The organism is Fibrobacter sp. UWB1, from assembly GCF_002210325.1.
Lineage (GTDB): Bacteria > Fibrobacterota > Fibrobacteria > Fibrobacterales > Fibrobacteraceae > Fibrobacter.
The window spans coordinates 288357-346027 of the sequence record NZ_MWQL01000001.1; the positions used below are offsets into that span (position 1 = coordinate 288357).

General features: G+C 50.1%; 52 protein-coding genes (2 of these 52 cut by a window edge). 32 read left to right on the forward strand and 20 right to left on the reverse strand.

What is annotated here, in order from left to right:
* The 6 genes from B7988_RS01125 to B7988_RS01150 all read left to right on the forward strand — a co-directional run.
* On the forward strand, positions 1-735 hold the 3' portion of the coding sequence (locus B7988_RS01125; protein WP_088656522.1) for an FtsQ-type POTRA domain-containing protein. Its footprint begins 72 nt before the window's first position; only the last 735 of its 807 coding nucleotides appear in the window; its start codon lies off the left edge, out of view; its stop codon occupies positions 733-735.
* Entirely contained in the window at positions 728-1969 is a 1242-nt protein-coding gene (gene ftsA, locus B7988_RS01130) for a cell division protein FtsA (protein WP_088656523.1), read from the forward strand. The genes B7988_RS01125 and ftsA overlap by 8 nt, the downstream gene beginning before the upstream one ends.
* A gap of 34 nt (positions 1970-2003) precedes the next feature.
* Positions 2004-3656, forward strand: coding sequence for a cell division protein FtsZ (gene ftsZ / locus B7988_RS01135; RefSeq protein WP_088656524.1), 1653 nt, complete (start codon positions 2004-2006; stop codon positions 3654-3656).
* 563 nt (positions 3657-4219) lie between these two features.
* The gene (locus tag B7988_RS01140) at positions 4220-5728 is read left to right on the forward strand and encodes a hypothetical protein (RefSeq protein ID WP_088656584.1); all 1509 of its coding nucleotides are present in this window, start codon (positions 4220-4222) and stop codon (positions 5726-5728) included.
* A gap of 87 nt (positions 5729-5815) precedes the next feature.
* Positions 5816-7000, forward strand: coding sequence for a formate-dependent phosphoribosylglycinamide formyltransferase (gene purT, locus B7988_RS01145; protein WP_085534724.1), 1185 nt, complete (start codon positions 5816-5818; stop codon positions 6998-7000).
* Between the two features lie 71 nt (positions 7001-7071).
* Positions 7072-9369, forward strand: a complete 2298-nt coding sequence (locus tag B7988_RS01150) for a hypothetical protein (protein WP_141225516.1) — start codon at positions 7072-7074, stop codon at positions 9367-9369.
* Between the two features lie 46 nt (positions 9370-9415).
* On the opposite strand, the gene B7988_RS01155 is transcribed toward B7988_RS01150, so the two are convergent.
* Positions 9416-10144 (reverse strand): RsmE family RNA methyltransferase, encoded by a 729-nt coding sequence (locus B7988_RS01155; RefSeq protein ID WP_088656526.1) that lies wholly within the window; start codon positions 10142-10144, stop codon positions 9416-9418.
* 103 nt (positions 10145-10247) lie between these two features.
* Here B7988_RS01155 and B7988_RS01160 point away from each other — a divergent pair, with 103 nt between their 5' ends.
* Both B7988_RS01160 and B7988_RS01165 read left to right on the forward strand, forming a co-directional pair.
* A complete protein-coding gene (locus B7988_RS01160) occupies positions 10248-11048 on the forward strand; it encodes an HAD hydrolase-like protein (protein ID WP_073318275.1) in 801 nt (266 codons plus the stop codon).
* A 20-nt stretch (positions 11049-11068) separates the two neighbouring features.
* Positions 11069-12022 carry a hypothetical protein gene (locus B7988_RS01165; protein ID WP_073318272.1) on the forward strand — a complete coding sequence of 318 codons (954 nt, stop codon included), beginning with the start codon at positions 11069-11071 and terminating at the stop codon, positions 12020-12022.
* Between the two features lie 92 nt (positions 12023-12114).
* Here the strand turns inward: B7988_RS01165 and B7988_RS01170 are convergent, their stop codons facing one another.
* On the reverse strand, positions 12115-12819 hold the full coding sequence (locus B7988_RS01170; RefSeq protein WP_088656527.1) for an FISUMP domain-containing protein: 705 nt from the start codon (positions 12817-12819) through the stop codon (positions 12115-12117).
* Positions 12820-12896: 77 nt separating this feature from the next.
* Positions 12897-13703, reverse strand: a complete 807-nt coding sequence (locus tag B7988_RS01175; protein ID WP_088656528.1) for a phosphatase PAP2 family protein — start codon at positions 13701-13703, stop codon at positions 12897-12899.
* A gap of 55 nt (positions 13704-13758) precedes the next feature.
* Between B7988_RS01175 and B7988_RS01180 the strand changes: the two genes are divergently transcribed.
* The 3 genes from B7988_RS01180 to B7988_RS01185 all read left to right on the forward strand — a co-directional run bounded on the left by B7988_RS01180 (position 13759) and on the right by B7988_RS01185 (position 17820).
* Positions 13759-14706: a metalloregulator ArsR/SmtB family transcription factor gene (locus tag B7988_RS01180; RefSeq protein ID WP_249268788.1), complete on the forward strand. Its 948-nt coding sequence runs from the start codon at positions 13759-13761 to the stop codon at positions 14704-14706.
* Between the two features lie 67 nt (positions 14707-14773).
* On the forward strand, positions 14774-14896 hold the full coding sequence (locus tag B7988_RS15360; protein WP_255396653.1) for a hypothetical protein: 123 nt from the start codon (positions 14774-14776) through the stop codon (positions 14894-14896).
* Positions 14897-15045: 149 nt separating this feature from the next.
* Positions 15046-17820, forward strand: coding sequence for a hypothetical protein (locus tag B7988_RS01185; protein ID WP_249268789.1), 2775 nt, complete (start codon positions 15046-15048; stop codon positions 17818-17820).
* Between the two features lie 72 nt (positions 17821-17892).
* Here B7988_RS01185 and B7988_RS01190 read toward each other — a convergent pair whose 3' ends face one another.
* Positions 17893-18108 (reverse strand): hypothetical protein, encoded by a 216-nt coding sequence (locus tag B7988_RS01190; protein WP_073053440.1) that lies wholly within the window; start codon positions 18106-18108, stop codon positions 17893-17895.
* Between the two features lie 67 nt (positions 18109-18175).
* Here B7988_RS01190 and B7988_RS01195 point away from each other — a divergent pair, with 67 nt between their 5' ends.
* Both B7988_RS01195 and B7988_RS01200 read left to right on the forward strand, forming a co-directional pair.
* Entirely contained in the window at positions 18176-19549 is a 1374-nt protein-coding gene (locus tag B7988_RS01195) for a tetratricopeptide repeat protein (RefSeq protein WP_088656529.1), read from the forward strand.
* Between the two features lie 220 nt (positions 19550-19769).
* The gene (locus B7988_RS01200; protein ID WP_170930503.1) at positions 19770-21314 is read left to right on the forward strand and encodes a family 16 glycosylhydrolase; all 1545 of its coding nucleotides are present in this window, start codon (positions 19770-19772) and stop codon (positions 21312-21314) included.
* A gap of 68 nt (positions 21315-21382) precedes the next feature.
* Here the strand turns inward: B7988_RS01200 and B7988_RS01205 are convergent, their stop codons facing one another.
* A complete protein-coding gene (locus tag B7988_RS01205) occupies positions 21383-22576 on the reverse strand; it encodes a class I SAM-dependent rRNA methyltransferase (protein WP_088656530.1) in 1194 nt (397 codons plus the stop codon).
* A gap of 160 nt (positions 22577-22736) precedes the next feature.
* Here B7988_RS01205 and B7988_RS01210 point away from each other — a divergent pair, with 160 nt between their 5' ends.
* Entirely contained in the window at positions 22737-23111 is a 375-nt protein-coding gene (locus tag B7988_RS01210) for a VanZ family protein (protein WP_249268790.1), read from the forward strand.
* 105 nt (positions 23112-23216) lie between these two features.
* On the opposite strand, the gene murB is transcribed toward B7988_RS01210, so the two are convergent.
* Positions 23217-24155, reverse strand: a complete 939-nt coding sequence (gene murB / locus B7988_RS01215) for a UDP-N-acetylmuramate dehydrogenase (RefSeq protein ID WP_088656532.1) — start codon at positions 24153-24155, stop codon at positions 23217-23219.
* A 47-nt stretch (positions 24156-24202) separates the two neighbouring features.
* On the opposite strand from murB, the gene B7988_RS01220 reads away from it, so the two are divergent.
* From B7988_RS01220 to B7988_RS01230, 3 genes are all read left to right on the forward strand, one after another.
* Positions 24203-25324, forward strand: a complete 1122-nt coding sequence (locus B7988_RS01220) for a CHC2 zinc finger domain-containing protein (RefSeq protein ID WP_088656533.1) — start codon at positions 24203-24205, stop codon at positions 25322-25324.
* On the forward strand, positions 25324-26355 hold the full coding sequence (gene mtgA / locus B7988_RS01225) for a monofunctional biosynthetic peptidoglycan transglycosylase (RefSeq protein WP_088656534.1): 1032 nt from the start codon (positions 25324-25326) through the stop codon (positions 26353-26355). Before B7988_RS01220 ends, mtgA begins: the two co-directional genes overlap by 1 nt.
* Positions 26356-26436: 81 nt before the next feature.
* Positions 26437-27708: an argininosuccinate synthase gene (locus B7988_RS01230; RefSeq protein ID WP_088656535.1), complete on the forward strand. Its 1272-nt coding sequence runs from the start codon at positions 26437-26439 to the stop codon at positions 27706-27708.
* Between the two features lie 171 nt (positions 27709-27879).
* Here B7988_RS01230 and B7988_RS01235 read toward each other — a convergent pair whose 3' ends face one another.
* Positions 27880-28383, reverse strand: coding sequence for a hypothetical protein (locus B7988_RS01235; protein WP_073318236.1), 504 nt, complete (start codon positions 28381-28383; stop codon positions 27880-27882).
* Between the two features lie 114 nt (positions 28384-28497).
* On the opposite strand from B7988_RS01235, the gene B7988_RS01240 reads away from it, so the two are divergent.
* Positions 28498-29370: a DUF3078 domain-containing protein gene (locus B7988_RS01240; RefSeq protein WP_073318233.1), complete on the forward strand. Its 873-nt coding sequence runs from the start codon at positions 28498-28500 to the stop codon at positions 29368-29370.
* Between the two features lie 183 nt (positions 29371-29553).
* On the opposite strand, the gene rdgB is transcribed toward B7988_RS01240, so the two are convergent.
* Both rdgB and B7988_RS01250 read right to left on the reverse strand, forming a co-directional pair.
* Complete coding sequence (gene rdgB / locus B7988_RS01245) at positions 29554-30183, reverse strand: RdgB/HAM1 family non-canonical purine NTP pyrophosphatase (protein WP_088656536.1); 630 nt, start codon at positions 30181-30183, stop codon at positions 29554-29556.
* Positions 30184-30258: 75 nt separating this feature from the next.
* Positions 30259-30450, reverse strand: a complete 192-nt coding sequence (locus B7988_RS01250; RefSeq protein WP_073053469.1) for a TM2 domain-containing protein — start codon at positions 30448-30450, stop codon at positions 30259-30261.
* 84 nt (positions 30451-30534) lie between these two features.
* On the opposite strand from B7988_RS01250, the gene B7988_RS01255 reads away from it, so the two are divergent.
* Entirely contained in the window at positions 30535-31179 is a 645-nt protein-coding gene (locus tag B7988_RS01255; protein ID WP_088656537.1) for an ABC transporter permease, read from the forward strand.
* 5 nt (positions 31180-31184) lie between these two features.
* Here B7988_RS01255 and B7988_RS01260 read toward each other — a convergent pair whose 3' ends face one another.
* The gene (locus B7988_RS01260; RefSeq protein WP_088656538.1) at positions 31185-32078 is read right to left on the reverse strand and encodes a hypothetical protein; all 894 of its coding nucleotides are present in this window, start codon (positions 32076-32078) and stop codon (positions 31185-31187) included.
* A 152-nt stretch (positions 32079-32230) separates the two neighbouring features.
* Between B7988_RS01260 and B7988_RS01265 the strand changes: the two genes are divergently transcribed.
* From B7988_RS01265 to B7988_RS01280, 4 genes are all read left to right on the forward strand, one after another.
* Positions 32231-32695, forward strand: coding sequence for a hypothetical protein (locus B7988_RS01265; protein ID WP_212668285.1), 465 nt, complete (start codon positions 32231-32233; stop codon positions 32693-32695).
* Entirely contained in the window at positions 32692-33270 is a 579-nt protein-coding gene (locus tag B7988_RS01270; RefSeq protein ID WP_088656540.1) for a hypothetical protein, read from the forward strand. Before B7988_RS01265 ends, B7988_RS01270 begins: the two co-directional genes overlap by 4 nt.
* 121 nt (positions 33271-33391) lie before the next feature.
* Entirely contained in the window at positions 33392-33655 is a 264-nt protein-coding gene (locus B7988_RS01275; protein WP_088656585.1) for a type II toxin-antitoxin system RelB/DinJ family antitoxin, read from the forward strand.
* 3 nt (positions 33656-33658) lie between these two features.
* The gene (locus tag B7988_RS01280) at positions 33659-33937 is read left to right on the forward strand and encodes a type II toxin-antitoxin system YafQ family toxin (RefSeq protein ID WP_088656541.1); all 279 of its coding nucleotides are present in this window, start codon (positions 33659-33661) and stop codon (positions 33935-33937) included.
* A 113-nt stretch (positions 33938-34050) separates the two neighbouring features.
* On the opposite strand, the gene B7988_RS01285 is transcribed toward B7988_RS01280, so the two are convergent.
* The 4 genes from B7988_RS01285 to B7988_RS01300 form a co-directional block, all read right to left on the reverse strand.
* Positions 34051-35157, reverse strand: a complete 1107-nt coding sequence (locus B7988_RS01285) for a class I tRNA ligase family protein (protein ID WP_249268791.1) — start codon at positions 35155-35157, stop codon at positions 34051-34053.
* 265 nt (positions 35158-35422) lie between these two features.
* A complete protein-coding gene (locus B7988_RS01290) occupies positions 35423-36976 on the reverse strand; it encodes an FISUMP domain-containing protein (protein WP_088656542.1) in 1554 nt (517 codons plus the stop codon).
* Between the two features lie 333 nt (positions 36977-37309).
* Positions 37310-38479, reverse strand: a complete 1170-nt coding sequence (locus B7988_RS01295) for an FISUMP domain-containing protein (RefSeq protein WP_141225518.1) — start codon at positions 38477-38479, stop codon at positions 37310-37312.
* Between the two features lie 63 nt (positions 38480-38542).
* Entirely contained in the window at positions 38543-38863 is a 321-nt protein-coding gene (locus tag B7988_RS01300) for a hypothetical protein (RefSeq protein ID WP_141225519.1), read from the reverse strand.
* A gap of 482 nt (positions 38864-39345) precedes the next feature.
* Here B7988_RS01300 and B7988_RS01305 point away from each other — a divergent pair, with 482 nt between their 5' ends.
* Positions 39346-39561: a DUF3791 domain-containing protein gene (locus tag B7988_RS01305; protein WP_088656586.1), complete on the forward strand. Its 216-nt coding sequence runs from the start codon at positions 39346-39348 to the stop codon at positions 39559-39561.
* Positions 39561-40031, forward strand: a complete 471-nt coding sequence (locus B7988_RS01310) for a DUF3990 domain-containing protein (RefSeq protein ID WP_088656545.1) — start codon at positions 39561-39563, stop codon at positions 40029-40031. Before B7988_RS01305 ends, B7988_RS01310 begins: the two co-directional genes overlap by 1 nt.
* Positions 40032-40346: 315 nt before the next feature.
* Here B7988_RS01310 and B7988_RS01320 read toward each other — a convergent pair whose 3' ends face one another.
* Complete coding sequence (locus tag B7988_RS01320; RefSeq protein WP_088656547.1) at positions 40347-43094, reverse strand: valine--tRNA ligase; 2748 nt, start codon at positions 43092-43094, stop codon at positions 40347-40349.
* A 372-nt stretch (positions 43095-43466) separates the two neighbouring features.
* Between B7988_RS01320 and B7988_RS01325 the strand changes: the two genes are divergently transcribed.
* The 3 genes from B7988_RS01325 to B7988_RS01335 all read left to right on the forward strand — a co-directional run bounded on the left by B7988_RS01325 (position 43467) and on the right by B7988_RS01335 (position 47055).
* On the forward strand, positions 43467-44330 hold the full coding sequence (locus B7988_RS01325; protein ID WP_072808063.1) for a hypothetical protein: 864 nt from the start codon (positions 43467-43469) through the stop codon (positions 44328-44330).
* 4 nt (positions 44331-44334) lie between these two features.
* Complete coding sequence (locus tag B7988_RS01330; RefSeq protein WP_072808061.1) at positions 44335-45573, forward strand: SH3 domain-containing protein; 1239 nt, start codon at positions 44335-44337, stop codon at positions 45571-45573.
* A 138-nt stretch (positions 45574-45711) separates the two neighbouring features.
* Positions 45712-47055: an RNA-binding domain-containing protein gene (locus B7988_RS01335; RefSeq protein WP_088656587.1), complete on the forward strand. Its 1344-nt coding sequence runs from the start codon at positions 45712-45714 to the stop codon at positions 47053-47055.
* On the opposite strand, the gene B7988_RS01340 is transcribed toward B7988_RS01335, so the two are convergent.
* The gene (locus tag B7988_RS01340) at positions 47052-48584 is read right to left on the reverse strand and encodes a DUF4832 domain-containing protein (RefSeq protein ID WP_088656548.1); all 1533 of its coding nucleotides are present in this window, start codon (positions 48582-48584) and stop codon (positions 47052-47054) included. The genes B7988_RS01335 and B7988_RS01340 overlap by 4 nt on opposite strands.
* Before the next feature lie 76 nt (positions 48585-48660).
* Positions 48661-49860: a glycoside hydrolase family 18 protein gene (locus B7988_RS01345; RefSeq protein ID WP_088656549.1), complete on the reverse strand. Its 1200-nt coding sequence runs from the start codon at positions 49858-49860 to the stop codon at positions 48661-48663.
* Positions 49861-50001: 141 nt separating this feature from the next.
* Between B7988_RS01345 and der the strand changes: the two genes are divergently transcribed.
* The 3 genes from der to B7988_RS01360 all read left to right on the forward strand — a co-directional run bounded on the left by der (position 50002) and on the right by B7988_RS01360 (position 53153).
* Positions 50002-51444 (forward strand): ribosome biogenesis GTPase Der, encoded by a 1443-nt coding sequence (gene der, locus B7988_RS01350; RefSeq protein ID WP_088656550.1) that lies wholly within the window; start codon positions 50002-50004, stop codon positions 51442-51444.
* The gene (gene plsY / locus B7988_RS01355) at positions 51377-52012 is read left to right on the forward strand and encodes a glycerol-3-phosphate 1-O-acyltransferase PlsY (protein ID WP_170930504.1); all 636 of its coding nucleotides are present in this window, start codon (positions 51377-51379) and stop codon (positions 52010-52012) included. The genes der and plsY overlap by 68 nt, the downstream gene beginning before the upstream one ends.
* Positions 52013-52121: 109 nt before the next feature.
* A complete protein-coding gene (locus tag B7988_RS01360) occupies positions 52122-53153 on the forward strand; it encodes an NAD(P)H-dependent glycerol-3-phosphate dehydrogenase (protein ID WP_073318184.1) in 1032 nt (343 codons plus the stop codon).
* Between the two features lie 83 nt (positions 53154-53236).
* Here B7988_RS01360 and B7988_RS01365 read toward each other — a convergent pair whose 3' ends face one another.
* The 3 genes from B7988_RS01365 to B7988_RS01375 form a co-directional block, all read right to left on the reverse strand.
* The gene (locus B7988_RS01365) at positions 53237-54688 is read right to left on the reverse strand and encodes a hypothetical protein (protein WP_088656552.1); all 1452 of its coding nucleotides are present in this window, start codon (positions 54686-54688) and stop codon (positions 53237-53239) included.
* A gap of 23 nt (positions 54689-54711) precedes the next feature.
* Positions 54712-56547, reverse strand: coding sequence for a hypothetical protein (locus B7988_RS01370; RefSeq protein WP_088656553.1), 1836 nt, complete (start codon positions 56545-56547; stop codon positions 54712-54714).
* A 65-nt stretch (positions 56548-56612) separates the two neighbouring features.
* The gene (locus B7988_RS01375; RefSeq protein ID WP_073318174.1) at positions 56613-57575 is read right to left on the reverse strand and encodes a lysylphosphatidylglycerol synthase transmembrane domain-containing protein; all 963 of its coding nucleotides are present in this window, start codon (positions 57573-57575) and stop codon (positions 56613-56615) included.
* A 60-nt stretch (positions 57576-57635) separates the two neighbouring features.
* Here B7988_RS01375 and B7988_RS01380 point away from each other — a divergent pair, with 60 nt between their 5' ends.
* Positions 57636-57671, forward strand: the start of a protein-coding gene (locus B7988_RS01380) for a class I SAM-dependent methyltransferase (protein WP_073318171.1). Its footprint extends 588 nt past the window's final position; only the first 36 of its 624 coding nucleotides appear in the window; its start codon is at positions 57636-57638; its stop codon lies off the right edge, out of view.

Sequence of the window (57671 nt, forward strand, 5' to 3'; positions counted from 1 at the left end):
CATTGGTTCAAGCGCCGCGGCTGGATTTTCGCCATTATCTTGGTGGTTCTTGCAGTCCTTGCAATTCATAACCGCTTCTACTTGCAGCATTTCAATCCGCTGGAACTGCGCCACTTGCAGTATGTGGAAATCGAAGGCAACCGTATGCTTTCTTGGGAAGACGTGATGCAAGGTGCCCAGGTTGAAACGGGAATGCTCATGTCGGAACTGAATGCCGATTCTGTCGAAGCTTCGCTCATGCAGCTTCCGATGATTCTTTCGGCAAAGGTCGAAAAGAAATTCCCGTCTTCGCTCTACATCAAACTGCACGAAACTTCGCCGGTGCTTACGGTTCTTTCGGAGGGCCGCGCAACGATCTATTCCGAAAAGGGCTATCCGCTCCCGTACTCGGTGGCAACGGCAATGAGGCTCCCGGTAATGGATATGGCGGCAATGGAACACGTGAAGGCTGTAACCCAGTTCCTAGTAGAAATGCGTAAGTACGATGCAGAACTTTATAATCGCGTGTCGCAGGTGACCTGGTCTACGGAAGATGAATGCATGAAGGTCTATTTCAGGGATGTGGGCTTTACCGCGCTCTTTAGGGATCTCAAGTCGAACAAGGACCAGTTTACGCTGTACAAGTCTCTTGAAAATGGGTTTGCAAAGGATTTACTTTGCGCAGGTGAAGTCGATATGCGCTATTCGGGCTTTGCCTATGTAAGAAATTATGATAAGAGGTGCGTCAATGGATGACAATAAACAGGACAAAAGAAAAGACGAATACATCTTTGGCCTTGACATTGGTGAATCGAAGATAAACCTGTTCGTGGGTGTTTCCGAAGGTGAAAACGTTCGCGTTGTGGAATGCGGCGATTTCCCGCTCAAGAATGCCGACGAGTTCGATTCTGTAGTGGAAACATTACAACAGGCTGTCCAAGTCATTGAAAATACGACTCGCGTCGATGTGCACGATGTGTACGTGGGCATTGCCGGTAAGCATGTGCGTTCCTTGGATACCCAGGGAATCGTGACGCTCCCCATGGGCGAAGTTCGTGAAGAAGACATTGACAACGTTACGAAGCAGGCGAGTACCTTGCCCGCCTCGGCCGGTGAAATCATTCATATCTTCCCGGGCGAATACAACCTCGACGACGAACCGCATATCCGTAACCCGAAGGGCCGTTCGGGCCGTCGCTTGGGCGTCGATGTCCAAGTGGTGACCGTGAAGCAGAATGCCTTGCAGAATCTGGCCAAGTGCGTGAACCGCGCAGGCCTCAATGTGGCAGGCTTTGTGCTGGAACCCTTGGCGGCAGCAAGTGCCGTGCTTACCAATGACGAACGCGAATTGGGTGTTGCCCTCGTCGACATTGGCGCCGGTACGGCAGACATCGCCGTGTTCGTGAATGAATCCGTTCGCTTCACCTTCTCTTACGAATATGCCGGCAACTCGATTACGAGCGATATCAGCCGTTGCCTCAATGTGCCTATCGCTCTTTCGAAGGCCGAAGAAATCAAGAAAAAGTTTGGAACTTGCGTCATCAGCAACTTGATCGAAGACGATACCTTCCCGGTTCCGGCCGTGGGTAACCGTGGCGATGTCTCTTGCTCACGCAAGCTTCTTGCCGAAATTATCACGGCGCGCGTAGGCGAAATCTTCTGCAAGCTCAATGAACAGCTCAAGGTTCACCAGCTCGATTCCATTATCAATGGCGGTATCGTGCTTACGGGCGGTTGCTGCGCATTGGAAGGCATCGAAGATGTCGCATGCAAGGTGTTTGGAAAGCCGGTTCGTGTTGGCCGCCCCAAGGGCATGAGCGGTATTCAGGAAGCCTACCAGAATCCGTCTTACGCAACGGGTATTGGCCTCTTGTATTATGCGAACAAGCAGCACCGCGAAAAGAAAAATCGTGAAACGGGAACGCAGATCGCGGTTTCCATGAAGAAAGGATTCCAGCGTGTTCTCGAAATCATCAGGACTTATTTATAACAACATCAACACTCAACATCAGGGAGATAAAAACATGAGTGAAATCGATAACTTCAACTTCGAGGTAAAGTCTCGCGTAATGGGCGAGGAACCATCCTTCAACAACGCCAAGGTCAAGGTGTTCGGCGTCGGCGGAGCCGGCGGCAATACTGTGAACCGCATGAAGCGTATGAATATTGAAGGTGTGGAATACTATTCCATCAATACCGATGCAATGGCGCTTGATTTGAGCCTCGCTGACCACAAGATTCTGATTGGCGAAAAGACCACCAGAAACTTGGGTGCCGGCATGGACCCCGAAGTCGGTCGCAAGGCTGCTGAAGAAAACTTGGACGATATCAAGGAAGCCATGAAGGGCGCTGACATGGTGTTCGTGACTGCCGGTATGGGCGGTGGTACGGGTACAGGGGCTGCTCCGGTGGTGGCAAACATTGCCCGCGAACTCGGTATCCTCACGGTTGCCGTGGTGACCAAGCCGTTCCGCTTCGAAGGTAACGCTCGTTCCACTATTGCACAGGAAGGTATCAACGCCCTCCGTGCCGCTGTTGACACCATCATCGTTGTCGAAAATAAGAAACTTTTGACTCTTCTCCAGGCCTCCAACCAAAAGGCCACTATGGATGAAGCCTTCAAGATGGCTGACGAAATCCTTGGCAACGCAGTGCAGAGCATTTGTGGCATCATGTTCCGTCATGGCCTTGTGCATGTTGACTTTGCCGATATCCGTAAGGTCATGCTCAAGGGTGGCTCGGCTCTCATGGGTACCGGTTATGCTCAGGGCGAAAACCGCGGTATCATGGCTGCTGATATGGCTCTTGCCTCTCCGCTTCTCGAAGACATCAATATCGAGGGCGCTTCTGGCGTGCTCGTGAATGTTGCCCACGGCGAAAACTACTCCTTGCTTGAACATAGCGATGCTATGGATCACATTTACGAAAAGGTCGGCGAAGCAGGTAACCCGAACATCATTATCGGCGATATCACTGACCCGGCTCTCGGTGACAAGGTTTGCATTACCATTATCGCTACCGGTTGCGGTGGCACGGCCGTCAATCAGCCTAAGGTCAATACCACTTCTGCTGGTTTTGGCTTTGGCAACTTCACCGTTCCGCAGCAGACCATTCAGCAGTCTGCTCCGGTTCAGCAGGCTCCTGCCGCTCCGGCTGGCATCCAGCAGGCAACGCCGCGTCCGACCGGTTTCAACGTGTTCGATTTCCAGACCGTTAAGCCCGAATCCACGGAAATGTTTACCCGTCCGCAGTACACGCCCGCTTCTCAGCCGGCTCCTGAAGCTATGACCTCTTCCATTCCGTCTCTGACCGAAACGTCCGTGATGCGTTCTGTGAATGCTGCCATGTTCAGCTCTCCGGAATTCAACGCTGCTGCTCCGGCCGAAGAAGAAGTGGTGTCCCAGGGCTCCGAAACTTCTGAAATGTCTGCTGTTGCCGAAGAAGACCGCATGAACGGTGGTGTTCCGGCTTACGAAGCTCCGTCTTACGAAACTCAGTACGACATGCCTGCTTACGCTCGCAATGTAGCCAATGGCGCTACCGTGACTATGGAACGCCCGGCTGCAACGCGTCAGCAAGAAGTGGAACCTGAACCGGTTGCTGCAGCTCCGGCAACGATCGACTTCAGCCTGCCTGCCTACCTGCGCAACAGGAACATGAACGCAAACAACTTCTAATGAGTCTTGCTGAAAGAATCAGCAAGGTCTGTTCCGCGGCGAAAGCCCCGGTGGGTTTTGCTGAATTCCCCAAGAATTAAACACACACACAACGAGTGCGCGGGTGCGCACTCACCACAACACAAAAGGGTCACCTGGGTCTCCCTGCCTGGGTGATCCTTATTATGTCCGCTCGGCTCTATAGTATTCATGAAAATGTGATATCGCCTCGCTCTCGCCTTCACGACCAACTTACGTTTGGTCGTTCCGGCTCACGTAATCTATATATACCGCAACGCTCTATAGCATTTATGAAAATGTGATATCGCGTTGCTCCCCCCGCAAGGGGGGGCCATGTCCACATAAGCACTAAAGTGCTAAGTGGCCAAAGGTCGCCAACACGCCACGCTTACGCTGTGCCGCTTATGGCTCACGTTGTATCCGCTCGCGCCCAATCCGCTCGCGTTATGCCGGAAAACCTTAATTTGTCATGCCCGCGGAGGCGGGCTTCTCCTTTTTTACTTAAATTTCTTTCTATGAAATTGAAGTCCTTATTTTTTGGTTTATGTGCTCTTGGAACGGCTTTGGCTTTTGCAGAGTCTTCGGATTCTGCTACGTACAAGGGCTATTTCCAGATTGGTACGGATTTCAACTTCGGTTTTAACGGTGGCCCGACGGATCCGACGTTCGCGGTCGATACGGCTGAATATTACGGCAACAACTGGCGTGGACTTCGCGTACCTCTAGAAAACGCCCGCAGCTACGAAGAACATATCGATCCGTTCTTTACGCTTAGCTTTCGTGCGGGCTATGGCGATTTCCATTTCTTGATGGAAGCGCCGCTGCGCAAAGATATCGAAGCCTGGTACGATAGTAAGCTCAAAACGAATTTTACCTACAAGCCGAGCGAACTGGACATTGGCGTGCCCATTAACGCTTATGCCTTGTGGAACAACCCGGTGGGTTACGTGCAGTTGGGTCGCTTTGACCCCGATCTCAAGGTTTCCCCGAATGACCTCGCTTTGGGAGGAACCCCTTACCACGATGGTTTGCACTGGAAGTTCAAGGCCGGTATTTTCCGCTATGACTTCTTGGTAAGCTCGTTAAACGCCTGGCTCTTTGACGATGTCCCGGGTGCTGCGGACGAAACAGGTTGCGTTTACCCGAAGGGCTCCGAAGCGGCCGAACAAAAGTGCCCCGCACACGGCAAGCAGGCGAGTAACCAGCGCGACCGCATTTACGACGACAATGTGAAAAATCTCGTGTACCACCGCATCGGTGTCGAAACGTCGCACTTTTGGACTTACATTATTGAAGAAAGCATGGTGGGCGGCAAGGATTTGGAATTCCGCTCCATGAATCCGTTCATGTTCCTGCACAACAATTTTGCGGGCGGCTACACCAAGGCGGTCACGACTTTTGAACTCGGCTTCACCCCTGCCCGTTATTCCAGGTTCTATGGCCAAATCAACATGGAAGACATCAACAGCCCCGTGGGCGAAGATGACGACAAGGGCACGAACCGCAGCATGATCAGCTTCATGGCGGGCTACTACCAGGAAATTCCGACGCGCCGTTATGGCACGTTCTCTTGGCGCTTCGATGTGGTTCGCACTGACCCGTTGCATAACAACGGCCGCTTGCCTTTGCTGGAATATTCGAGCCGCCGCCTTTACCGCAGTAATTACCGCGAACAGGACGACCCCGATTACGCCGATATGTACTTTGTCGATTACCCGATTGGTTACCGCCGTGGCTCCGACGCTTTGGACATGTGGCTTGACCTCGGCTGGAAATGGGGGAGACATTCCCTCAAGATGACGCTTGCCTGGCTGCAGCAAGGCGACAAGGAACTCTACACCGACTACGATGTCGCCATTCAAGAAGAAAAGGCCCCGTCTGGCGTAAAGGAATCGCAGGCATTGGTCGATGCGCTTTATTCCATGCAGTATAACAGCTGGTTCGGCTTCTACCTTGGCGGTGGATTCCGCAAGTACGACAACTTGGCTCACGACAAGCACGAAGACGGCAAGGATGGCTGGATCCGTTCCGGCATCAAGATGACCTTTAATCCGGTCGATACGAAGTTCTGATTGAAAACAATCCCTTTTTCCCTGTTAACTTCCTACTTCCAACTGTCTACTATATCTATATTTTCCTTGTAAACCAAGGAGTTTAATATGGCAGAAATCGGTACACCTCTAAGTTCTAGTGCCACCAAGGTGCTGTTTTGCGGAGCTGGCGAACTCGGCAAGGAAGTTATCATCGAGATGATGCGTCTCGGCGTCGAAGTGATTGCCGTGGACCGTTATGCCAATGCTCCCGGCATGCAGGTAGCTCACCGCAGCCACGTGATTAACATGCTTGACGGTGCCGAACTTCGCCGTGTGATTGAACTGGAAAAGCCGGACTACATTGTTCCCGAAGTCGAAGCCATTGCGACCGACACGCTCGTGGAACTCGAAAAGGAAGGCTACAACGTCATTCCGACGGCCAAGGCCACCAAGCTCACGATGAACCGCGAAGGCATCCGCCGCCTTGCCGCCGAAGAACTCGGCATCAAGACGAGCCCGTACCGCTTCGCCGACAATTTTGAAGACTTCAAGGCTGCCGTTAAGGAAATCGGCATTCCGTGCGTCATCAAGCCGGTCATGAGTTCTTCGGGCCACGGCCAGAGCGTCATCAAGACCGAAGCCGACATCCAGAAGTCTTGGGACATTTCGCAGCATGAAGGCCGCACGGGCCACGCCAGCCGCGTGATTGTGGAAGGCTTCGTGCCGTTCGATTACGAAATTACTTTGCTCACGGTTCGCCATGTCGCAGGCACGAGCTTCTTGGAACCGATTGGTCACCACCAGGTGGGTGGCGACTACCAGGAATCTTGGCAGCCGCAGCCGATGAAGCCGGAACTCCTGGAACAGGCCAAGGTCATTGCGAAAAAGGTGACCGACGCCCTTGGCGGTCGCGGCATCTTTGGCGTGGAACTTTTCGTTTGCAAGGACGAAGTCCTGTTCAGCGAAGTCTCTCCGCGTCCGCACGATACGGGCATGGTGACGCTTATCAGCCAGGATCTTTCTGAATTTGCGCTGCATGCTCGCGCCATTCTCGGCCTGCCCATCCCGAACATTGCATTCCACGGCCCGAGCGCCTCGAAGGCAATTGTGGTCGACGGCAATTCCGACCACGTGAAGTTCGGCGGCTTGGAAGAAGTCCTTGCAGAACCCGACACGGCACTCCGCCTGTTCGGCAAGCCCGAACTCAAGGGCCACCGCCGCCTGGGCGTGCTGCTTGCCCGCCGCAATACGGTCGAAGAAGCCAAGGCCCAGGTCATGGCCATGCGCGAAAAAGTCAAGGTGACGCTGTAGTTTTTTTATTGCGAAGGGATAACCCCGAGCGAACCTTTACATCGTTTGGTGATTATTGAGAAGAGGATTCTATGAAAAAAATCCTATTTCTCGCTTTGACGTCTATGGCGTTCGCGGCCAAGACTGTTACGTCGTCGGTTCCCACACTTGATACCGACGGTTGTTACGCCATTTCGACAGCCGACGAATTGTTCGGCTTTGCAGACATTGTGAATGCGTCTGAAACTCACGACGAATGCGGCAAGCTCACGAATGATATTGCCGTTAATGAATTTGTCGGTAAAGGTGGTATACTCAGCGTAAAAGGGGATTCTGTTTTGTGGACCCCGATCAAGCTTTTTAGCGGTGTGTTTGACGGACAAAATCATACTATTTCGGGCTTGATGAACGAGACGCAGGATTCTTCGAATGTAGGGCTGTTTGCAGAACTTCGTGGAAATCTAAGCGATAGCAATGCTCCTGAAAAAAAGGCAGTCGTGAAGAACCTGCGGTTGGTCCAAACGTATTTTTGGGGAGGTGAAGGTTGCGTTGGTGGAATCGCCGGAAAAGCCGAATTCGCTGAAATCCTGAATAGCCGATCTTCCAACTTTGGGACTATAAATTCTCAAAAAATTACCGGTGGCTTGATTGGTTGTGCGAGTGATGTTAAAATAAGCGAATCGTCCAATCATGCCTATGTTTCTACATCGTCGCGTGATACGGTTAATTCTGCTTCAGGAGGCTTGGTGGGCTTTAACAGCGGTAGTCTCTCTATTGTGAATTCTTACAATTCTGGCTCTGTCCGCGGTAACGTTGTTGGTGGTTTTGTTGGTTCTTCGGTAGGAAAATTAAATATAGTCAACGCGATTAATTTGTATGCAGTTTCGGGTACCTTTGAGTCAACGCCTGTTCGCATTTTAGGTAAGTACAATGAGGCCGAAACCTATGTCGATAATTGCTTTTATTATGGAGATCATGAGCATGAGGCAAATTCTTTTGCGGCTTTGGCAGATGAAGATAATCTCAAAAATGGCGTGATAGCAATGTTGCTGCGTGGCTACAATAAGGATGGTGTAGATGGTTCTGTATGGGGACAACATATTGGAGCGTCCGGTCTAGAATTAAGTGGAAAAATGTTGGTAGAGTATCATATAGATATGTATGATTTTGATTCCCTGGTTATCAAGACTCCTGCACTTGTTGATGATTGCTACCAAATCGGCTCGACAGAAGAACTTTATGGATTCGCTGTTATCGCGAACATGTATTCGTATAAAAAAGTTCCTGTGTGTGGTAAGTTGACAAAGGATATCGTTGTCAACAAGGATATTCTCAAGAACGATACGTTGAATGGAGATAGGTTCGGCCGAATTCGTTGGTATCCGATAAATAATTTCAATGGATCATTCGATGGAGCAGGACATACGATATCGGGTCTGTTTTTTGAAAATGATTTTCCTGGCACCGCTGCGGCGGAATTACATATGGGACTATTCGGCTCGGTTAAGGGAACCGATAGCCTTCGCGAAGTAAAAATTGAAAACCTTGGCGTCGAAGATTCGTATTTAATGAGTGACAACGTTGCGGGAGCCTTTGTCGCGCTTGTCGATGCTAACCATAAGGGAACTTTGTCTATAAAAAATTGCCATTCTTCATCGTACGTGGGTTCGCTGACTTCGGGTGGACTTGTTGGAAAACTGAACGGAGGAAATCTCGTTATCGAACAGTCCTATGCGACAGGGCGAGTTGACGGTACTTTTAGCGGAGGCTTAATCGGTAATGCGTATGCGAATTTTAAAATTGTCAATTCCTACAGCGTTGCCAGTCTTCAAAATGGAAACGGTGGTGTGTTGATTTCCGGTGTCGGATATAACTCCAAGGGCCATGTTATCAATTCGTATGGACTCGATTTCGGTGCCAAGAAAATGTCACGAGAAGTTTTACCGTTAATTGGTCAAGTCGACGACGGTTCTTCTGTAGAATACGTCAATGCGTTCTCTGATAAAACGCTAGGTGCCGAAAGTTTCTCGGATGGGACTGTGGCCGTACAGCTTCATTACTACAACGCAGACGGCATCAATGGCGATGTATGGGGACAGAATGTGGGAACGGACCTTTATCCGGTCTATAGCAAGACCGTCCCGGATAGCACCGGAAAGACTTCGTTTGTCGTTTCCCGCGCGGCGTCGCCAGTAAGTGTTCGTAGCGCTGGCCGCATGGTCGAAATCTCGGGCATGCAAGCGGGCGAGGGCTACGCACTCATGGATATGCAGGGCCGCCTGTTGCAGCGTGGTTTCGCAAGCGGTTCTGTTGTCGCGTTGCGCGTGATGCAGCCGGGCCGCTACTTGATCCGGGTCGCGGGTCAAACGAAAGCGGTTACAATCCGGTAAGTGAAAACCCACGTCATTGCGAGGACCGCAGGGACGAAGCAATCTACTAAAGAATTTTTCCGAGCGCAATAATTGCAGCAGTGCGCGCACGCAAGCGCGTATTGCCCAAGTTTAGCAAGTGGACCTTCCCGTTCTGGAAGGTCTTTATGGCTTCTATTTCGCGCGGCGAGAATCCGCCTTCGGGGCCGACGAGTAAGGTGATGGGCGCATCATTCTCATTTGTGCGCGAGCCGTCGCCACTTAAGTTCAGTTGGCGATCTCCGTCGATGTCGCAGAGAATCAAGTCGCCATGGTAGCTTGCGAGCCACTTGTCGAATTCGACGGGGCCTTCGATTGCGGTCATCCAGGCTTTCTTGGATTGCTTGAGGCTCACGAGACTCTTGAGTTCTGCGCGGCGCACGGTCTTCTTAAGGTCGGAATTCTTGGGCTCTTGCGAAAAGTCCGTGCGCAAAAAGATAATCTTGTCGATTTCGGTCTGCGCTGCATGAAAAACAACCTCTTCCAAGGCGTCGTCCTTGAGGCATGCGATTCCAAGCGACACCTTGGGCCGCGCTCTCTCCGATTCAATCACCGTATCCACCCGGACAACGCAAGCCTTGGCGTCGGCCACCTCGATGACTGCGTCAGCGAAGTGCCCCACGCCATCGGACAGCTGCAAGACATCGCCCACGCACGCCCTGCACACGCGCACGGCGTGGCTGCTTTCGTTTTCGTCAAGGGTAATGGTGCCGGCTGTAATCAGCGGGCAATAAAAGCGGCTGTCAGGTGTCTTCATATTATAAAAGATAAAAAAAGACTGATTAAAACATCAATTCCTAACCACTAACCACTGCCTACTGTCTACTTCCGACTGTCTACTAATTACTATATTCATTCACATGCCGAAGCATGCTCCCGTAAAAGCAGTCGTATTCGATCTCGATGGTACCTTGTACCTGAGTGGCCGCCCTTACCCCAAAGCGGTAAAGACTGTCTGTCGCGTGGCAAAGCAAGTGCCGGTCTACTACTTGAGTAACAATACCAGCAAGTCGCCGGTCTTCTACGAAAACCGCCTCAAGGTCATGGGCCTCCCGCTCACCGATGATGCAATCATCTCGGCTTTGTACCTTTCGCTCGACGCCATTCACGAAGAAGGCATCAAGAACGTATTCTTCTTTGCAAACCCCGAAGTCACGGAATGGTTTGCCGCGCAAGACCCCACGCTGAACCTGCACCCCGATGTCGCCGACACCGAACTCGTGCTCATCGCTTACCATAACAGTTTCGACTACCGCGAACTTTGCGAACTCTCGTTCCGCGTGCAACGCAAGATTCCGTTCTGGGTCACACATACCGACTTTGTCTGCCCCGATGCAAACGGCCCCGTGCCCGATATCGGAAGCTTCATGGCACTCCTCAAGACCGCTTACGGCGTAGAACCGGAACGCAGCTTCGGCAAGCCGAACCCCGCCATGCTCTCGGGGCTTTTAAAGAAGTACAAGCCCGAAGAAATCCTGTTCGTAGGCGACCGACTGTATACCGACTTTGAACTTGCCAAGCGTAGCGGCTGCCGATTCGTGCTCCCGCTCTGTGGCGAAACCAAACAGCAAGATTTGGACAAGCTGACCATCAAGCCCGAATTCGTGGTCGACATGGTGAGCGATATCGATTTTGATTCATTCTTCAAGGGTGAAATCTGATTTTAAAAAACGGAGAAAATATGATTAAGAATGTTGTATTGGCGCTGGTGCCGGCGATTGCCCTGGTTGCTTGCGGCGACGATTCCTCTTCCGGAACATTCAGCATGGAAAAGTCCTTCGAGATGGTTCTCGACAAGGCAAAGTACGACTATAACAAGAAGGATTCCACCTTCAAGCGAATAGAACCGGTCTGTAAAGAAGGCACGCTCGGCAACTTGGTCGGACCTGCCGAAGCGGACATGTGGGATACCCTTAAATACAAAGCCTACGAAAACAAGGGCATTGTGACCATCTTGAAGGGTAAAGATGTTGTAGGAAAGTACAACCTTAGCGATGGCTCTTTCCCGAGGGCTTTCTGGGGCGACGAAGATAATACCTCCAAAAAGATTCAGGGCGGTTACCGCTTGACCAACAAGAACGTGATGAACCATGTGATTCGTTACGACGGCAACTGTTTCATGAAGGATTACTATTCCGTATTCAACAAAGAAGTCAACGCGATCGAAAATATCGACGCCAAGCTCAAGGAATTCTACGGACGCTTCCAGACAAAAGAAGGCCCGGTGGATGACAAGCAGATGCTGGCCGACATTCGCGCTATCGACTGCGATGAACTTTCCCTGTACGACGGTCTCGTAAAGATTCGTGTCCAGGACTTCAAGGAGTCTAAAGGCAGGATCGTTATTTCTTACGACAAGCGCTCCTGCAATGTGGACTTCCACCTGCGTTACGCTTTTGAGCAACAAGATTGCGAAGCCGCCTATGCCGACTACAAGGACAGCAAGAGCAAGGAAACGTTTGATTTCAACGATTTCTTCTTTGATGTCACTTACAGCGGCAATGACGAAGAATACTGCCTTGACTACCTGATTCTCGACCTCAAGAAAGAAAAGGGAATTCCGACCACCAAGTCAATCCAGCCGAAGGAATTCGCACGCGGAATCGTGAATTTGATGATTGGCGGCATGAAGTAAAAAGCGAAACAGTTGATTGGCGCACTTGGTGCGACACATCGCATTAAAAAAGGCTCCCTTGCGGGAGCCTTGATTTTTATACGGGTAAATTCTTATCGGAGGTCGGCCACGCAGCGCACGTAGAGACCTTTAGAGAGGCTTTCGTCGGTGCGGTTGATGCTGTGGGCCATGCTGCGGAATTCCCAGGAACGGGCGGTGTTCTTTTTCACCTTGGAAGCAGACCAGTAGTGACCGGTGTTATCGCCTTCGCAGTAGCCGTCCCAGTCCTTGCAGCCGCCCTTGCCCAGGTTGTTCCAGTCAAGCTTGGACTGATCTTTCTGGTAGTCGCGCCATTCGCCGTCGTTGGGGAGGTGCCAGCCGTTGGGGCATGCCTTGGAGGCTTCCTTATGGCTGTAGAAACGTCCGAATTTCTTGCAGTTGCCTTCGTCTTCGAGCAGGCACTGCTTGGGGGTAGAAAGGCTGTAAGAGAGATTGCTCTTCATCCATGCCTTGTCGCCACGAATTTCAACTTTGTAGGTCTTGCCGTCGCGGGTGTCGGTAAGCGTGTTGCCGTCCTTGGAAATGTTCTTGCTTTCAAGGGCAAGCGCAAAAAGTTCTTCTTCGCTCAAATTCTGCTCGGGCTGTTCAAGCTTGGCGGCCTTGTCTTTGTGGACCAGGTTCGTCTTCTTGACAGACACCTTCGTCATCTTGTGCATGCCCATTTTCTTGGGACCGGCAGCAAAGCTTGCGCCGCAGCAAAGGGCGAGAACTGCAGTTGCAGCGACCAGACGATTGAACTTGATTCCAAACATTTCCATACTCCTGAGGCAATTTGTTGTGCCTACACTTTTGAATATATACAGGAGTTTTTGGAAAAGATTCTTACAAATTTATTTCAAAATCGGAGTGTGATGCCGGCAACATTTGGCCCTACCCAAAATGAGTACTTTTCGTCCCGATTTTTGTGCATTTCCAGAATTCCGAAGCTTACGCCGGTGCCGACAAGCGCTCCGACCAATACATCCGTAAAGTAATGTTTACCGGCGGCGATGCGGAGCACGCTTTCGAGGGTGGCGAGCGAATAGGCGCTAGCCCTCATGATTCCTTTGTAGGGGGAGTTCGGGTAGGCAGTCCTGAACCATTGGTCGGTAAAGGTGGCGACTGTAAAAGCGGCGGTCGCATGCCCCGAAAAGAACGACCCGTAGGCTTCCGATTTGGCGCTTTCGGCCTTTTCACGCCCTTCGCCCGATTCGGCATACATGTAGGGGCGTGGCCAGATTTCAAGCGAGCGCATGGCCTCGTTGATTCCGTTTCCTATGCCAATGGCCTGCACAAACATCACGGTAAAGGTGGCGAATTCTTTCCCGGTGGAACTTCCGTCGTGCCAGGCGATGCCGCCGACCACCAGCGGGGCAATGGCAAAAACGGACCCGATGTCGCTTGCCTTGTCGGCAGTTCCGCTGTAGCGACCGGCCAGGGGCTTGTCCCAGGGCAAAAGGTCGTCTTTGTCTTTTAGCGTTTCGGGGGTATCCATGCGGGAATAAAGGAACATGCCGATCCCGAACATGCCGCCCGCGGCCAATGTGACCGGGAAATCTGTTTCAAAGTTCAGCTCGTATGTAGGGCGTTCCACTTCAGAAGCTTGCGCAAAAACCATCAGGAACAGAATACCTACAATCGATGACCTTTTGAAAAATTTCATACAGCCCCTAAGCTAAAAAAATTATATTGCTTTATCGTAAACGAATGGAGCTTTTGTGGCAGATTCTTTAAATACTCGCGAACCGATTGTACCCAGCATGGACCTTTTCGGAGCCATTTCCGACGAAATGCGCCTCAAAATCCTGTTGCTTCTGGACCAGGCGGAATTCACCGTCAACGAAATCAAGGATATTCTTGACATTCACCAGAGTAACGCGAGCCGCCACCTGGCAAAGCTTTCTGCCTGCAATTTGCTCAAGGACCGCCGCGACGGCATCAAGGCCTATTACCGCCTGAGCGAAGAACTGTACCTGAGCACCCGCATGCTTTCGATGATTCGCGATGCCTACGAAGAACTGCCGGACAAGGATATCCTCAAGTGCCGAGCAGAACAGGTGCTCGAAGACCGCACCGACAAGACCAAGGGCCAAATCCACAAGTTGGATCAGGCAGGCGGTAGCCTCAAGGCGCAAATCAGCTTGTTCAGCCAGCTCATGAATCCCTTCGAAAATGCAGTCGATGTGGGCTGTGGCGAAGGCGGCGACCTCACGCTCATGCTTTGCAACCGCTGCAAGCATGTGACTGCCCTTGACTGTGACCCGAAAGTGATTAGCGGACTCCAGAAGATTTTAAAGCAGAAGAATATCCAGAACGTGTCGCCCAAGGTGGCCGATATGGTCAAGACAGGCCTTCCGGATAACTTTGCCGACCTCGTGCTCATGAGCCAAGTGCTTCATCATGCAACAGATCCGCGCCTTGCCCTCAAGGAGGCTGTCCGTATCCTCAAACGCGGCGGAACGCTTGCCCTGCTTGACTTGGCGCAGCACAAAGAAGAATCTTTCCGCACCACGCACGGTCACATTTGGCTTGGCTTTGACCGCAGTCAGCTCGAATTCTTTGTCAAGGAATTCAACTGCGATGTCGTCTCCAGCGAAATCATCCCGAGCGAAAACGAAGTCGACAAGAAGCTGCCCGTTATCTGCATGATTCTGAAAAAGAAATAAATTTTCTATTGCCTCTAGATAAAAAATTGTATATCTTTTGGTAAAGAGCATTTTATAGGAGAATATTATGGGAAAGATCATCAAGTATGTCGCCATTGCCGCCGCATGTGTCATCTCGGCCTTTGGCGTGTATTGCCTTATTAAGTATTCTTCTGCCGACGACAAACTCGAAAACAAGTCGGAAGAGTAGTTTTAAAACATTTTTTTGATTAAGACGGCTGGATTCCCGGCCGCCCTTTAGTGCTTACTGTTTTTTAGCGGCTCTTGTAGCTTGTATATAATAGTTCCTAATAATTCTGAACTCCGAATTCCGAACTCCGAATTATCTACATTATTCGCATGAATTTCCTAAACAAGAAGCCCGCATTTTTCGTGGCGGTTTCCGCCATTTTCCTTGGAATTTTGCTGATCGTGTTCCGCGACTTTGCGTTCGACCCGAACCAGCTCATGCTCAACAGCGACCAGCTGAACGGTATCGGTAGCCGCATTCTGCGTGCCGAAAGTGCCGTACTCACCGAATGGGACGATTCCCGCTTGGGCGGCGTGCCGACCATCGACGCCTTGTTCGCCGACGCTTACCATCCGCTGGTGTGGGTGCAGTTCCTGATGGACCCGGCCCGCGCTGTGGGTTTCAAGTTTATCCTTACGCTGTGGGTGGCCTTTATGAGCGCCATGGCTCTCGCCTGGAACCTGACGGGGAACCGCTGGTGGGCAGGGCTCCTCGGCATGCTTTACGCTTTTTCGCCGGAATTTTTTACCTACCTGTACGGTGGCCACGACGGCAAGATGATGGTCTTTGCCATTGCGCCGCTAGCTCTGCTTGCCATTCGCAAGGTGGTACGCTCGGGTAGCATTCCTTACATGATTGTGCTTGCGCTCTCGGTCGCCTGGATGATTTTGGGTTCGCACCTGCAGCTCACTTACCTGTTCCTGTGGGGCGCTGGCCTCTATACGCTTTACGAAGTTGCCTTCCATTGCGATGCCCTGAAGACTCGCGGCAAGCGCCTGGGTCTTGCGGCAGTGGGCCTCGGCTTTGGCCTTGCGCTTTCTTGCTTCCAGATTGTACCGCCTTACATGTACACGACCACGCAGTCGGTGCGCGGTGACGATAGCCACACCAATTACGGTCACGCCGTCAGCTGGTCTTTGCACCAAGAAGAAATGGCGCAGATTCTGTTGCCGGGCTTTGTGGGTGTAGACGTTTACGAACAGAACGAAAAGACGGGTGACCTCGAAGGCTCCTCTTTCGTGAGTTTCTCGATGGACGAATACCGCAAGCTGCAGGGCGGTTCGCCGTTCTATTGGGGCCACAATGCGTTCAAGTTGGACCATAACAATGCGGGCGCGCTCCTTACCTTCCTCGGATTCCTTTGCCTGTTCCTCCCTGGCAAGCGTCGCTATGCGGCCTTCTGGGGCCTGGGTGCAGTCGTTGCCTTGAGCTACGGCATGGGCGACCATTCTCCGCTGTTCAAGTTGTGGTACAATGTGCTTCCCGGTGTCAAGAATTTCCGCGCTCCGGGCATGGCGCTGTTCTGGTTGCCGCTCTTGCTGGTGATGATGGCGGGCCCGGTTTTGAAGGCTCTCTCGGCCGATGGCAAGACTCCCGAAGAAACTGCCGAAGCCGAAGATAACCGCCGCGCCCTGTTGCATGGTTCTGCCATGTATGGCGTGCTCCTGGTGCTTGCCTTGATTGCCCGTTTTGCCTGGACGACCTTTATTGGCCCTGTCGGCTTGGTGGTGATGATTCTTTATGCCGCCCTTTGTCTTGGCGTAATGAGCCTTGATGATCAGAAGAAAAAGTTCACGGTCGCCAACTTGACCGAGGCTTTCCAGAAGGGCCTTCCGGGAACTCCGCGTGCACTGCAGGCTTGCATCTTTATTGGCTTTGCCTACCTCGGCGTGATGCTCATGAGCGGCCAGAAACTTTTGGAAGACCCGATTACGGCTCCTTACTTTAAGCCGCTGAACGAAATCGTGATGAATGCGACTGCCGGCAAGGCCGTTCCTGGTTTTGTGCTGGTGCTGGTGATTGTCGCGGTAACGCTCTTTGTGGCAAAGTGGAAGGCTCCGGTGGCTCACAAGGCGGGCGTTCTTGCGCTTGCCGCAGGTATCGAACTTTTCTTTATCGATGGCGCGTTCGTTCAGAATGTTCCGGCAAACGAATACTTGCAACCGACTAATCCGGTGGTTGCCGCCATCAAGGCTCCTTACAAGGCTGATTCGCTGAATACGCCGCGCGTGCTTTCGCTTTCCCGCAACAAGGCCTTGAGCGGAAACATTTTCTCGCAGTATCACATGCGCAATGCTGACGGTATTCACGATAACGAACTGGCGAGCTACCGCACTTTCCGCGGCGGTCAGCAGGATGCAAACTACCTGATGAATATCAATGACCCGACGGCAGTGCACCCGTTCCTCGACTTGATGAACGTGGGTGCCATCATTTTCGATAGTCGTCAGGGAACGACCTACATGCCGATTCCGACGGCGATGGGCGAGGCTTACCTCTACGGCGAAGCGGTGGTGATGGATGATTCCGCTGCCATCAAGACTCTCCAGACGCAGGCCGCCATTCGTGAACTGAAAACCGCCGAACCGGTGGCAGAATCCGTTGCAGACTCCGCCGTGGCGACCGCCGATAGCGCTACCGCTGATTCCGCTGTAGCTTTGGCTCCGGCAAAACCGGCAGTCCCTGAATTCGGCGATGAACCGGGCAAGTTCTTCTACCGCGAAAAAGTTATTTTGTCTGAAACTCCGGAATTCGACGGCAAGGGTAGCGTGGCCGCCAAGGGCCCGATCCAGGGTTCTGCAAAGCTTGTCGCAAGCCCCAAGATGGATACGCAGGTATTCAATGTGACTGCGGACCGCGAAGGTTTCATGGTCGTCGCCGGCAATTATCACCCGTATTGGAAGGCTTACGTGAACGGCAAAGAAACTAAAGTCTACAAGGCGTTTGGAACCTTGCGCGCCGTGCAGATTCCTGCTGGCAATTCCGAAGTCCGCATGGAATACAGAAGCGAGCCGTTCCATAAGACCGTTTGGGTGAGCTTGTTCGCCGCCGTGCTGCTGATTGCTCTCGGCGCAGTGGCTGCAGTGCGCAACCGCAAGAAGTAAATCAGGAATTGAACGTTGAAATAAATTTTAAAAGGACTGTTGTGAAACAGTCCTTTTTGCTATGCCTTGTGATTAGCCGATGCGTTCGCCCTTGTTGTTTGTTCCGGGGGGCGTCTTGATAAAGTAGATGACGCACGGGACAATGATGCAGGCGAAGTAGCAGACACTCATGAAATGGTTGAAAGCGTCGTTCATGTAGAGGCTTTCGGGAACGAGAAATTCATTGATGGCCATTAGGATGGCGGCCATGAAGATTCCGACAAAGATACGTGCGATCAGTTTGCTCATGCCTTGAATGTAGTATTTCTTGAGGCCCTAGCGGGAATTCTAAAAATAATTTTGCTAAATTAGGGGCATGAATATCCGAATTTCTGCGATTGCATTGGCATGTTTGGTGGGGCTGTCGTTCAGTGCGGACCCGCGAATGGAACAGGGCGCCCGTTTTGAGGCGAAAGGCGACTTTGAAATGGCGCTTGGTGAATACCGTGCTGTTCTGGCCGAAAACCCGAGAGATGCCGCCGCTTACTATGCCGCCGCGCAAGTTCGCATGAAAATGAAGGATTACAGCGGGGCACTTGCAAACTTCCGCCTTGCCTACAAGTTTGAACCGACCATGAGTGCCGCCTACGAAGGTGCTGCCAAGGTTTACGAGGCCCTCGGTCAAAAGGCGAAAGCAGATGCCGAACGTGCCAAGGATCCGAAAAACAATCCTGTGGTAGAAGAACCGATTGAAGCGGCTTCTGTTGCTGAGCCCGCTCCGGAGCCTGTGAAGGCTGCTGAACCTGCCAAGGTCGCCGAACCCAAGCCGGAACCGAAGCCTGTGGAAGTGGCTAAGCCGGAACCTGTAAAGGCTAGCGCTCCTGCTGTTGCAGAACCTGTAAAGACTGAACCCGCAAAGGTTGATGCCTCTTCGAACGATCCGTTTGAAAAGGGCAAGGCTCTCTATGCCGAGGGCAAGTACAAGGAAGCCGCTCCCATGTGGCGCGAAGTCTTGCGCAAGCAGCCCGGACACGCCGGTGCGTATTTCTACGCGGGCCTGACCCGTTACCAACTCGGCGAAATGGACAAGGCTGAATTCAACCTGAAGAAGGGTCTTGAATACAAGGAAGAAGGCAACGACGCCAATTACTTCCTCGCCTTGATTGCAAAGAACAACAAGAAGCAGGATCAGGAACTCAAGTTCTTGGCCGCCTACATGAAGAAGGCCGCTCCTAGCGCCAAGTACCGCGCCGCTGCCGAAGCCCGCATCGCCGAAATCAAGGCAGAAAAAGAAGCGAAGAATCAGCCTGCCGCTGCTCCGGCAACTGAATCGGTGGCTAAGGCCGATGTGAAGGCAGAATCGAAACCGGTCGAACCCGCTCCGGCAAAGGTAGTGGAAGAAGCTCCGGTTGCAGAACCGAAGGTGGCTGACATTGCCGATGCTCCGTCTGGCACTCCGACTCTTGCTAATGCAAACTTGCTCTACAGTGCCGGTAGTATTGAATCGGCTGTCAAGATGTACAAGGCCTTGCTCGAAACTGAACAGCAGCCCGAAGAACGCTACTTTACCATGTTGCAGCTGGGCAATGCTTACCGCGAACTTCGTGACTTCCATAGCGCCGTGGTGCGTTACCGCGAAGTCGTGCAGCAGTTTCCGGATTCTGACTGGGCGGCCGAAGCCGAACGTGCGCTTGAAGATGCCGTGTGGCTCGAAAAGCATGCTTCTGAGTTGCCGCGCAGAACTAGATAGTTTGATTGTCTTCCCGGGCGTTAGACCCGGCGGACAGCACTTAGAGCTTTGCTCTTTAGTGCGCATGGCCACCAGGGTGGGGATCTCCTTTTACGGATTCACAAAAATGAACGCTTGCAATCCTTATTGCAAGCGTTTTTTACTTGCTACCGATTTTTTTCTTTGTGAAAAGGCTTTTTAAAAGTATATTTAAGAGGCAAGTGTTGGGTGAGGATTGGATATGAAAAATCTTTTTGTTATATCAAGCATTGTGGCGTTGTCGGCCTCTTTTGTGTTCGCCGACCCGCCGGCGAATTTTAGCGGCTGGGAAAAAGTATTCGAAGATAACTTCGACGGCACCAGCCTCGACAAGAAAAAGTGGAATCCCACATACAACTGGGGACCGACGCACAACCACCGCGCCTACTGCGCCGAAGAGAACGTAATCGTCTCTGACGGTACACTCAAGCTTAAAGGCGAAAAGAAAGTCCACCCGAATGCCAACGGGAAAAAGGCGAAGTTTAACAACAAGGAATTTCCGGTAGACTACACGAGTGGAGCTATTGATACCAAGGGTCACTTCGAAGTCAAGTACGGTTACATTGAAGGCCGCTTCAAGGCTCCGTCGCAAAAGGGAACGTGGCCTGCGTTCTGGACGCTGCAAGACGGCTGGCCTCCCGAAATCGACATCTTGGAAATTCCTGCTTCGCGCAAACAGCACCATTATTACTTGCATTACACCGACCCCAGCTGGTACAGCAACCATGGCTCGGCGTGGGATCATGAAGCGTCTTTCGGCGGCCACAAGGATGACGACGTGGATCGTTCTGCGGGCTTCCACAACTATGCCGTGGAATGGGATGAATCTACTTTAAGCTTTTACTTTGACGACAAGAAGTTTGCTAGTTACAACCGCCCGACTGAAATCAAACAGCTTGCGGCGCAGTACATCATCGTGAACTTGGCTATTGGTGGCTGGGCCGGCGATGATATTGATATCACGACCGACAAGCCCGCGTATTTTGAAGCGGATTGGGTGCGCGTGTGGCAAGCCAAGCCTGCGAAGCCCGATACGGTACGCATTTTCTCGATGAACTTTGGAACTTGCATGGTTCGAACCGCTGAAGACAAACTTGCTCTCGGCGATTGCAATTCCGATGCTGCCGTCGTCACGATCACTCCGCTTTCTTCGACCACGTACCGGTTCGGCTTTGGCGACTTGTCCATTGACACACCGAACGAATCGACCGAAGCGGGTATTACCATGGGCCTGTACAAGTGGAACGGTGGTGGACATCAGAAGGTTGTCATGGAGAAGCAGTCCGGCTACGAAGGCTCCGTGGTGCGTATGAAGATGCAGCACAGCAGCTTGTACTTGCGTGCAACTACGGATGGCGAGCGCGTGGTGCAGAGTTGGGCCGATGACTGGGAATGGAACCAAATGTGGCGTTTGCTTGGCAAGGGCGATGTTGTTCCTTCGAAGGATACGACGAAGAAAGATACGTCTGTTACGGATACCGGCAAGACCGCAATTCCGTACCTAGGCAACTATGCCAGCGTGTACGGGACATCGGTCCATTACGTTGACGGCCAGTTGTTTGTCGAACCGGCAAGTACGTTTAAGAATGGCGCGACTGTTCGCATTCTGGATTTGCAGGGCCGCGAAGTCATGCGTAAACGTGCGAAACATTCAGCGGTTCTCAATGTAGAGTCGCTTGCTCCAGGAATGTACCACGTCGTGGTGCAAAATAAGAACCGCACGGATATCCGGCGGTTCAAGAAGTAAGATAGCAACTTTCGCGAGCCCGCTGTCATGCCCGACTAAGTCGGGCATCTTCTATTTTAAGAGAATGGTTAAACAACCTGTACGAGCAATCCCTTGAGGTACTGACCTTCGGGGAATGCCGTATTCACGGGGTGGTCGGCGGGTTGGCCGAAGCGTTCAATGATTTGAACGCGCCGCTTGGCATCGGCGGCGGCATCCGCGATAATCTTCTGGAACAAGTCCATTTCCATGAGGCCCGAGCAGCTAAATGTCGCGAGCATGCCGCCTTCGGCCAAGAGCTTCATGGCGAGCAAGTTGATGTCCTTGTAGCCGCGGGCGCCCTTCTGCAAGTTGTCCTTGCTTTCTACGAATTTGGGCGGGTCCAGCACGATGAGGTCAAAAGTTTCGGCCTTGTCGCGGCACTTGCGCAGGTACTGGAACACGTCGGCTTCTACATGGGTGGCGTGTGCGGTGCTGAGCTTATTACGCATGATGCCTTCCTTGGCGAGCTTGAGTGCGTCCTTGGAAACATCCACCTGATAAACTTTTTCGCAACCGCCGCGGAGAGCGTAGAGCCCGAAGCCGCCGGTATAGCAGAAGCAGTTTAGCACCTTCTTGCCCTTGGAAAGTTCGCCAATACGGCGGCGAGCGTCGCGCTGGTCCAGATAGTAACCGGTCTTGTGACCGTTCTTCACGTCGATGGGGAAGAGAATTCCGTTTTCGTTGATAATGACCGGTTCGTCGGGCACTTCGCCGTAAACGCAACCGGTGCGCAGCTGCAGGCCTTCTTTTTTGCGCACATCGGAATCGCAGCGTTCGTAAATGCCACGGCAATGCGTCTTTTCGGCGAGCAACTCGTAAATCGTTTCGCGGTGGACTTCCGCACCGGCTGCAAGGATTTCGACAGAATAGATGTCGGCGTACTTGTCGATGATGCAGCCCGGAATGCCGTCGTTCTCGGCGTTGATCAGGCGGAAGGCGCTCGTCTTGTCTTCGATATCGAAGCCGCGGCTCTTGCGGGCGGCAATCGCGCGGTCCAGCAAGTCGCTAAAGAATTCGCGGTCAATGTTTGCCTTTTCGCCGAACGTCCAAAAACGCCCACGGATCTGGGACTTGGGCGAATATGCCGCAAGACCCAGAAAGTCGCTCTTGTAGCTGTAAACTTCAACGGTGTCGCCAAGTTCCGGGTCGCCGATAACTTCGTCAACGGCTCCGCTAAAAATCCAGGGGTGGTAACGCAATGCGGACTTTTCGCGTCCGGCTTTCAGGGTAATCGCTTTCATGGATTCAAATTTAGAAATAATGTAGACTTTTGAAGATGCTCTCTTTTTCTATCTTTAGGCCCATACCTCAAAGCGCCAAAGGCGCGACCTCATACCTAAGATGTTTGAATCGCTATTTGACAAGTACCCCTTCTTTAGAGCCGTGCCTTGCGTACTCTGCATGGCAATCATTTTTAAGATTTCTTCGCTGACGAATGAACAGCTTGAAGATTTTCCGCATGTTTGGGACAAACTGGCTCACTTTTGCGAATATGCGACTCTTGCCGGTTGTTACGCCATGCTCTGGACCCGTAACGAATGGTCCAAACGCCAGTGGCTGCGCGTGCTGGTGGTGGGCGTACTTGCTCTCGTTTATGGTTGCACCGACGAATACCACCAGAGCTTTGTCGAAGGCCGCGACAGCAGCGCGCTTGACTTGGTGGCAGACTTAACCGGTGGCCTCACGGGCGGTGTTGTTTACGCCATCGTTACGCGAATCTTGAATCGCTACGACCCCGTGCCTGAAAAAGAGTTGGAAGTAGACAGTACGAAGTAGACGGTAGGAAGTTGATAGTGATTAGTGGTTAGGGATGTGAAATGTGAGGTGAGTAATGAGGTCGTTCATTCCACATCTCTCATTGTATCGCACTCCACATTAGTTCTAAAATTTCCCTAACAGGATTATTTCTCTCTTCAGTTGAATGCCGAATTTCTCGGCGACTTTTTGCTGAACAAATTCGCTTAACTGCTTGATGTCGGCGGCGGTAGCGCCGCCTGCGTTTACGATGAAGTTTGCGTGCACGGTGCTGACTTCGGCGCCACCGATGCGGTAACCCTTGAGGCCTGCTTGTTCAATGTAATAGCCCGGCGCGATTTGTTGCGGCATGTCGGCGCTGCCGTGTTCGAGGCGCTTGAAGGTGGAGCCTGCGTTCGGCATGTTCAACGGCTGGCTTGCCTTGCGCTTGGCCATGCATTCGGCGAGTTCCGCTTCGAGGTCGTCGGCAGTCTTGCCTTCTGCGCTTGCGGCGGGCAGCTGGAACGTGGCCGACAAAATTGTTTCAAATGGATTGCTTCGGCTTTTTGCCTCGCAATGACGTAGCGAAAAAATACTTTGTCTATACCCGAAGGCGCAGTCGGCGTTAGAAAGTTCGCGAATGCTTCCGTCGCAGTCAAGTACGGTGACTTGTGTGCAGCAGGGGCCGATTTCTTGACCGTAGGCTCCTGCGTTCATGTAAATCGCGCCGCCTAAGGTTCCCGGAATTCCTGCGAGCTTATGGATGCCTGCAAAACCAAGTTTCATGGCGCTGCGGGCAAATCTGCCGAGTGGGGTAGCTGCGCCGACCTTGAACGCCCCGTTTCCGAGGTCCACGATTTCCGAAAATTCTCCGGCAAGCGTAATGACAACGCCGTTATATCCTTTGTCCGAGACAAGCAGGTTCGTGCCGTTCCCTAGAATAAAGTAGGGGATTTCCTTTTCGCGGGCAAGCGCGACAGCGCCCTGAATGTCGTTTATGCATTCCGCCTTCACGTAATAGCGAGCGGCCCCACCCACCTTAAAAGAGGTGTGCTTGCACATCGGTTCGTTTTCAAGAATTTGCATAGTGATAATATAGCCAATTCTCTCCGATTTTCTATAATTCATCGAACATGACCAACGAAGAACTGAAACAATTCAAGTCGGCGATTTCGATTACCGTCGTCGCGCAGAGCCTAGGAGTAGAAGTATCCCATGGCAAATGCCGCTGTTTCTTTCCGCAGCGTCATTCGCATGGCGACCGAACGCCTTCGGTATCCATTTCTGAAGAACGTGGAACGTTCCGTTGCTGGGTTTGCGATGATGTCCGCGGCGACGTGATTTCGTTGGTGCAGGTTGTAAAGGATTGCAGTTTTACCGAGGCGCTCAATTGGCTTATGGAGCAATACCCGTTCCTGGTGCCTGCTTCTGCCCGTAAAGAAATGACGAAGATTGCAGAACGTGCCGCTAGCGCCGCTGCGCGTTCGCATGCGCCGGGTCCGGCTATGGTTCGTGTACCCGAAATGGCACCGCCTGAACCCGAAGAGCCTCCTCTCGTTTCCGAAGACGACCGCAAGAAAATCATCCTCTCGTTCCTCAAGCGTTTAAGCCCAGTCGACAACACGCCTGCCGGCAAGTGGCTCGCTCGCCGCCGCATCTACAAGCCCGTGTGGGACAAGATGCTTTTGCGTACGATAACCAACTACGAAGAGGTGAACAACAGCCTCAAGGCGGACTTTGGCGAAGAGGTGCTAAAGTACGTGGGTCTCTTTAACGACAAAGGCCACTTGCGCTACTACAAGCACCCGCTGATTTTTCCGTATCTGGACCCGCAACGCAGGGCGTTCTATTTCCAGTCGCGTGCGATTGACAATACGGTAGTCCCCAAGGAACTCAATCTGCGCGGCACGGTGCCGTACCCCTACAATATGGTGGCGCTGGACCAAAAGCCGGGCTGGGTCTACCTGTGCGAAGGTGTCGTGGATACGCTCACTTTTTTAGGACAAAAGATTAACGCGGTCGGAATTCCGGGTGTCCGCAGCTTCAAAGTGGAGTGGTTGAATCTTTTTAGAAACAAAAATGTGGTACTTTGTCTGGATCACGACGAAGCGGGCCGTTCTGGCATGGAATATATAGGCAACTTGTTCACACAAGCGGGCATTCATAATGTAATTTTAGGCGAAGGAATGGAAAACTTGCCCACGGCCATGAAAGAAGGTGAAGACATCAATGATTGGTTCGGAGGAAAGAAGTAATGGATAAAGTGAAACTGTATTTTGGTAAGGTCAAGGACTTTTTTAAATGGTTTACGAGTACCACGTTCGCCCGTGTGGCAGGTGTTATACTCAAGTGGCTTTACCGCACTATCAATTTCATAATCCGCCAGGCCTTGTTGATCCTGATTATCTATTCTGCTATTTTCTCGGTGGCGGCCTCTTACGCCTTGTACCGCGCCTTTATTTACGGCTATGACATTTACGACGGTGTGGCGCAACTGAAAGATACTCAGCCCGAAATGAGCAAGTACATGGAAGCTTTGCGCGATTCCAACCCGAATATCGAAATCAAGCATACCTACGTACCACTCGATTCCATCAGTCCGTACCTGCGTAAGGCGGTCATTGCAAGCGAAGATGCGGGTTTCTACTTCCACCCGGGATTTGATATTCGTGCCATTGCCGAAGCCTTGGATGCAAACCAGATGGCGGGCAAAACCAAGTTCGGAGGTTCTACGATTACGCAGCAGCTCGCGAAGAACCTCTTCTTGAGCGGTGAACGCTCTTTCAATCGCAAGTTCAAGGAACTCGCCTACGCCCTGTTGATGGAACATGAACTCGGCAAGGACCGCATTCTGGAACTGTACTTGAATTACGCTCAGTGGGGCAAGGATATCTTTGGCTGCCAGGAAGCCTGCCGCACCTATTACAAGAAGAGCTGCGCCAAGCTCAGCGTAGACCAGGCGATCAACTTGGCCGCCATGCTCGCAAGCCCGGGCAAGCACCACCCGCACATGCGCGAAAGCCAGTTCATGGCCAAGCGCCGCGCCGTGATTTACCAGAACATGTTCCCCAAGAAGGACAGCGTGCTGGTGGATTCTCTGCGCCAGCTGATGGCTCCGATTCCAAAGGACACTTCCGCAAAGAATGCCGCGAAGGCATCGGAAAAATCTATGGAAAAGGCCCCGGCTAAAAACCTGGACAAAAAGCCCGAGAAGGCTTCCGCAAAGCCCCACGCAAAGAGTGATTCGAAATCAACGGTAAAGAATTCAGCGAATAAAAAACAGTAAAAATTCTCTCGTCTCTCGTCTCTCGTCTCTTGTCTATTTCTATATTTGACATGTCTAAAATTTTCTTAAAGGACGCTAAAAATGGCTAAGAAAGAATCCAAGAAGAAGGTTGTCCTCGCTTATAGCGGTGGACTCGATACTTCCATCATTATCCCCTGGCTCAAGGAAAACTACGACTGCGAAGTGATCGCTTTCGCCGCCGACCTCGGTCAGAACGACTTCCCGGACGCTAAGGCCCTCGAAGACAAGGCTTTGAAGACTGGCGCTTCCAAGTGCTACGTTCTCGACCTCAAGAAGGAATTCCTCGAAGACTACGTTTGGCCGACCGTTCGCGCCGGTGCTAAGTACGAAGGTACCTACCTCCTGGGTACTTCTTTCGCCCGTCCGCTCATCGCCAAGTACCAGGTGAAGATTGCTGAAAAGGAAGGCGCCTACGCTGTTGCTCACGGTGCTACCGGTAAGGGTAACGACCAGGTCCGTTTCGAACTGACCTACGCCGCACTCAACCCGAAGCTCGAAGTCATCGCCCCGTGGAAGGACCCGAAGTGGACGTTCCACAGCCGCGAAGACGCTATCGACTACGCTGCCGCTCACAAGATTCCGCTGAACGGCATCAGCAAGAAGAAGATTTACTCCGAAGACGGTAACCTGTGGCACCTCTCTCACGAAGGTGGCGTCCTGGAATTCCCGGAACAGGAACACAAGTACGAATTCCTCAAGCACACCAACACGTATGAAAAGGCCCCGAACAAGGCTGACCACGTGACGATTACCTTCGATAAGGGTAATCCGGTGGCTATCGACGGCAAGAAGATGGGCGCTGTGGAACTCCTCGAATACCTGAACAAGATTGGCGGCAAGAATGCTTGCGGTCTCCTGGACATCGTCGAAAACCGCCTCGTTGGCCTCAAGAGCCGCGGCGTGTACGAAACTCCGGGTGGCACGCTCCTGTACAAGGCTCACGAATGCCTTGAACAGCTCGTGCTCGACAAGGAAACTTTGTTCGAAGCCCAGAAGATGTCTATGACGTATGCGAACCTCGTGTACAATGGCCAGTGGTTCACTCCGCTCCGCCAGGCTATGGACGCCTTCTTCGCCGAAGTCAACAAGGTTGTTACCGGTGACGTGACCCTCAAGCTTTACAAGGGCAACATCATTCCGGCCGGCATCAAGAGCCCCTACAGCCTCTACGACATGGGCCTCGGCGGATTCACCGACGTCGACATGTACGACCAGAAGGACGCAACGGGCTTCATCCGCTGCTTCGGCCTCCCGCTCAAGACGCGTGCCCTGTTGCTCGGCAACAAGACCAACGTGGACTTCGGCAAGCCGGTCGTGCTCCCGAAGAAATAACAAGACCGCTCGGCTTTATCGCATTCAAGTCAATGTGATATCGCCTCGCTCTCACTGCAAAGGCTCGTTAATACGAGCCTTTTCCGTTCACGGAATTAAGCCACGACATTCGAAAAAAATCCCTCGGTTTAAAACCGGGGGATTTTTTTACTTTCTACTGTCTACTTCCTACTAAAATTCAAACATGTATCCAGCGCCCCACAGGAGCTTTTTTACGTCGTGTTCACGGTAGCGGTTGATTGGCACGCTAATTTGTGTGTACACTCCATAAAGGTGCGTCCATAGTTCAAGCGAAAGCTCTGCCGATTCTTTGTAGTTGTAGGGGAACGTGTAGCGACCTTCGTTTGCCTTGTTGATCGCCTGGTGCATTTTATTCGGGGCTTCGGAGTATTCGTAGCCAATGCCAAGGCCTGCGTCAAAGTGGAAGGGGAGCTCTTTAAAGAAGGTCCAGAGCACGCTGCCGCGATAGCCACACCAAAAGTGGTTCTCGCCTTTGTTCATACCCATTCCCTGCAGGTAGACCATCAAGTTGTTGTAGCCGACGCCTCCAATCAGAACGACGGGTGTTTGGTTGCGTAGGCCTGCGCCAGCGCTAAAACGCCAGTCTCCGGCATGGCTAAGTACAGCAGTAAAAAGGATTAAAAAAAACAGGGACCTAAAAACAGTGCGAAACATAGCCCAAATATAGACAAAACATACAGTTGTACTCGCAAAAACCTGTTTTTATTCCTATATTGTTTCGCATAAAACTCGGTCCGCCGTAGCGCGGGCCACAAAAAAGGAATCAATATGAAGATGAAATCACTTATCAAGGCTTGCGCATTTGCTTGCGCTTTTGCCGCTCCTGCAATGGCTGAAGGTGGCATGTTCGAAGGGGCTCTCCCGGAAAACTGGACTGCCGACGTTGTCGCAGCTGTTCGTTATAACTGGTACAACTTCAGCAACTGGCAGAAGGACGGTACCTCCAACTACACTTGGCTCGTGACCTACGATGCCGACGTGCAGGGGAAGTGGAAGGTCGCCAACTGGCGTAACCTCATCGATATCGATCTCGGTCAGACATGGACTAAGGGCGTGGGTAAGCGCAAGTCCAACGACCGACTCTTCTGGGAATCGATGCTTGACTTCAATTTGAGTGAAGTTCTGAAGCCCTACATTGGTAACCGTTTCGAAACTCAGTTCATGGCTGGCTACGAATACAGCGAAGACGAAGATGGCAACGAAGTCAAGAAGGCAATTTCCAGCTTCATGGATCCGGCCTACGAAACTCAGCTTGCCGGTCTTGCTTACGTTCCGAACGACAACTTCTCTCAGCGCCTCGGCTTTGCTAACCGCATGACCATTTCTAATGGTTACGGCTACGCCGACGACAAGGATACCGAAAAGTTTGAAAAGTTCCGTGACGAACCCGGTCTCGAATCTATCACCGAAGCCAAGTATGCCTTCTCTGACATCGTGAGCTTCAAGACCCGTCTGTGGGCCTTCTGCAACTTCGAAGGTGTCGAAAAGATCGACGGCCTTTGGGAAAACTTGCTCTCTGTGATGATTGCACCGCTTGTTGAACTCCAGGTTGGCTTCGACATGGCCTACGACTGGGATCTCGACGAAGACACGCAGTACAAGAGCATGGTGCTCTTCGGCCTGACCTGGCGCTGGTTCTAATGAGACCGCTCGGCTTTATTGCATAAACAAGAATGTGATATCGCCTCGCTCTCGCAAACGCGACCCGTTAACACCGGGTCGCTTTTTTGCTCACGTGAGACCGCTCGGCTCTATCGCATGAAAAAAGTCCCCGCTCGGGGACTTTTTTGTTTTTGAAGTCGTCAGCATCGGCTTTTTTTATTTCTAGCCCTTGGCTTCTAAATCCGCTTTCATGGCGCGGATGGCGTTTCCGCGGTGGCTGATGCCTTTCTTTTCTGCAAGTTCCATCTGCGCGAAGGTGCGGTCGAATCCGTCGGGAACGAATAGCGGGTCGTAGCCGAATCCCATGTCGCCAACGGGGGCAAAGTTGATTTGTCCACGGCATTCGCCTTCGTAAATCTTGGGCTCGGTCACGGTCCACTTGCCGTCGACTTCGCCGACTTTCTGGTAAGAGAGTGCGCAGAAGTAGCGGGCAGTGCGGTCCTTGACGCCCTCGAGTTTTTGCATGAGTTTGTCGTTGTTTGCCTGGTCGTTGCCATGGTAGCCGCAGTAGCGGGCGCTGTAAATGCCCGGTTCGCCGTTCAGCGCGAATACTTCGAGACCGGAGTCGTCGGCAAGCACGCTCGCTTCGATTTTCTTTTCGCAAAGCCACTTGGCCACCGTGCTCGACTTGATGATGGCGTTTGCTTCGAAGGAATCGCCATCTTCGACGATGTCGTCTGTAAAGCCGATGTCCTTGAGCGTCTTGAATTCCTTGTTCTCGGTTCCGAGAATGTGTGCGAAGTCCCTAATCTTTCCAGGATTTCCCGTCGCGATAACGAATAAATGTTTCATGTGTAATTTGATTCCCGATACTTAGTTCTAGAATTTTTAATTCCGAACTCTGAATTCCGAACTCTGAATTCCGAATTAGTAGTGTTCCGGCTTCATCACGATAAGAATCGCGTCGACAACGACGCCCACGCCGCAGAGGCCTCCGGTGCACAGCCAAAGAATTCCGGTCCAGATTTTACCTTCGTAAAAGCGGTGCAGTCCCAGGTATCCGAGCAAAATGCAAAGGGCGAGGGCAATCCACTTGTTATGTTCACCTTGTGCGGGCATAAGACCTCTTTTTGTTTTTTGTGCGACCCAAATATAGAAAAAGCGGACTCTTGAATTTTCTAAATTTATTGATGGATAATTGCTATGTTCCACGTATTCAAACATGAACTTCGACTGATTTTTAGGGATCCGCGCTTCTGGATTCCGTTCATTATCCCGCCGGTGATTCTTGCGGCGAGCCAGGGCATTGCCGTATCGCGTTATGGCGGACAGATTATGCAAGGTATGGAAGGCTACATGATGCTCTTGCTCGGTTGCCTGATGGCGCCCATGGGCTCGCCCCTTGCAGGCGATACCTTTGCGGGCGAACGCGAACGCAATTCCCTTGAACTTTTGCAACTTGCTCCGATCGCTCCTGCAAAACTTTTTTGGGGCAAGCTTTTGGCAATCCTTCCGTTCCCGGTGGTGTTTGCGATTCTGGCACAGCTCGGTTATTGGGCCTCGCACTCCGAAATTTCGACGCAAGTGGCGGTGGCGTCCGTCCTCGGAGCGCTTTCGGCGGTGCTTCTTACGACCTCGTTTGCCTTGATTGTATCGCTACGCGTACGTACGGTGCGTGCGGCGACGCATATTACTTTATTCTTGATAGTGCCGCTGCTCCTTTTGGTGCAACTCGGTCACGAGGCCTTCTTGAGCGGGCTTTTCGTGCCTGTTGTAACGCTTGCCGTGTCGGTGCTGTTGAGCATTGTGGCGACTTTTGCAAGCATGCGAAAGTTTGTGAGCTTGTAACTCGGCTAGTTTTTCAAGTAAAGGCTTCGCCCGTTGTTCAGCGTCAGGATGACGGGCAATTTTTTTGCAGTAAACACGCCGTTATTCAAGATGCCGCTTTCTATCAGCTGGCCGTTCAGGCTGAAAGCCTTGTACGGGGAGTTGGGCCTAGCGCCTGCAATTTGGTAGCGATTTTGGCCGAGCTTTTTGAAGCTGAACCTTGCCTGTGTCAATCCCGGGACTGCGGGGGAGGCTGTCGTGGATTCGGGTGGGAACCTGTAATCTGGGCAGAAGTTCAGTGTGTCGAGGAGGAAGGCGTGTATTCCGGCCACAGCCGAGCTTGCTAGCGGTACATCAGCCTTGTCGATATCCTTACCGCCGTTTCTCCGTCTTAATTCTGGCGGATTGAATTCGCAGCCGGAGTAGCCCCCTTCTTTCCAATAGTATCTACCGCAGAGTTCAAAAACATGGTTCACAAGGGAATCCGCTTGTTCGGCTGTTCCCTTGAAAACGCCTGCCTTTTGCAGCCGTGCGAACTCGTCTTTGAATACGGCATCGTGATGCACGCTGAAGAGCGAATCGACGAAGTCGTCTTGGTTGTCGGAATAGGCGACGCGCGCCACCTTGACCACCTTCTCGGAGGCGATTACGATCATGGTGGAGTCCGGCTCGGATCTGTACATCCATACCGTGTCGGTGCCGGAAACGTTCTTTACAGTGGGTTCGCGCTGATCCATCTTGGAGAGGTCCAGGTAGCTGCCCTCGAATAGATAGAGAGATACTGCTGGGTATTCAAAATAAGCTCCGGTGCTTCCTGATTCCCTGACGGGGGGCTCGTAGCTGCATTCCGCCGCATGTAGGCTTGTGGTTAAGGCGCTTGCGCAAAACGCGCCCGCAAACAGAAATTTGGTGAAATCCATACTCTTTTCTCCTTTTAATCCATCTCTAGAAAATAGTAAAAATAACCCGCAATTTAAGGGGTGCGCAAAAAAGTGTGATTTTGGACGGATTGAAAGCCTCTATTGTTTGGACGTCCCCCGCACGGTCCATGCTATATATATATTTATTTGTGATGAAATTTTTATTGTTGTTGCTAGCTGCTTTGTTTTTTACGGCTTGTCCTTATCCAAGCCATTTAATACGTGTTAATGAATCCTTGCCTAAAAATGCCCCGATTGAAAAAGAAACTATTGTTGCCTATGCTCAAGGAGATTGTTCTAGTGGAGATTGTCCTTTAGAAAATAAAAATGTTCATTGGTATGCTCTGAATTATGATGGAGATACTCGTCAAATAGAATTTTATCGGTATGGGCCAAGGTCTTGTAAGCCTAGCAGTTCTTGGGGTGATAATAGTCGTGATAGATATTTTGTGGTGTGGCACAGAGATGGCGTTCCATACCGAACCATAAAGATGTTTTGTGATGAGTCGTCTCAAGTTTTTAAGGCGATTCTTCTCTCCGATAATGAGTCCAAAGAATTGCCTATTTTGAGAACATCGAATGATGAATTTGCAGATTGGGTTGTTGAGGTGAAATGAAAATTGTTTTCTTCTTTTTGCTTGCGTTTCTAGTTGCTTGTACGGGAACATCAAATTCTGTGCAGTCGAGTCATTCTGGAATGGCTCCACAAAGGATTGACTTAATGGATACGATTCTTACTGTTGTCGGGAATATCCCTGATGGAGTTTCTCCCAAAGATTTTCAGGTCGTGGCGTATCAAACAAAGACTGCCAAAAGAATTGTTTCGTATCGCTTTGTCTTGGACCAAGAATATCGTGTTCCGGAAAATGGAATTCGAAAAGAAGGAGAGTTTTTCTCTTACAAAGTATATATTGACGGAAATGCTCCAGCAGATGAAATTGTTTGGTATAATAAGGGGGTTGCTTACCAGACATTGAAAATTGAATATTTTGTGAAAAGCGGAGAAATTGTTTCTGTTCAGGCGCTCTGGAATGGGAAACGGAGTTTGTGTGTGAATGATTACATCTCCTTTGATGGAAGAAAAATTGTTCATATGCCTGACAGTCGGTTGCCTGAAAGTGACCGGTATACTGTCTATTACGACGACCCCAAGTGCCGTGAAACTGAAAAATTCAAGGAACCTGGTTATTAAAAAGAGTCCGTTGTAATGAAAATTTTGATTGATGCTGTATTGATTTGTCAATACGTTTTTATACAATTCTATTGACTTGTAGATGCAAATTGTGTATATTTACGGAAAAAGGAGCTTAACTATGGCTACGCTGCAAATGAGGGTCGATGACGACTTGAAAAAAAAGTCGGACGACTTGTTCCAGTCTCTCGGTATGGATACCTCTACGGCTATCCGCATATTCTTGACTTTTGCCATTGAGCATAAAGGGATTCCTTTTGAAGTCCGTCATGCACCCGAGGACTTATCCTTGGAAAAGGCTATTGAAGATACACGTAGCCGCAAGAATCTCCATGGCCCTTATGCCACGGCTGCAGATGCCGTTGCCTCTATGCTGGAGGAATAGCTTTTGTACCAGATTAAGTACACAAGCCGCATGAAACATGATGTCAAGGTTATGAAAAAGCGCGGCAAGGACTTGAACAAACTAATCGCTGTACTGGATAAGTTGTCGAAAGGTGAACCACTTCCGCCCCATAATCGCGATCATCAGTTAGTTGGGACTCTGTCCGATTTTAGAGAATGTCATATTGAACCGGATTGGCTTTTGATGTACCAGATATTCAACGATGAATTGATTCTTTCGGCGACTGCGACTGGTTCACATTCGGATTTATTCGGGAAATAGGTTGACAAAAAAAGAGGTGTTCTAAGAACACCTCTTAATGCTTTTTAGATCCTTCGACTACGAGGCTTGCGCCTCTCCGCTCAGGATGACACAATCCGCATTCGCGGTTTGTGTCACTTCAGTTCCTTCAGAGCAGCTTCATTCTTCGCGATAATATCCTGCTGAGTCGCGAGCTTGGTGCGTTCGGCGTTTACCACAGCTTCGGGGGCGCCGCTCACGAACTTTTCGTTCGAGAGCTTGCGTTCGATCGAAGCTGCGAATGCCTTGGCCTTCTCGATTTCTTTTTCGAGGCGGGCGATTTCTGCAGCCGGGTCGAGGATACCTTCCAGCGGGATGTAGAGTTCGCCACCGGGCACCACGGCGCTCGCGCTGAACTTCGGCTTCACGGCCTTCACGGCAACACTCAGGTCAGAAAGGCCCGAAAGTTCGGTGATGATAGCCATGCAGTCCTTCACGCTTGCTTCCGTCGCAGCATCGTCCACGCTCACCACGGCGCTGAGCTTGGTTGCGGGGCTCACGTTGTAGCGGCCACGCACGCCACGCACGCTTTCCACCACGGCAAATGCCTGGTCGAATGCGGCTTCGATCTTTGCGTCGATGAGGGATTCGTCGGCCTTGGGCCAGGCGCGGCTGATGACCATTTCGCTGCCCTGGAACAGGATGCTGTTCAGCTCTTCAGTGATGAACGGCATCACCGGGTGGAGCAGGTCGAGCACGTTCTTCAGCACGTAGCTGAGAATGGCCATCGCGTTCTTCTTTTCGGCGGTGAGTGTTTCGCTGTTGATCACGGACTTCTTGATTTCAAGATAGCTGGAGCAGACGTCGTCCCACACGAAGCGGTACAGGAACCCGGCGAGTTCGGCGAAGTGGTATTCTTCGAGCATGCGGGTGGCGTCCTTGATGGTCGTCTGCAGGCGGCTCAAAATCCACTTGTCTTCGAGCGCGAACAAACTCTTGTCCATCGGGAGTTCGGCGGCAAGCGCACCGGCCTGTTCCAGCTGCGGGTAAAGGAAGCGGCAGGCGTTCCACAGCTTGTTGCTGAAGTTACGGCCGATTTCAAACTTTTCGCTGGTGTTGATTTCGCGGCCATCCGGCTGCTTTTCCTTCTTCACCGGCAGGCGCACGTCCTGGTTGTCGGTGCAGAGGCTTGCCATCACAAAGCGCAGAGCGTCGGTACCGTACTTTTGACGCCTATGGCGTCCGCGGCTGTGCTCGATCATGCCGAAAAGCGAGCTTTTCGTCGCGACACTCGCTTGCACGCTTTTCTTCGATATCCATCGGGTCCACGCAAATAATCATTTGGGCGTTCCCGCACATATATGTGCGGTCGGGCTATATTGCAAGGCTACCCGGTCGCACCTTCGGCACACCCGCGTAGCTCTTGCAACGAAGCCTTGCTCCCAAAAATTTCCGACTAGAACAGCCCGCAAGTCTTCGCCCCAAGGGGTCGCTATCCCTAACGCGAAACCGCTTAAGCACTCTTTATCAATAAGATTCTGGAGAGATCGGATAACATTCTCCTTGATAAAGAGCGTAGCCTTCATTACAAGAAAAGCCTTCTTTCTCATTTCTCGTTGCAAAATCCGGCAAGGGAGCGCAATTCTTTACATCTACCGCATATTCCGTTTCAGCACAGACATACCCCTTTTCACAAGAAATTGTTTCGCCGTCATGTATTTCATCATAACCGCCATTACATGTAAAGCCAATTTCTTCATTTCTGTGTGCGTTTTGGGGTAATTTTCCACATTTGTATTTATCCACAGAGTATTCATTCTCTTTACATTCATAGGGTTTTCTGCAGTATGAGAAAAGACCTATCTCAACACTGTCATATCCTTCATCACATTCATATCCTGTTTTTTCGTTTGCTTTACGATGTGCGTTTTCAGGAAGGGGCATGCATTCAAATTTGCCTATTGCATATTCAGTTTCTTTACAATCATATGGTTTCATGCATTCAATAACATCATCTTTCTTTACTCTGCTATACCCATTATTGCATGAAAACCCCAAACTTTTATTTCTATGAGCATTATCAGGTAACATTTCGCAATTCCATTTATCTACTGCATACTCGTATTCGTCACAGGTTGCAGGTCTCTTGCATACATATTCATCATCTTCCTTGACTTTGTCAAATCCTTTATCACATTTGAACCCGAGACCTTTATTTCTATGAGCATTATCAGGTAGCGTTTCGCAATTCCATTTGTCAACAGCATACTCATATTCAGAGCAATCGAACGGTTTTTGACAAATTCCCTCATAAAATTCTTCGCCTTTAGGGCATTCAAAATCTTTTATGCAGCGTAAGTACTCTGCTGAGGCTCCTCTATAGATTCGATTTGCTCCCATGCTAAAGTTGTATTGATCTGAATACACTGCGTAAACCAATACAGTAGACTCTTCTGCTTCGGTGGTTGTAAATGAAACAAAATGATTGAAATCCTTATAGACAAAACTTAATGGATATTCGCCTCTTTTTCCCGTTCTAAAAAAACGAGCTCCGGCTGTTGGATCAATTTCTTTATAGCCCATGTAATATTCATAGCCCCAAATCATCAACTGTCCGGCATATTTCAAATTAAAACCTTTAGGATTTAAAATGAACCTTTCTGCTGGATCAGTTGAAAGCTTTCTTGTAGAAGGACTTTCATCGTAAGCATGTGCATAAAGGGTGTCAAAATCGGCTGCTGAGGGAACATGCCATCCAGCAGGGCAAAGTCCTTGGTGGACAGAATTAACATAATTCGTCACATTTTCATTATCATAGGCTTTTTTTGCGGGTAATTTCATTGCCACATGCCATGGATACATTCTTCCGTATTTTTGACAATTACTTTCTATATCTCTAAAACAGTAAGATGGGGAAACCTTATATTTTAAGTTTTCCGCCATCCACACTTGCTTATCTATTTTGATTGTTTTATACCGTCTTCCATCTCTAGAGTCAACTAGCGTGTTGCTAGCTGCATAAAGTATTTGGGATAAGCATAGACTTAGTAATAGTATGTTTGAACTATGGAATATAATCATTCGTTGCCAAAGATTGATTCATTAGGAATTTGTACATAAACAGAATCCCACTTTGTTTCAACGGTAATTCGAAGTGTTTTTCCATTATCCAAATAGGCTTTTGCGTTATGGTAATATCCACTACGAACAGGTTCCCCTAGTTAACAGCCTTGCATTTTGCCGTTTCCATACCCAATTCTTTGAAAGTATCTCCAAAATTTTCTTTTAAGAGGGCTGTTACTAAATTGCAAGCGGCCTCTTCATGATTAGAGCATGAGCAAAGAAAAAGGCAAAGTAAGCTACTAAAAGCTAACATTGTGCGCGAAAGCGTGACATTATCCTCTTTTAATGATGTTATTCTTTGCCTGAAAGGAGCCTGTCTAAAGATTTATTTTTCTTTATGTCTTTCCCCTTTTCGACTATATTTGGTTGAATATTAATGCAGTCATCATTATTCAATCTAGAAACAACATCTCTAGAAACAATCTCTTTACAGGCTTCGTTTTCAGGTTCTACCAAAGTGCATTTGTATTTTGAAAGATAAATATTGTCTTCTCCTAAACGTTCTACCGTAAAAGTCCACTTGCTTTGTGCTGGACATTTTTTTATAGCAACTTTATTTTCTATAGAAATGTTTGATTTACGCATTCTATCGGAAAAAGTTTTGTAATATTCCTTATCTACATCAAAATAAATTCTGTGATTGATTGTTGTAACTGGCGACTGTTCACTCCATAGTCCACTAGAGATTTTTAGAGAATCATTCAAGTTTTTTTCAATGCTCTGGACAACACTGCTAAAGAATTGCGCCAAGAAAGTTTGCATTCCTTTTTCGTGAATAGAATCTTTTTTTATACATCTAATACTTTGGTCGTAACTTTCAACGGTTTCAAGAACTTCAGAATCAAACTTTTTATATATCTCAGTTCTCATTTTTTTTAGTTCGATATTCACCGACTTGTCTAAAACGATTCCGTCGTTTCCCAAAGGAGGCAATATTGGAATTGCGAGATAAGAAACCTTTTGCTCGTCTTTAAAAGCTGGTTTTGCGTTAAATCCAACTGCGTCTATTCCATTAGCATCATTCCATCCTTCTTTGGATTTCAAAGCTTTTCCTGTTCCAATTTTCTTTTGCGTAATAGAATCTGTATAAGTAATTAACTTTTGAAAATCAGTTTCATCTGGCAAGCGCCATCCTTCGGGGCATGCATCCAAAGGCGGGTTGCCTTTTTGGTAATTCCATATCATACCTCGAATAAAATCTTTATCATGCAGAAATAAATATGTCACATTATAGAGACTTCCATATTGTTGGCACAATTCAGGATCATTGTCTGGACATTTAGCGTTTTCTGTTTTATATCTCAAGTTTTCGGCCATCCAAATTTGTTCGCCAATTTTGACGGTCTTGTATTTTTGACCATCACGTGAATCGGTGAACGAATCACTGCCGCAAGCGGTGAATAAACCTGTTCCGACAATTGACATAATTGCGGCAACGAAAAGATTGAACTTTTTTTTCATTTTTTTTCTCACATGTTGAATTAAGTTTTTGTGCTTTTCGATATCCAACAAAAAACAAGATGTTTATTTTGTCTTGCGTTTTGCAGGCATGTCAAAAAGGATTTTAAAAGCATTAAGAAATTCTATGGCGTTGGTGTAGTTCCAGATGGAAACTATTGCTTGGCTTGCTTTCCATTCGCCTTTTGAATTGTAACTGACAAACTTTCCGACAAAATGATCTTTTTGCCATTGAAAGAGAAATTCAATGGAGTGCCATTTTTCAGAATAAATCGAAAATGATTTTGAATTGAGTTTTAATGAAAAACCGTTTTCTTTTGCGACATCTTGGAAAATTCGTTGGATGTCTGCACATAATCCGGCTGATTTTTCTGTTTTTTTAGCCATGATAATCTCCATCGTTTACATCTATGGAGTCCGCCTCGTTCCGCAAAGAACTTCGCCAAATTATGTGTGGATACAAAAAAGGCGCAGATCGTTGCATTTACCTACACGGGGCTCTAGACTTGCCTCAACACGATAAATGCAAACGACCCACGCCCCAAAAGGGCTGTTGCCCTTGGTCATACGACCAACAACCGGCTAACAAGCCGATACAGCAAACCGAGATACGTCGAAAGACGGCATACCTGCGTGAGCGTTCGCCTTGTCCTCGTGTTTTGAAATGGTCTAGATTTCGTGTAGAGAACAAGAGCAAAAACTCTTTTACTCTTTAAAAATAACATAAAAAATGGTGGCTGGCACAAAAAGTTTACAAAAAAGTTCGTTTTTGACAAAATTTGAAGAAAAAATCTACTTGTACGGCGGACTTTGTTGTTTCACATATAGGCTATTTGGCGATTTTTGCCTGAATAATGTATATTTGGGGTATGGATAATCGGACGCTTGAGTTTGTGACCTATTGTATCGGGCAACTCTCGCTCTTGCTGAAACTCCCTCAGCGAGAGGTTTATAAGCGTTTGAAAAAATCGGGTATTTTATACGGTTATATCGTCCCCTCTTATGATGTCCTGCATACGTTTGGTTCCCGCTACCTTATGGAAGACCTTACGGAGTATATGAAGGAAAAAGGGGTGCTGGCTTAATGAGGTTGTATCATTCCTCGTCGGTTGTTGTTGAACGACCGGATTTAGACCATTCTCGTAAATACCTTGATTTTGGGCGTGGCTTTTATCTTACATCCATTTTGGAACAGGCTCAAAGGTATGGCGACCGCTTCAAGCGTCGGGGAAAGGATGCGTGGCTGAATGCTTATGAATTTTCCTATGACGAAACTGAGTGGAATGTTCTCCGATTTGATGCTTACGATAAAGCGTGGCTTGACTTTATATCTAAATGTCGGGCTGGAGAAGATGATAGTAATTACGATTTAGTTATTGGCGGCATTGCCAATGATAGAGTCTTTTTGACTTTGGATCGATACCTGACTGGCGAAATTACATTGTCGGAGGCCTTGGGCTTATTGGAGTTTGTTACACCCAATATTCAGTATTGCGTTCGCTCCGAGGAAATGCTTCATCGTTGCTTAACCTATGTTGAAAGCGAGCGCCTATGACTGATGCTAGCAAGCAAACATTGAAGAGTGCGAAATGTGCTAGAGTCATCGCTTGTATTAGCGAGATGTTTCATGTATCTTTGCAGGAAGCAACAGACATTTATTATGAGTCAGATACGGCGAGTTTGATAGAAGAAGGGGTCGCAGACCTCCATTGTCGCAGTGACAAGTATTTGGCTACAGAAGTCTGGACTGAATATTCAGAAAAGACCCGTTCTAAAAATTGATTTTTGTTTTCGGAATAAAGAAAAAGAGGTGTCCTTAGAACACCTCTTTGAGTTAAAAGGGAGATTCCCGCCTTCGCGGGAATGACAATTAGCGCAATTCTTCAAGAGCCTTCTCGTTCTTAGCAATAATATCTTGCTGAGTAGCGAGCTTGGTCCTTTCGGCATTGACAACGGCTTCGGGAGCGCCGCTGACGAACTTTTCGTTTGAGAGCTTGCGTTCGATGCTGGCGGCGAATGCCTTGGCCTTCTCGATTTCTTTTTCGAGGCGGGCGATTTCTGCAGCCGGGTCGAGGATTCCTTCCAGCGGGATGTAGAGTTCGCCACCGGGCACCACGGCGCTGGCACTGAACTTCGGCTTCACGGCCTTCACGGCGACGCTCAGGTCAGAAAGACCCGAAAGTTCGGTGATGATGGCCATGCAGTCCTTCACGCTTGCTTCCGTTGCGGCGTCGTCCACGCTCACCACGGCGTTCAGCTTGGTGGCGGGGCTCACGTTGTAGCGGCCACGCACGCCACGCACGCTTTCCACCACGGCGAATGCCTGGTCGAATGCGGCTTCGATTTTCGCGTCGATGAGAGATTCGTCGGCCTTGGGCCATGCGCGGCTGATCACCATTTCGCTGCCCTGGAACAGGATGCTGTTAAGTTCTTCGGTAATGAACGGCATCACCGGGTGGAGCAAGTCAAGCACGTTCTTCAGCACGTAGCTGAGGATGGCCATGGCGTTCTTCTTTTCGGCGGTGAGCGTTTCGCTGTTGATCACGGCCTTCTTGATTTCCAAGTAGCTGGAGCAGACGTCGTCCCACACGAAGCGGTACAGGAACCCGGCGAGTTCGGCGAAGTGGTATTCTTCGAGCATGCGGGTGGCGTCCTTGATGGTCGTCTGCAGGCGGCTCAAAATCCACTTGTCTTCGAGCGCGAACAAACTCTTGTCCATCGGGAGTTCGGCGGCAAGCGCACCGGCCTGTTCCAGCTGCGGGTAAAGGAAGCGGCAGGCGTTCCACAGCTTGTTGCTGAAGTTACGGCCGATTTCAAACTTTTCGCTGGTGTTGATTTCGCGGCCATCCGGCTGCTTTTCCTTCTTCACCGGCAGGCGCACGTCCTGGTTGTCGGTGCAAAGGCTTGCCATCACAAAACGCAGAGCGTCGGTACCGTACTTCTCTTCGATATCCATCGGGTCCACGCCGTTGCCCTTGGACTTGCTCATGGTCTGGCCATTGCCGTCCAGAATCTTCGGGTGGATGTACACCGTGTGGAACGGGACCGTGCCCATGTTTTCCTGGCTAAACAGCACCATGCGGGCGACCCACAGCGTAATGATGTCGCGGCTAGTCACGAGCACGGTGGTGGGGTAGTAGCGCTTGAGCGTATCGGTGTTTTCCGGCCAGCCCATGGTGGAGTGCGGCCACAAGCCACTGGAGAACCACGTGTCGAGCACGTCTTCTTCCTGCTTGAGTTCGCGACCCGGCACGGCGTCTTCCTTGAGGTCTTCTTCCTGGCTGCACACGAGGTAGCCGCCGTTTTCGGCCTTGTAGAAGAAGATGTCGTCGCGGCCCGCGAATGCGGCCTTCAGTTCGTCTTCGCTAGCGTCGGTGTGCCAAATGGGAATGCGGTGGCCCCACCAGAGCTGACGGCTGATGCACCAGTCGCGCTTTTCGGCGAGCCAGTCCAAATACTTGTTGGCGTAGCGTTCCGGGATAATCTTGATCTCACCGGATTTTACGGCGTTCATCGCGTTTTCGGCGAGCACGTCCATCTTCACGAACCATTGGTCGCTGAGGTACGGCTCAATCACGGTCTTGCTGCGGTCGGAGTGGCCCACGTCCATTTCGTGGTCTTCCACCTTGATCAAAAGTCCGAGTTCTTCGAGACCTGCCACCACGGCGTCGCGGGCGGCCTGGCCCTTGAGACCCTGGAACTTGCCGGCGTTCTCGTTCAGGCTGCCGTCGTCGTTCATGATGTTGATCATCGGGAGCTTGTGACGCAGACCCGTCGCATAGTCGTTGGGGTCATGGGCCGGAGTCACCTTCACGGAACCCGTACCGAAGTCCTTGTCCACGAGGATTGCGTCGGCAATCACCGGGATTTCGCGGTCAACGAAGGGCACCTTCAGCATCTTGCCGATGAACTGCGCGTAGCGTTCGTCGTTCGGGTGCACGGCGAGGGCGGTATCGCCCATGATGGTTTCCGGACGGGTGGTCGAAACGGGGATAAATCCCGAACCGTCGGCCAGGGGGTACTTGAACGTCCAGAAGTGACCCTTCACGTGTTCGTAGTAGATTTCGTCGTCGGCGACGGCGGTCTGGAGCTTGGTATCCCAGTTCACCAGGCGCTTGCCACGGTAAATGAGGCCCTTCTTGAACAGGTTGAAGAAGGCGTGGCGCACGGCCTTCGCGCAGACCGGGTCCAGCGTGAAGCGCTGACGGCTCCAGTCGCAGCTGACGCCCAGGCTCTTGAGTTGCTTGGTGATACGGGCTTCGTATTCGTCCTTCCACTTCCAGATGCGTTCCACCAGCGCGTCGCGGCCAATGTCGTGGCGGGTCTTGTGTTCGTCCTGGAAAAGGCGCTTTTCGACGACTGCCTGCGTGGCGATACCCGCGTGGTCCGTACCCGGAATCCACAGCGTGTCGCGGCCGGTCTTACGGCGGTAGCGTACCAAAATATCCTGGAGCGTATCGTTCAGCGCATGTCCCAAATGGAGCGCGCCGGTAACGTTCGGGGGCGGAATCACGACCGAGAACGGTTCGCCCTTTCCGCTGGGTGCAAAACTGTTATTCTCAGCCCAGGTCTTATGCCATCGGGCTTCCACATCTTTAGAATTGTAACGAGTTTCCATAGTGGGCACAAATTTAGTAAAAGGCGAGTGCCGCGGCAAAAGTGTGCAAGGCGAGAAAGCGCGAAAAACTTGTTTTTTGCATTTTCGAGCCGTAGCCACGGACGTCGCAGACGTCAAAGCAATTCATTGCTTTGACATGGCCGAGCCGTACTAAATGCGCCCCAAAGGGGCGCCAAGTTAGAAAAGGCCCCCATTTCGTCATTGCGAGCGCAGCGAAGCAATCCAAAGAAGGGTAGGGGAATGCCTTCCCTTGGCTCGCAAAGTTCCTGCTGTTGAAATTATGGGGTAGAATTTAAAATCGTTTGTGAAATTATATACATTATGTTAAATTTTGAGAGGACTTATATGCTTATGATATAACGTGGTACATTGATGGATAAGGCCGAATTTGAAAAATTGAAGGATGAGTTTCGGAAAATGGATTTGAGCGCTGCTTTCAGTAGAGAAGTCTTGAATTACTTGTCCACTAAAAGTGAAAAAGGGGCTTTCCCTCCATATGTTCCCTTTTTAGGAAAATTGTTCGATGAATATGGTGTTCTAGTATATTGTACGGCGCAAAATATTCCGCATAACAACTCTTTAGTAAAACGGTATTCAGATAATTTTGAAAAGTTGAACTGCCGATTGGAATATGGCGATGACTTTAATCGCCATTATGGCGAGACGGATTTTGATATAAGCGATGTAGATATAGCTCCGTTTGAGAATGGAGTTATTCCTGCTTTAATTGCCGTTTTTATAATGGCTAAAACAGGAACTAAAATTCCTGCCGAACATATACTCGATTATTGTGGGGTGACGAACTACTACAAATTTTCTCTGCATACTGAGGCTAGGGATATCAATCCCGATGGAAAAATATCTCATTTTAATAATCAAGATCAATATAAATACTGGGCGCTTAATGACAAGCTCGTCCGTCAGGAACTCGGCGCAATAAGTCCAAAGTATGTAATTTCTTTTAATGGCTATAAACTTCGAATGCTGGCGTCTTATTCTATAGAATTTGGCTATACACTCTATTCAGTTAATGATCCGTCTTGGATTTTACGCGGAGCCTCGGGTAAATTGAATACTGATGGTGAATGGGGAATAGAATACCAAAAGTTAGATGAAAATGTTGCTGAATTTATTTCTTCCTATACGCGGATTTTAAAAGATGATTACAAAGGTAAAGTTGATGGGGTGAAAGCGTATTTGGCTCATTATTACAATATCTTTAAACAAGAAGGTTGATTTTATGAAAGTGTTGAAACAGATTTTCGTCATTACAATATTTTTGGTAGTGAACGCAGTGTCTTCGTATCAAGCGACTGTTGTTGCTAACACACTGAATGTTAGAGAAAAACCGACTGCAACTTCAAAGGTTGTTGGAAAGCTTCAAAAAGAGGATGTCGTACAAGTAGAATCTTGTAATAGTGGCTTTTGCAAAATTGAATCCAGGTCAACTTCAGGCTATGTTAGCGAAAAGTTTTTGAATCCCGTTTCCAGCACATCTGCCGATGCGGAAAAATCCTCTAGCGATGGTTGGGGTGTTTTGGTTCTATTCATTGTTCTTGCTCTTGGTGTTACGGAATTGGGCTTGAGAAAGAAAATCGGTTGCATTTCTGCAGCGGGGGCAGTTGTTGCAATATCATGCTTATGGCTTTTATTGGATGTTTTTCATGTTGGGACGGGGTATGCAATACTGGTCATTGCCTTAGCGATACTTGCGATTTTCATGAGAAATAAAAAATTTCTACCAAAGAGATTCTATAAAAATGAATTGTCTGATCGAAATGAAAGTAGTAGAAAACAAAAAGAATCGTTTGGTGATTCGAGAAGAAGTAAGCCATCGAATAGGGAAAAATCAGGAGAATCTATCGTAGATTCCGTAATTAAACTAGCGGGTTTACTAACGCTTGGTACAACCGAAAACGGTTCGGAAAACAGGGAACTCTTATATTGTCAATGGATATCTAGCGAATTAAATCAATGTATATATGAAACCTTTCCAAGGAATACTAGCAGCCGGGATGCAGAAATTGCTCTTCAACATAGATACGGAAAAGGACGTTTGGGACGCTCTATGCGGGCAAAGACGCCGCCCAGCTGGTATGAACTCGGTGGTGAGAATGAGGCCCTGTACTGCCAATGGGTGTCTAGTGAACTAGTAAATCAGCGCTTTTACGGAGCCTTTTCAAGGAATACGAGTAACTGGGTGGCTGAAAAAGCACTAGAACACAAATATGGAAAAGGACATTTGGTTAACTCTGCGCGGGCAAAGACGCCGCCTAGCTGGTATGAACTCAGCAGTGGAAAAGAGGTCCTGTATTGCCAATGGATATCTAGTGAACTAGCTAATCATCGCTTTTACGAAACCTTTCCAAGGAATACGATTAAAAGTAATGCAGAAAAGGTCCTTGAACATATATATGGAAAGGGTCGTTTAGGAAATACAGCCTATGGAAAAATACCTCCTAGTTGGTATGGTTTTTAATTATAATAGATTGTAAAATTTCCTTTCGCCCCTTGCCAATTCTAGTACATAATCTACATTCCAGTTGCGGTTCCTAATAGTGTAGGCTCTGAAAGGCATTTGATGATTATCAAATGTTTTTCTTTTTTAGGAGATTCTATGCCAGAGAACCAAAATATCGAATACAAGTCGTCTTGGAGGGATGAATATCTCAAGTGGATTTGCGGCTTTGCCAATGCGCAGGGCGGCAAGTTGTATATCGGCATCAGCGACGATGGGCAAGTGTGTGGAGTGCAGAACGCCAAAAGGCTCATGGAAGATATCCCGAACAAGATTAGGGAATCGTTGGGTTTGCTTGTTGATGTGAATTTGCTTTCTTCGGATTCAAAGGAATACATTGAAATATCGGTTCCTGCCAGTTCTGAACCCATAAATTACAGGGGAGAATATCACTATAGAAGCGGAAGTACAAAGCAGCTTTTGCAGGGGCCTGCCCTTACTCATTTTTTGTTGGACAGAACCAGGACAAAATGGGATGCTATGCCGGTTGATGGTGTTGAATTCAAGGATTTGGATAAGGAAAGCTTTGATATATTCCGTCGTGAGGCAAAGAAATCCGGCAGAATGACTGCGCAGGATTTGGCGATGACGAATGAAGAACTGCTCGACAATTTGAATTTGATTGTGAAAGGAAAATTGACTCGGGCTGCGGTTCTGCTTTTTCATCGCAAACCGGAAAGATGGTTTGGCGGTGCTTATGTGAAAATTGGTTTCTTTGGTGATGGTCCTGATTTGCAATATCAGGATGAAATTTACGGGTCGTTATTTATTCAGGCAGACAGGGTTGTTGAACTCATATATCTCAAGTATTTTAAGGCTCGTATCAGTTATGATGGCCTGATTCGTGTGGAGCGTTATCCGATTCCTAAGGATGCCATGCGCGAAGCGGTGTTCAACGCGTTGATGCATTCTAATTACGATTCTGGGGTGCAAATCCAAATAAGAATACATGAAGATCTCGTACTAATCAGCAATGATTGTGTTTTTCCTGCAAATTGGACTGCTGAAACGCTTATGCAGCGACACCGTTCAGAACAATACAACCCTAAGATTGCGAATGCGTTTTTTAGGGCTGGCTATGTGGAAGCCTGGGGACGTGGAATCGAGAATATGTGCAAGCTTTGTGCCGATTATGGCGTAAAGACGGAATATACGGTGCATCCTTGCGATGTAATGCTGGAGTTCAGAATTCCTCAATTGGATGCTTCTGATAAACGGCCTGAAAAGGTCACTGAAAGGGTCACTGAAAAGGTCACTGAAAATCAGGCTATAATAATAAGAGAAATGGAGAAAGATTCTTTTATTACGGCAGTAAGTCTTGCAAAGATTCTAGGAATTTCGCTTAGAAAAACGAAAGAGAACATAAAGAAATTGCAGCAAAAAGGGCTTATCCGTCGGATAGGCCCTGACAAGGGTGGTCACTGGCAAATCACGAAGAACTAGCGCTTTTTAACGGGGTAGTACACTCCGTGTGCGGCCTTGCTCTGGACGTTGCGGCCCTTGAGGTCGGTGGCGCGGGCTTTGCCGAGGTTGCTTGCGCCCTTGCCTGCGGCGTTCTTGTTCCAGCGCGCTCCCGCGATTGTGGTGGTTCCGCCTTCGTCGAGGAGTCCTTCGATAACGGCAGCGCTCCCATCAAGGTTTGCCTTGTAGGGGATAGTCGCGTCTTTCAATAGCTTGTCGCCGGTGATGGTGAGTTCGGGCGTTTCGCTATCGCCGATTGTGAGGCCCGCGACGGTGAAGGTCGCTTCTTCGCCGGGGAGTAAGCCCTTGAGCGATTTTTCGCTGCGCACGCCGTTCACGGTCACGTAGGCGTTGTGGTAAAGCGGTGCGATGCCGATGTTTTTTACGCGGACGGCTGCAGAAATTCCGTTGACCGCATAGCCCGTGATTTCGAACTTGTAGCCCGCATAGGAACTGGCCTCGTACACGCGTTCCTTGGTGGCGTAACTGCCTTCGGGCGCATCATTGCCTATCACGTAGGTCATGTGGTACTTGGCGGCGGCATCTTCCCAGGTGACTCCGTAAAGGCCTGCCGGGTTCAGGAACTCGCGCTGGTCCTTTTCGGTGTAGTAGCTGACTTCGCCTCCGCCGGGAGCCGTTTTCCAGCGGTCCGTACCCAGGTCGCGCCAGTTACGCTCGTTGTCGCCGTCACCCTGCGAAATGTCGTGTTCCTTGTGCATGAAGGAATCGTCGAACAGCCCGAAATTGAGCCCGAGCAAGGTCTTGTTGCCTGCGACGGGCGTGTAGTTGTTGTCTGCCGCATCGATGGAGATGCTCCACGGGGTCTCTTTGAACAAACTATCAAGATGCGTCAGGAATTCGGCCTGGTAATCCTTGGTGGCGAAGTTGACTCCAAAGTTTAGCTTGGTGCCGTAGATGTGGTATTCGCCCCAGTGCCCGAAACCCGCCTGCACAAAGGCGATGCGCGGATCCTTGTCGTATTTTGTGGCAAAGTCTGTGTAGAACTGCTTGTAGAACCACAGGAGTTCCTTGTTGCTCCAGTCGGCGTAGTAGGTGGGGCCGTCGCCGCCCGGGTCTTCGGAATACGTCTCGGTGTATGACTTGTTCGCCTTGATGTAGTTGGGGACTGCGGTGGCGCCCTTTACCTTCTCGGTGCAGCCCGGTGCGTTTTCGATGGTTGCGCTCGGGTACTCGATGCGGAAGCGCACGATGGCCTGGTGCCCGCGGCTCGCGATATCATCAAGCATCTTTTCGAAGCTGCTCCAGTCGTAGTTAATCTTGTCGTCGGTCTTGCCCTTCACCACGGCGCAGGGGAGGCAGTACGAGAATTCGAGCGAAATGGAACCCTGCAAATTCTTTTGGCTCTTGGCCTGGTCGGGCCAGAACACGATGCCCTTCATGGGCTCGAGCGTCTCGATTTCTTTGTTGAGGGCAACGGAACGGTCCGTCGCGAATGATGCAGTTACCAAAAAGGCAACCGCGCTACCTGCGATTATCAAGTTTTTCACCATACACACTCCTGTCGGGAAAACCCGTTATTCTAAATCTATCGTGTTGAATGGCTTGAGTCAAGTAAAAAATATGAACTTATTTCCCGTTTACCGGATAATATGCCCCGCGTGCGGCTTTTGGGGGAACATTACGCCCCTTCAGGTCGGTGGCGCGGGTTTTGCGCCCGTCATTGCTCATAGCTTTGTTGTGTTTTGGCCTGATGGCTGCGTTCGCGTCTTGTAATGCGATGTAGATGCTGTCCAAAATCGGGTTTCCGGTGCCTTCGATGTAGTCTTGCGAGACTTCCCACACCATGATTCCCGCGTAGCCGTTATCCTTGACCCAGCGGCTCTTGACGGCGGAAGAATGCGGATCTTCGAAGGTCACGTAGCCGGTCGAAGATACGCCGTAAGGTGACACGGAGACGCTGTCGAAAAAGAATTCCCATTCGGAATTCGTGACAATGTCCTTGTACGGGACCTGCTTTGCCGTTCCCTTGGTGAAATCGGTGCCGGGGCCTGTCGCTCCTTCAAACTGAAATCCGAACGAGGGAATTCCGAAGACCATCTTTTCGGTGGGCACGCCGCATTTTTTCCAGTAGTCGCGGGTCTGTTCCCACGACCAAGTGGTGTAGCCGCTGTGCGGGTAGAGCGGCGAATCGAACATGGCCTTTTCGTCCCAGTCGCCGGTGATGTCGTAGGTCATGAACCCGAACCAGTCGAGGTTTTTCACGAGGACTTCGGGCGTGAAGTATTTCCCATAATATTGCGAGCAGGGGAGCGCTGCAGAAAGCGTCTTGCCTTCGGGTAAAGCCGCGCGGAGTTCCGTGAGCAGTTTGTTGTAGGCGATGGTGTCGGCGTCGGGCACGGGATTGTATTCCCATTCCCAGTCCATGTCGAGACCGTCCAGGTTGTGGTCGGCAACGAACTGCACGAGGTTCACGATAAACTTTTGACGGAGCGCGTCGTCCGATGCGACGGGCACGAAGTTTTCGCTCTGTCCGCCACCGCCGAGCGACACGATGACTTTCGTCCCTGCGGCATGCCCGAGTGCGACCATTTCGTCGAGGGCGGTCGGGTCGTCTGCGGCATCGCCACGCAGGCTTCCATCGGTATTCGGCGTGATAAAGCTCCACAGCACGTGAGTCAACTTTTCGTACGGCACCTTGTCTACGGTGTAGGCGGGCTTGTGCCATTTTCCCCAATCGGGGTAGTAGCCGATGAATAGTGGCTTGGCCCATGAGGCGCAAATTCCGACAACGGTTAAAAATGCTATCCAGAGTTTGTTGTTTCCCATTGGCACTCCTAACGAATGATCTTCAATCCGTCTTTAAAATAATATTTTTTTGTGATTTTAGTCAGCTTAGGAGTATTTCGTGTTGGGATTAGTTGTGTCGTTATCTAGGATTTAAACACTAAATTCCTATATTTGTATACGATGAAATTACCTATCGTATGTATAGTAGGGCGCCCGAACGTGGGCAAGTCCTCGCTCTTTAATCGCATATTGGGGCGTCGCGCCGCTGTCGTGTCTGACCGCGATGGCGTGACCCGCGATCGCCATTACCAGAATGCGAATTACAAGGGCCATGAATTTACGGTGGTCGATACTGGCGGTTTCTTGCCGGACGATTCCATCGATGTGCTCGCCGATAGCGTGCGCACCCAGATTTTTAACGCCGTCGAAGAGGCTGACCTGGTGCTCTTCATGGTCGATGTCCGCGTGGGCATTACCAAGCTCGACGAACAGTTTGCCCGCATGGTCCGCAAGCTCGACAAGAAGGTGATTCTTGTCGCAAACAAGAGCGAAAACGGCGCCGACCGCCAAGAAAGCTACGAGTTTCTGAAGCTTGGTTTTGGGCTTCCGCGTACCGTCAGTGCGCTCACGGGCTACGCCTGTCTTTCGCTCATGGACGAAGTCATTGCAGTGCTCCCCACACCTGTGCGTGGTGAACGCCGTGAAGAACGCCCGATTCGCTTTGCCATTCTCGGCCGCCCGAACGCTGGCAAGAGCACGCTCCTGAACCGCTTGCTGAACGAAGACCGCGCCGTGGTGTCCGATATTCCGGGAACGACTCGCGATTCCATTGACTGCGACTTTGCGGTCGACGGTGTCAAGTTCGTGGTGACCGATACGGCAGGTCTTCGCAAGAAGGCGAAGGTCGAAGACGAAGTCGAAATTTTCAGCAACATGCGTACGCTCGAAAGCATTCGCCGCTCCGACGTGTCGGTCTTGATGGTTGACTGCACGCGTGGCCTTGAAGTCCAGGACTTCCGCATCATTACCGAAATCCGCAAGGCCGGTAAGGGCCTGGTGCTTGTGCTCAACAAGTGGGACATTTTCCCGGACAAGACCGAAAAGTCCTTCGACCACATGGTCAAGGAAATGCTCGAACGCGAGCCGATGCTTGAATACGTGCCGATTATTTCGGCGAGCGCCAAGGAAGGCCAACGCGTGAACCGCATTGTGCAGGCGATTCAGACGGTGTATGCCAACTGCCGCCGCGTGCTTGGCCGCGACCGTGTGGCAACCGCCTTTGCAAGTTTCTTGGAAAAAAATCCTGTCCCAAGCCAGAACGCCCGCGTGGTGCAACTCACTCGCGCCTGCCAGATTATGGTGGAGCCTCCCGTGATTGCTATCGAAACCCGCACGCCGGAACTGGTGGCCGATTCTTACAAGCGTTACTTGCTCAAACAGTTTTACGAAGAATTCCAGCTGCAGGGCGCACCCCTCCGCTTGAACTTCGACCAGAAATTAACCCTTAGAAAGGATGAAGATCTTGAACAGTTTACTGAGTCTTCCAATAGCGTACTTGCTGGGGTCAATCCCGAGCGCGATCTGGATCGCAAAAATCGCAAAGGGAAAGTCGTTCGACATTAGAGATTACGGCTCCAAGAATGCGGGCCTCACCAACACGTTCCGCGTGCTCGGTTGGAAACCCGCACTCCCCGTGGTGTTCTTGGATTTAATCAAAGGTATCCTTGGCCCGTGGATAGCCATGAAGATGTGCGAAGCGCAGGTGGCTGCCGGCGGTGCAGACTATTCTCACTGGGTTCCACTTGTTGCAGGCCTCCTCGTGATTCTCGGTCACAGCTTTACTTGCTTTGCCGGTTTCCGCGGCGGTAAGGGCGTGCTCGCCGCTTTGGGTGTGTTCTTGGCCCTTTGCCCGATTACGGCACTTAGCGCTTTTGGCGTGTGGATCATTTTCACATTTGCATCGAAGTATGTGTCGGTGGGTAGCATTGCAGCGTGTGTGGCTCTCGGCGCCTTTGCCGTGATGGGTTACCTGAAGTTGCCGTTCCCGCCCGACGATATTAACCTTGGTCTGATGATTACCTGCCTTATTGTGGCTGTTTTCGTGATTGTGAAGCACAAATCCAACATTAAGCGCCTTATGAACGGCACTGAGAACGGTTTTGGCAGCAAACGTAAGACTCCCAAGGCGTAATTATTGTAGATTGTTATAAAAGGTCGCTGAAACCTCAAAGCGAAGCGTCCTCAAACCTCAAAGGGAGCCGAAGGCGACCGCGCTCATAGCTTTTATTAGGAACGAAATTATGAAGGTTACAGTTTTAGGTACAGGTGGCTGGGGCTTATCTCTTGGCCAGGTGGTGTACGAGAACAAGAATGAAGTCATGTTCTGGACAAATTCCCAGGCCGAAGTGGACCTGCTTTCTACGGAACACCAGTATAAGGACAAACTTCCGGGCGTGATTTTCCCGGCAGACTTTAAATATACAACCGATATGAATGCGGCCCTTGAAGGTTGCGAAATGGTTCTGATTGTGGTGCCTAGCCAGTTTATGGGCGGTGTCGCCAAGAATCTCGGCAAGTGGACTCCCGCCAAGGGTAAGGAACCGGTGGTGGTTTGCGCTACGAAGGGTATTCTCGAAGGCACGAATCAGCTCATGAGCGAAGTCTTGCTCGAAAACGTTCCTTGGCTCACCGAAGACAAAATGGTCGCCTTTAGCGGTCCGTCGCATGCCGAAGAAGTCAGCCGCCACATTCTCACGGCGATTGTCTCTGCCTGCGTGAACGAAGAATCCGCCAAGCTCGTCCAGAAGACCATGAGCTGCTCTTACCTGCGCGTTTATACTTCTACTGATATCGTGGGTGTGGAACTTTGCGGTTCTGTCAAGAACGTGATTGCTATCGCTTCTGGTGTGCTTTACGGCCTTGAAGCCGGTGGCAAGTACAAGATTGGCGACAATACCCGTGCTGCGATCCTTACTCGCGGTCAGGCCGAAATGTGCCGTCTCGGTAAGGCTCTCGGCGCAAAGCCCGAAACCTTTGCTGGCCTTGCCGGCATGGGCGACTTGATTGTGACTTGCCTTTCGCAGCATAGCCGCAACCGCTATGTGGGCGAACACATCGGTAAGGGCGAAACCATCGAACAGGTTCTCGGCGGCATGAAGATGGTGGCCGAAGGCGTTCCGACGTGCAAGAGCACCAAGGCTCTCGCCGACAAGCTCGGTGTCGAAATGCCGATCGTGAATGCCGTTCACGCCCTCTTGTTCGAAGGCAAGAATGTGGACGATGTCATCAAGGAAATGTGGGGTCGCGAACTCAAGACGGAAGTCTGGGAGTAGTATAGAACTTAGAATTTAGAGCTTAGAACTTAGATTATTTTTCTAAGCTCTACCAACTAAGTTCTACCAACTGAGCATCCCGTTTAGAATTTTAATAATAATCTTAAGTGGGTCGCAAATCCGTTACGGAATGCGGCCCCTTTTTCTGTTTCGAGGTCTCCGGATTTTTTCTTGGATTCCTGCTGTACGTCAGAATCCTTGGAATTAGAAGAATTTCCTTTGCCGGAGCCTCCCTGTCCTGAATTGCTGTTGCCGGAATCATTGTTGGCCTTGTCGTCGGGCAAGAATTCCTTGTAGCTGATATATACCGGAATCAATTGCGCAATGCCGTAATCGAGGGCAATAGAGACTCTTCCTTCTCGGCGAAGTTCCAACCCGAGCGAAGCTACACCGCCTGCGCTCTTGAGCTCTCGCGTGTAGATTTCATGCTGCTCGTTGTATGTCACCAAGATAAGCGTTTCGATTTTCTTGTCGACATCGAGGGTGCCGCTCGCATAATACGCTTCAATTCCAGCACTGGGGTTAATGGAATACTTGTTCCCGAAATGCCATTGGTAAAAAGCGCCGCCAAAGATTCCGCTTGCGTCAAGGTCGGCGTCAATCCTGAACAATTTCTGTAAAAAGCTGAACGAAAGCGATTTCAAGACGGAGATGGGGAGAGCCCTGTTAGGTGCAAGCGATTCGTAAAAGCGGTCTTGGTTGGCGCTTAGTTTGCCTGTAAGGTGGGCGTAATTCAAGTTCGTATTCAGGCTGCCGCGTTCCCACTCTGCTTGAATCAAGTGGAGCCTCGCTTCAAGCGGAAGGTACATAAAGCGCTTGCGGCTTTCTTCCTGCTGGTAAATCCCGTACAGGCGCGCGTTGGCGTCGGCAAAAGAATAGCCGAGTTGCAAATGATTCTTGCCGAGGGCGGCGCCGTATTCACCATGCACTAAAAGAACGTTAATCGAATCCCTGACGTAGTATTCCTTGTCCGGGTTTCTTGGCGAAGACTGCAAGTACGTTCCTGACAGTCCAAAATGATGGATGTCTGGGTTGAATTCTGCCGAAAGGTTCCGGTAGAACAGGTGTGATTCCCAGCTTACTGAAATCTCGGGAACGATGGTGCTGTAGTCTTCGGACGCCCACTTAATGTCGCCCAAGTCAACAACTCCGCGGCCCATGCTTGTTCCAATGCGGAAGAGCGAGTCGGAGCGGTGTATGGTAAGCGATGATTTGATAAAGGGCAAACTGCTGACATCGACTCCGAGGGTAATGTACTTGAATCTATTTTCGAAGCCGACACTTGCAATGTCTAGACTGTTTAGCCCTTTAGCGTCCCAGTGGTCCTTTTTTTCGCTGTAACGTCCTTGATAGGTTATATGGCGCAGGTCGCCATAGACTTTCAGGTTCTCCGCTTCAAAGGAATCGTGAACGCCGCATTGCCTTGCCGAAAACTGCTTGTCGCTCATGTGCAACAAAAACAGTCCGCTGCAATCGGCGAATCCTGCATTACTGAAAGAATGGGCCGCAATATTTGCGACCCCTAATGCAAGCATTATTTTTTTGAAGAGCTTCACGATTAGTAATCGTAACCGTAATCAACCGGATAACCCCAATCGTCGTCATCATCGTCATCATCTTCCGATTCAGTGGCGATGATGTCCCAGAACTTTTCGGCGGTCATGCCCGGGAGTACGCCACCGAAGGTGATATCCGGGAAGATAATGAATTTGCCAAGTTCACGGGGAGTGTAATCAACGAGTTCTCCGTTAACGATATGGCCATTTTCAAGACCCTGCATGGAAATGGTCTTTTTACCGCTTGCGTCAGTAAAGTAGAAGAAGTTTTCTGTTTGATGTTGGTAAGCGGTTGCAAACAAGGATGTCCCGTTTTCCACCTTGCAGACTTCGGAACTCAGCTTAACCGGCGAAAGTGTGATGGATAAATCGGTGTCGCCATAGTAATAGCCAGAGCCTTGTTCAGGTTCGGTGAACGAAACGGTACAGTTGCTTACTGCAAGGTTAAAGCACTTGTAAGAGTAGTCATCGGCCGTTTCGATGTCCATGCACATTCTTGCAGATGCATTGGATTCATCCGAGCTGTAATAAGGTGAACTAATCCATGCTTCAAAATCTGTAATTGTCATAGACTTCTTGAGTTCGTTCTTGATTGCAACTCCGAGTTCGTGTTCTGCGTATGAGGTGTAGAAAAGGATGTTTGCCCAATCGTAACCTTCATCGGGTTTGTACCATTCGGAAGCTTGGTTAATGTGGTGGTACGGCAGGTAGTCCTGGAAGCCGTCGGTGATTTCAAAGAACTTTGCAATATTGATGGTAACCTTGGATCCGCGTGGCAACGTGACTTCAACACCGGTGCGCAGACCCAGACGATAGTATTCCAACGAATCGATTGCTTTTTGGAAATCCTTGGCGCTTACGTCGGACATTTCACCATCGCCTACAATGTAGGGATCGTTCATCTGGGTAGCGGTCCCGTTCTTGGATTCATCAATTCCGTACTGGAGGCCGAGTTCTACGTAGCTAATGGCGCTGTCCAACAAGTTCGGAATATTCTTGTAGTTTGGCTTCCAGTTGTCGTAAACAGTCGAGAAGGAACTCTTTTTGCTGAGGAGTCTTTCAATCTGCTGCATGTTGATTTTGGATGTTTCGTATTCATCCGTATTTTCAAGATTGTTCATCCAGTCATAGTTGCCGTTGTCCGAGAAGTCGATGTTCAAGCTTGCACCGAACGTAAGGGCTGCCTTTGCAACAAAAAGGCCTGCAAGTGCCGGTGAAAATTCGCCGCGGTCCAGTTCAAAGGTGCGGTCCTTATAGGTGTACTTGCAAGTGAAGTCCTTGTTGTTGACGATGTTCCTTAGGTAGATGATTGCAGAATCCAGGGAAGGAATCGCTTCTGCCATGGCGGTCTGGGCCACGCTTGTAAGGAGCTTGCCATCGGTAGTCATAAGGATTCTGTTGTAGTCATTGACGTTCATGTCGACAATTTCTTTCTTGTTGCTCACGGTGTCAATGAATCCCTTGATTTCCTTGTTGTTCACAAGGTCGGTGACAATGCTAAGGGCGTAACCGAGCTGGGCTTCGCAGCTGGAGGGGTACTTGTCCAAAACAGACTTGAATGTCGCCTTGGTTTGGGCGCTGATTTGCTGGGCGTTATGGAAATCGCCTTCGCCCAGGCTCTGCAGAATGTCTACGATAGTTGCCTTGGCCGATTCAAGCTGAGCTTGGGCGTTGGCATCGTTCAATTCGCTGCAGCCAGAAACATTAAAATTCGTGGTCTCGGGAATATCTGCCGCCGGGCTAGTAGGCTTGTCGTCGGAACTACCTTTGCTTCCGCAGCCAGCCAAGAGCATTGTTGCACCAAATGCGCAAACCAAAAGTTTGTTTGAAAATCCCATAAAGGAGGTCCTCCATTTTATTTGTTCACTAAGATAACAAAAAAAACAGAAGATGTAAAGAAATTTTAATTATTTTTTGGCAAAGTGTTGTTTTTTGCCGCCAAAAGTACAACGGCCCCCTGTAAAGCCTGGAAAAGTAACGGAATGTAGCCCAAAAGTCCGGCCGAAAGCACGACAGGGGCGGGAATTCCGAGAATCCCGGTAAATAGGGCGACTTGAACGCCTTCGCGCACGCCGATTCCGTTCAGCGAAACCGGAAGCATCGAAATGACAATTGTAATACTTGTGAATACAACAAGAATGCTGATGTCGATCGTTAGCCCTACGGCTCTAAAGTAGGCATAGGCCATAAAAAGGGTCAAAAGCTGCAACCATAGGGAATCCAGAGACGAAAGTAGAACTTGCTTTTTGTATTGCCTATAGATAGAAAGGCTCTTCTGCATTTTGGGAATGAATGTGAGTTTGTTCAGGATTACGTCCGGAACGGGAACTTTGTCCGAAAACAGGCAAAGAACCACGAACACCATGCAGACAAGCATCGCTATAGTCATGGTCATGGTGTAGGCAAAGGGAACTTCGGTCTTGCTCAAGGCGAAGGGGAGTGCAATAAAGAAACACAGGAACATGGCCAATAGTCCCTGGATTCGCGACAGGAGTACCGCCGAAATCGATTGGCTCGTCTGGTTGAATTTCTTGCCGAATGCAAGCGACTTGACGGCATCGCCCCCGAAACCCGTAGGCAGCAAGTTGTTGAAAAAATAGCCCATGGCGGTGTAGGCGTAGTAGGTCTTGAACGGGATTTCGGGCCCTTGCACCGAAAGACCCTTCCAGCGGTTCGCCTGAATCAGCATAATCAAGTTCGCGGCGACAAGCATCAAAAGGATCCAAGGAGTCATCGAAAGGCTCCAATTGTCTACGACGCTTGAAAATGGCACCTTGTAAAAGATATAGGCGAATCCTCCCACGCTTACAATAAGCTGGAATATCCGCTTTGCAAAGAGCTTGGACGCTGTTTTATCGGTTGCCATTGTGCACAATAATAGTATTTTTGATAAAAAAATTTATATTTGCTAAAAAAAAGAGGTTTTATGTACCCGAATAAAATACGTTACGACATTGCCATG

Bases quoted from the DNA above. Each gene is read 5' to 3' on its own strand.
- der (WP_088656550.1), top strand. From the start codon at position 50,002: ATGAAATTACCTATCGTATGTATAGTAGGGCGCCCGAACGTGGGCAAG.
- B7988_RS01255 (WP_088656537.1), top strand. From the start codon at position 30,535: ATGTTCCACGTATTCAAACATGAACTTCGACTGATTTTTAGGGATCCG.
- B7988_RS01250 (WP_073053469.1), bottom strand. From the start codon at position 30,450: ATGCCCGCACAAGGTGAACATAACAAGTGGATTGCCCTCGCCCTTTGC.
- B7988_RS01325 (WP_072808063.1), top strand. From the start codon at position 43,467: ATGGATAAGGCCGAATTTGAAAAATTGAAGGATGAGTTTCGGAAAATG.
- B7988_RS01305 (WP_088656586.1), top strand. From the start codon at position 39,346: ATGGATAATCGGACGCTTGAGTTTGTGACCTATTGTATCGGGCAACTC.
- ftsZ (WP_088656524.1), top strand. From the start codon at position 2,004: ATGAGTGAAATCGATAACTTCAACTTCGAGGTAAAGTCTCGCGTAATG.
- B7988_RS01240 (WP_073318233.1), top strand. From the start codon at position 28,498: ATGAAGATGAAATCACTTATCAAGGCTTGCGCATTTGCTTGCGCTTTT.
- B7988_RS01185 (WP_249268789.1), top strand. From the start codon at position 15,046: ATGAATTTCCTAAACAAGAAGCCCGCATTTTTCGTGGCGGTTTCCGCC.
- B7988_RS01310 (WP_088656545.1), top strand. From the start codon at position 39,561: ATGAGGTTGTATCATTCCTCGTCGGTTGTTGTTGAACGACCGGATTTA.
- B7988_RS01275 (WP_088656585.1), top strand. From the start codon at position 33,392: ATGGCTACGCTGCAAATGAGGGTCGATGACGACTTGAAAAAAAAGTCG.
- B7988_RS01260 (WP_088656538.1), bottom strand. From the start codon at position 32,078: ATGGATTTCACCAAATTTCTGTTTGCGGGCGCGTTTTGCGCAAGCGCC.
- B7988_RS01300 (WP_141225519.1), bottom strand. From the start codon at position 38,863: ATGGCTAAAAAAACAGAAAAATCAGCCGGATTATGTGCAGACATCCAA.
- B7988_RS01375 (WP_073318174.1), bottom strand. From the start codon at position 57,575: ATGGCAACCGATAAAACAGCGTCCAAGCTCTTTGCAAAGCGGATATTC.
- murB (WP_088656532.1), bottom strand. From the start codon at position 24,155: ATGCAAATTCTTGAAAACGAACCGATGTGCAAGCACACCTCTTTTAAG.
- B7988_RS01285 (WP_249268791.1), bottom strand. From the start codon at position 35,157: ATGATCGAGCACAGCCGCGGACGCCATAGGCGTCAAAAGTACGGTACC.
- B7988_RS01160 (WP_073318275.1), top strand. From the start codon at position 10,248: ATGCCGAAGCATGCTCCCGTAAAAGCAGTCGTATTCGATCTCGATGGT.
- B7988_RS01200 (WP_170930503.1), top strand. From the start codon at position 19,770: ATGAAAAATCTTTTTGTTATATCAAGCATTGTGGCGTTGTCGGCCTCT.
- rdgB (WP_088656536.1), bottom strand. From the start codon at position 30,183: ATGAAACATTTATTCGTTATCGCGACGGGAAATCCTGGAAAGATTAGG.
- B7988_RS01330 (WP_072808061.1), top strand. From the start codon at position 44,335: ATGAAAGTGTTGAAACAGATTTTCGTCATTACAATATTTTTGGTAGTG.
- B7988_RS15360 (WP_255396653.1), top strand. From the start codon at position 14,774: ATGGGAAAGATCATCAAGTATGTCGCCATTGCCGCCGCATGTGTCATC.
- B7988_RS01320 (WP_088656547.1), bottom strand. From the start codon at position 43,094: ATGGAAACTCGTTACAATTCTAAAGATGTGGAAGCCCGATGGCATAAG.
- B7988_RS01205 (WP_088656530.1), bottom strand. From the start codon at position 22,576: ATGAAAGCGATTACCCTGAAAGCCGGACGCGAAAAGTCCGCATTGCGT.
- B7988_RS01220 (WP_088656533.1), top strand. From the start codon at position 24,203: ATGACCAACGAAGAACTGAAACAATTCAAGTCGGCGATTTCGATTACC.
- B7988_RS01340 (WP_088656548.1), bottom strand. From the start codon at position 48,584: ATGGTGAAAAACTTGATAATCGCAGGTAGCGCGGTTGCCTTTTTGGTA.
- B7988_RS01365 (WP_088656552.1), bottom strand. From the start codon at position 54,688: ATGCTTGCATTAGGGGTCGCAAATATTGCGGCCCATTCTTTCAGTAAT.
- ftsA (WP_088656523.1), top strand. From the start codon at position 728: ATGGATGACAATAAACAGGACAAAAGAAAAGACGAATACATCTTTGGC.
- B7988_RS01175 (WP_088656528.1), bottom strand. From the start codon at position 13,703: ATGAAATTTTTCAAAAGGTCATCGATTGTAGGTATTCTGTTCCTGATG.
- B7988_RS01210 (WP_249268790.1), top strand. From the start codon at position 22,737: ATGGCAATCATTTTTAAGATTTCTTCGCTGACGAATGAACAGCTTGAA.
- B7988_RS01165 (WP_073318272.1), top strand. From the start codon at position 11,069: ATGATTAAGAATGTTGTATTGGCGCTGGTGCCGGCGATTGCCCTGGTT.
- B7988_RS01155 (WP_088656526.1), bottom strand. From the start codon at position 10,144: ATGAAGACACCTGACAGCCGCTTTTATTGCCCGCTGATTACAGCCGGC.
- B7988_RS01195 (WP_088656529.1), top strand. From the start codon at position 18,176: ATGAATATCCGAATTTCTGCGATTGCATTGGCATGTTTGGTGGGGCTG.
- mtgA (WP_088656534.1), top strand. From the start codon at position 25,324: ATGGATAAAGTGAAACTGTATTTTGGTAAGGTCAAGGACTTTTTTAAA.
- B7988_RS01295 (WP_141225518.1), bottom strand. From the start codon at position 38,479: ATGAAAAAAAAGTTCAATCTTTTCGTTGCCGCAATTATGTCAATTGTC.
- B7988_RS01335 (WP_088656587.1), top strand. From the start codon at position 45,712: ATGCCAGAGAACCAAAATATCGAATACAAGTCGTCTTGGAGGGATGAA.
- B7988_RS01235 (WP_073318236.1), bottom strand. From the start codon at position 28,383: ATGTTTCGCACTGTTTTTAGGTCCCTGTTTTTTTTAATCCTTTTTACT.
- B7988_RS01265 (WP_212668285.1), top strand. From the start codon at position 32,231: ATGAAATTTTTATTGTTGTTGCTAGCTGCTTTGTTTTTTACGGCTTGT.
- B7988_RS01270 (WP_088656540.1), top strand. From the start codon at position 32,692: ATGAAAATTGTTTTCTTCTTTTTGCTTGCGTTTCTAGTTGCTTGTACG.
- B7988_RS01230 (WP_088656535.1), top strand. From the start codon at position 26,437: ATGGCTAAGAAAGAATCCAAGAAGAAGGTTGTCCTCGCTTATAGCGGT.
- B7988_RS01370 (WP_088656553.1), bottom strand. From the start codon at position 56,547: ATGGGATTTTCAAACAAACTTTTGGTTTGCGCATTTGGTGCAACAATG.
- B7988_RS01150 (WP_141225516.1), top strand. From the start codon at position 7,072: ATGAAAAAAATCCTATTTCTCGCTTTGACGTCTATGGCGTTCGCGGCC.
- purT (WP_085534724.1), top strand. From the start codon at position 5,816: ATGGCAGAAATCGGTACACCTCTAAGTTCTAGTGCCACCAAGGTGCTG.
- B7988_RS01290 (WP_088656542.1), bottom strand. From the start codon at position 36,976: ATGATTATATTCCATAGTTCAAACATACTATTACTAAGTCTATGCTTA.
- B7988_RS01345 (WP_088656549.1), bottom strand. From the start codon at position 49,860: ATGGGAAACAACAAACTCTGGATAGCATTTTTAACCGTTGTCGGAATT.
- B7988_RS01170 (WP_088656527.1), bottom strand. From the start codon at position 12,819: ATGGAAATGTTTGGAATCAAGTTCAATCGTCTGGTCGCTGCAACTGCA.
- B7988_RS01360 (WP_073318184.1), top strand. From the start codon at position 52,122: ATGAAGGTTACAGTTTTAGGTACAGGTGGCTGGGGCTTATCTCTTGGC.
- B7988_RS01190 (WP_073053440.1), bottom strand. From the start codon at position 18,108: ATGAGCAAACTGATCGCACGTATCTTTGTCGGAATCTTCATGGCCGCC.